This is a genomic window from Streptomyces sp. NPDC021012 (genome assembly GCF_044333355.1).
Classification (GTDB): domain Bacteria; phylum Actinomycetota; class Actinomycetes; order Streptomycetales; family Streptomycetaceae; genus Streptomyces.
The window spans coordinates 1-57,322 of sequence record NZ_JBIRQU010000008.1; the positions used below are offsets into that span (position 1 = coordinate 1).

Annotated in this window: 54 protein-coding genes (1 of these 54 cut by a window edge); 6 read left to right on the forward strand and 48 right to left on the reverse strand. The window is 71.6% G+C overall.

The features are described 5' to 3' along the window. From ACH4TP_RS25340 to pyrR, 13 genes are all read right to left on the reverse strand, one after another. The coding region (locus ACH4TP_RS25340; RefSeq protein WP_308439740.1) for an S-adenosylmethionine synthetase N-terminal domain-containing protein at positions 1–467 on the reverse strand (467 nt) is incomplete at its 3' end. 277 nt (positions 468–744) lie between these two features. Further along, the gene (gene coaBC, locus ACH4TP_RS25345; RefSeq protein ID WP_398439243.1) at positions 745–1,956 is read right to left on the reverse strand and encodes a bifunctional phosphopantothenoylcysteine decarboxylase/phosphopantothenate--cysteine ligase CoaBC; all 1,212 of its coding nucleotides are present in this window, start codon (positions 1,954–1,956) and stop codon (positions 745–747) included. Positions 1,957–2,068: 112 nt separating this feature from the next. After that, the gene (rpoZ, locus tag ACH4TP_RS25350) at positions 2,069–2,341 is read right to left on the reverse strand and encodes a DNA-directed RNA polymerase subunit omega (RefSeq protein WP_005319902.1); all 273 of its coding nucleotides are present in this window, start codon (positions 2,339–2,341) and stop codon (positions 2,069–2,071) included. 28 nt (positions 2,342–2,369) lie between these two features. Beyond that, positions 2,370–2,933, reverse strand: a complete 564-nt coding sequence (gene gmk / locus ACH4TP_RS25355; RefSeq protein ID WP_389238329.1) for a guanylate kinase — start codon at positions 2,931–2,933, stop codon at positions 2,370–2,372. A gap of 74 nt (positions 2,934–3,007) precedes the next feature. Then, on the reverse strand, positions 3,008–3,331 hold the full coding sequence (locus ACH4TP_RS25360) for an integration host factor (RefSeq protein ID WP_030204477.1): 324 nt from the start codon (positions 3,329–3,331) through the stop codon (positions 3,008–3,010). A gap of 297 nt (positions 3,332–3,628) precedes the next feature. Then, positions 3,629–4,465 (reverse strand): orotidine-5'-phosphate decarboxylase, encoded by an 837-nt coding sequence (pyrF, locus tag ACH4TP_RS25365; protein WP_398439244.1) that lies wholly within the window; start codon positions 4,463–4,465, stop codon positions 3,629–3,631. After that, entirely contained in the window at positions 4,462–5,571 is a 1,110-nt protein-coding gene (locus ACH4TP_RS25370) for a quinone-dependent dihydroorotate dehydrogenase (RefSeq protein ID WP_389238327.1), read from the reverse strand. Before ACH4TP_RS25370 ends, pyrF begins: the two co-directional genes overlap by 4 nt. A gap of 76 nt (positions 5,572–5,647) precedes the next feature. Continuing rightward, the gene (carB, locus tag ACH4TP_RS25375; protein WP_389238325.1) at positions 5,648–8,956 is read right to left on the reverse strand and encodes a carbamoyl-phosphate synthase large subunit; all 3,309 of its coding nucleotides are present in this window, start codon (positions 8,954–8,956) and stop codon (positions 5,648–5,650) included. Then, positions 8,949–10,091, reverse strand: coding sequence for a glutamine-hydrolyzing carbamoyl-phosphate synthase small subunit (gene carA / locus ACH4TP_RS25380; RefSeq protein WP_389238323.1), 1,143 nt, complete (start codon positions 10,089–10,091; stop codon positions 8,949–8,951). Before carA ends, carB begins: the two co-directional genes overlap by 8 nt. After that, a complete protein-coding gene (locus tag ACH4TP_RS25385) occupies positions 10,088–10,660 on the reverse strand; it encodes a hypothetical protein (RefSeq protein WP_389238321.1) in 573 nt (190 codons plus the stop codon). Before ACH4TP_RS25385 ends, carA begins: the two co-directional genes overlap by 4 nt. Further along, entirely contained in the window at positions 10,657–11,943 is a 1,287-nt protein-coding gene (locus ACH4TP_RS25390; RefSeq protein ID WP_389238319.1) for a dihydroorotase, read from the reverse strand. The genes ACH4TP_RS25385 and ACH4TP_RS25390 overlap by 4 nt, the downstream gene beginning before the upstream one ends. Positions 11,944–11,945: 2 nt before the next feature. Further along, positions 11,946–12,926, reverse strand: coding sequence for an aspartate carbamoyltransferase catalytic subunit (locus ACH4TP_RS25395; RefSeq protein ID WP_389238317.1), 981 nt, complete (start codon positions 12,924–12,926; stop codon positions 11,946–11,948). Positions 12,927–13,009: 83 nt separating this feature from the next. Next, positions 13,010–13,579: a bifunctional pyr operon transcriptional regulator/uracil phosphoribosyltransferase PyrR gene (gene pyrR / locus ACH4TP_RS25400; protein ID WP_389238315.1), complete on the reverse strand. Its 570-nt coding sequence runs from the start codon at positions 13,577–13,579 to the stop codon at positions 13,010–13,012. A 245-nt stretch (positions 13,580–13,824) separates the two neighbouring features. Here pyrR and bldD point away from each other — a divergent pair, with 245 nt between their 5' ends. Then, a complete protein-coding gene (gene bldD / locus ACH4TP_RS25405; protein WP_017242229.1) occupies positions 13,825–14,325 on the forward strand; it encodes a transcriptional regulator BldD in 501 nt (166 codons plus the stop codon). 151 nt (positions 14,326–14,476) lie between these two features. On the opposite strand, the gene nusB is transcribed toward bldD, so the two are convergent. From nusB to ACH4TP_RS25475, 14 genes are all read right to left on the reverse strand, one after another. Beyond that, entirely contained in the window at positions 14,477–14,914 is a 438-nt protein-coding gene (gene nusB / locus ACH4TP_RS25410) for a transcription antitermination factor NusB (protein WP_389238313.1), read from the reverse strand. Between the two features lie 2 nt (positions 14,915–14,916). Further along, entirely contained in the window at positions 14,917–15,483 is a 567-nt protein-coding gene (gene efp / locus ACH4TP_RS25415) for an elongation factor P (RefSeq protein WP_116162015.1), read from the reverse strand. A 48-nt stretch (positions 15,484–15,531) separates the two neighbouring features. After that, complete coding sequence (locus ACH4TP_RS25420; protein ID WP_398439246.1) at positions 15,532–16,644, reverse strand: aminopeptidase P family protein; 1,113 nt, start codon at positions 16,642–16,644, stop codon at positions 15,532–15,534. Between the two features lie 60 nt (positions 16,645–16,704). Beyond that, positions 16,705–17,697: an AAA family ATPase gene (locus tag ACH4TP_RS25425; RefSeq protein WP_398439247.1), complete on the reverse strand. Its 993-nt coding sequence runs from the start codon at positions 17,695–17,697 to the stop codon at positions 16,705–16,707. A gap of 152 nt (positions 17,698–17,849) precedes the next feature. Next, positions 17,850–18,296 carry a type II 3-dehydroquinate dehydratase gene (gene aroQ, locus ACH4TP_RS25430; protein WP_389238307.1) on the reverse strand — a complete coding sequence of 149 codons (447 nt, stop codon included), beginning with the start codon at positions 18,294–18,296 and terminating at the stop codon, positions 17,850–17,852. Then, positions 18,293–19,390, reverse strand: a complete 1,098-nt coding sequence (gene aroB / locus ACH4TP_RS25435) for a 3-dehydroquinate synthase (protein ID WP_389238305.1) — start codon at positions 19,388–19,390, stop codon at positions 18,293–18,295. The genes aroQ and aroB overlap by 4 nt, the downstream gene beginning before the upstream one ends. Further along, positions 19,387–19,905 (reverse strand): shikimate kinase, encoded by a 519-nt coding sequence (locus tag ACH4TP_RS25440; protein WP_398186553.1) that lies wholly within the window; start codon positions 19,903–19,905, stop codon positions 19,387–19,389. Before ACH4TP_RS25440 ends, aroB begins: the two co-directional genes overlap by 4 nt. Next, positions 19,902–21,086 carry a chorismate synthase gene (gene aroC, locus ACH4TP_RS25445; protein WP_389238301.1) on the reverse strand — a complete coding sequence of 395 codons (1,185 nt, stop codon included), beginning with the start codon at positions 21,084–21,086 and terminating at the stop codon, positions 19,902–19,904. The genes ACH4TP_RS25440 and aroC overlap by 4 nt, the downstream gene beginning before the upstream one ends. A gap of 172 nt (positions 21,087–21,258) precedes the next feature. Beyond that, the gene (locus ACH4TP_RS25450) at positions 21,259–22,086 is read right to left on the reverse strand and encodes a shikimate dehydrogenase (protein WP_398439248.1); all 828 of its coding nucleotides are present in this window, start codon (positions 22,084–22,086) and stop codon (positions 21,259–21,261) included. Further along, positions 22,086–23,810 (reverse strand): endolytic transglycosylase MltG, encoded by a 1,725-nt coding sequence (gene mltG / locus ACH4TP_RS25455; RefSeq protein WP_398439249.1) that lies wholly within the window; start codon positions 23,808–23,810, stop codon positions 22,086–22,088. Before mltG ends, ACH4TP_RS25450 begins: the two co-directional genes overlap by 1 nt. Positions 23,811–23,911: 101 nt before the next feature. Continuing rightward, complete coding sequence (gene ruvX, locus ACH4TP_RS25460; RefSeq protein WP_030693079.1) at positions 23,912–24,376, reverse strand: Holliday junction resolvase RuvX; 465 nt, start codon at positions 24,374–24,376, stop codon at positions 23,912–23,914. A gap of 2 nt (positions 24,377–24,378) precedes the next feature. Beyond that, positions 24,379–27,048 carry an alanine--tRNA ligase gene (alaS, locus tag ACH4TP_RS25465; RefSeq protein ID WP_398186543.1) on the reverse strand — a complete coding sequence of 890 codons (2,670 nt, stop codon included), beginning with the start codon at positions 27,046–27,048 and terminating at the stop codon, positions 24,379–24,381. Continuing rightward, on the reverse strand, positions 27,048–27,401 hold the full coding sequence (locus ACH4TP_RS25470; RefSeq protein WP_389238293.1) for a DUF6167 family protein: 354 nt from the start codon (positions 27,399–27,401) through the stop codon (positions 27,048–27,050). Before ACH4TP_RS25470 ends, alaS begins: the two co-directional genes overlap by 1 nt. Before the next feature lie 6 nt (positions 27,402–27,407). Then, a complete protein-coding gene (locus ACH4TP_RS25475) occupies positions 27,408–27,845 on the reverse strand; it encodes a DUF948 domain-containing protein (RefSeq protein ID WP_389238291.1) in 438 nt (145 codons plus the stop codon). Positions 27,846–28,012: 167 nt separating this feature from the next. Between ACH4TP_RS25475 and ACH4TP_RS25480 the strand changes: the two genes are divergently transcribed. Continuing rightward, complete coding sequence (locus ACH4TP_RS25480; RefSeq protein ID WP_398439250.1) at positions 28,013–30,229, forward strand: ATP-binding protein; 2,217 nt, start codon at positions 28,013–28,015, stop codon at positions 30,227–30,229. 60 nt (positions 30,230–30,289) lie between these two features. On the opposite strand, the gene rpsD is transcribed toward ACH4TP_RS25480, so the two are convergent. From rpsD to ACH4TP_RS25505, 5 genes are all read right to left on the reverse strand, one after another. Continuing rightward, a complete protein-coding gene (gene rpsD / locus ACH4TP_RS25485) occupies positions 30,290–30,904 on the reverse strand; it encodes a 30S ribosomal protein S4 (protein ID WP_041128255.1) in 615 nt (204 codons plus the stop codon). 333 nt (positions 30,905–31,237) lie between these two features. Continuing rightward, positions 31,238–32,593, reverse strand: a complete 1,356-nt coding sequence (locus ACH4TP_RS25490; RefSeq protein WP_398439370.1) for a replication-associated recombination protein A — start codon at positions 32,591–32,593, stop codon at positions 31,238–31,240. A 43-nt stretch (positions 32,594–32,636) separates the two neighbouring features. Further along, complete coding sequence (locus ACH4TP_RS25495) at positions 32,637–33,269, reverse strand: vitamin K epoxide reductase family protein (RefSeq protein WP_398439251.1); 633 nt, start codon at positions 33,267–33,269, stop codon at positions 32,637–32,639. 132 nt (positions 33,270–33,401) lie between these two features. Continuing rightward, positions 33,402–34,664 carry a histidine--tRNA ligase gene (gene hisS / locus ACH4TP_RS25500; protein WP_389238285.1) on the reverse strand — a complete coding sequence of 421 codons (1,263 nt, stop codon included), beginning with the start codon at positions 34,662–34,664 and terminating at the stop codon, positions 33,402–33,404. Between the two features lie 10 nt (positions 34,665–34,674). Continuing rightward, complete coding sequence (locus ACH4TP_RS25505; RefSeq protein ID WP_389238283.1) at positions 34,675–35,382, reverse strand: MBL fold metallo-hydrolase; 708 nt, start codon at positions 35,380–35,382, stop codon at positions 34,675–34,677. 153 nt (positions 35,383–35,535) lie between these two features. Here ACH4TP_RS25505 and ACH4TP_RS25510 point away from each other — a divergent pair, with 153 nt between their 5' ends. Together ACH4TP_RS25510 and ACH4TP_RS25515 are read left to right on the forward strand one after the other, a co-directional pair. Further along, complete coding sequence (locus ACH4TP_RS25510) at positions 35,536–36,330, forward strand: peptidylprolyl isomerase (RefSeq protein ID WP_398186531.1); 795 nt, start codon at positions 35,536–35,538, stop codon at positions 36,328–36,330. A 200-nt stretch (positions 36,331–36,530) separates the two neighbouring features. After that, the gene (locus ACH4TP_RS25515; protein ID WP_398186528.1) at positions 36,531–37,760 is read left to right on the forward strand and encodes a DUF349 domain-containing protein; all 1,230 of its coding nucleotides are present in this window, start codon (positions 36,531–36,533) and stop codon (positions 37,758–37,760) included. A 63-nt stretch (positions 37,761–37,823) separates the two neighbouring features. Here ACH4TP_RS25515 and ACH4TP_RS25520 read toward each other — a convergent pair whose 3' ends face one another. The 16 genes from ACH4TP_RS25520 to pgsA all read right to left on the reverse strand — a co-directional run bounded on the left by ACH4TP_RS25520 (position 37,824) and on the right by pgsA (position 53,495). Further along, on the reverse strand, positions 37,824–40,286 hold the full coding sequence (locus tag ACH4TP_RS25520) for a RelA/SpoT family protein (protein WP_389238277.1): 2,463 nt from the start codon (positions 40,284–40,286) through the stop codon (positions 37,824–37,826). A gap of 201 nt (positions 40,287–40,487) precedes the next feature. Beyond that, positions 40,488–41,039 carry an adenine phosphoribosyltransferase gene (locus ACH4TP_RS25525; protein WP_389238275.1) on the reverse strand — a complete coding sequence of 184 codons (552 nt, stop codon included), beginning with the start codon at positions 41,037–41,039 and terminating at the stop codon, positions 40,488–40,490. Continuing rightward, positions 41,036–42,103, reverse strand: coding sequence for a protein translocase subunit SecF (gene secF, locus ACH4TP_RS25530; RefSeq protein WP_389238273.1), 1,068 nt, complete (start codon positions 42,101–42,103; stop codon positions 41,036–41,038). The genes ACH4TP_RS25525 and secF overlap by 4 nt, the downstream gene beginning before the upstream one ends. Before the next feature lies 1 nt (position 42,104). Then, entirely contained in the window at positions 42,105–43,859 is a 1,755-nt protein-coding gene (gene secD, locus ACH4TP_RS25535) for a protein translocase subunit SecD (RefSeq protein ID WP_389238271.1), read from the reverse strand. A gap of 144 nt (positions 43,860–44,003) precedes the next feature. Further along, the gene (yajC, locus tag ACH4TP_RS25540; RefSeq protein ID WP_389238269.1) at positions 44,004–44,471 is read right to left on the reverse strand and encodes a preprotein translocase subunit YajC; all 468 of its coding nucleotides are present in this window, start codon (positions 44,469–44,471) and stop codon (positions 44,004–44,006) included. 165 nt (positions 44,472–44,636) lie between these two features. After that, entirely contained in the window at positions 44,637–45,725 is a 1,089-nt protein-coding gene (gene ruvB, locus ACH4TP_RS25545) for a Holliday junction branch migration DNA helicase RuvB (protein WP_398439252.1), read from the reverse strand. Between the two features lie 29 nt (positions 45,726–45,754). Next, entirely contained in the window at positions 45,755–46,387 is a 633-nt protein-coding gene (ruvA, locus tag ACH4TP_RS25550; protein ID WP_389238265.1) for a Holliday junction branch migration protein RuvA, read from the reverse strand. Beyond that, positions 46,384–46,920 carry a crossover junction endodeoxyribonuclease RuvC gene (ruvC, locus tag ACH4TP_RS25555; RefSeq protein ID WP_389238263.1) on the reverse strand — a complete coding sequence of 179 codons (537 nt, stop codon included), beginning with the start codon at positions 46,918–46,920 and terminating at the stop codon, positions 46,384–46,386. The genes ruvA and ruvC overlap by 4 nt, the downstream gene beginning before the upstream one ends. Before the next feature lie 121 nt (positions 46,921–47,041). Then, a complete protein-coding gene (locus ACH4TP_RS25560; RefSeq protein WP_389238261.1) occupies positions 47,042–47,794 on the reverse strand; it encodes a YebC/PmpR family DNA-binding transcriptional regulator in 753 nt (250 codons plus the stop codon). 63 nt (positions 47,795–47,857) lie between these two features. Beyond that, on the reverse strand, positions 47,858–48,448 hold the full coding sequence (gene pdxT / locus ACH4TP_RS25565) for a pyridoxal 5'-phosphate synthase glutaminase subunit PdxT (RefSeq protein WP_389238259.1): 591 nt from the start codon (positions 48,446–48,448) through the stop codon (positions 47,858–47,860). Between the two features lie 6 nt (positions 48,449–48,454). Continuing rightward, positions 48,455–49,369, reverse strand: a complete 915-nt coding sequence (gene pdxS / locus ACH4TP_RS25570; RefSeq protein ID WP_184932491.1) for a pyridoxal 5'-phosphate synthase lyase subunit PdxS — start codon at positions 49,367–49,369, stop codon at positions 48,455–48,457. 115 nt (positions 49,370–49,484) lie between these two features. Beyond that, a complete protein-coding gene (locus tag ACH4TP_RS25575; protein WP_389238257.1) occupies positions 49,485–50,027 on the reverse strand; it encodes a hypothetical protein in 543 nt (180 codons plus the stop codon). An 11-nt stretch (positions 50,028–50,038) separates the two neighbouring features. After that, complete coding sequence (locus ACH4TP_RS25580; RefSeq protein ID WP_398439253.1) at positions 50,039–50,674, reverse strand: MBL fold metallo-hydrolase; 636 nt, start codon at positions 50,672–50,674, stop codon at positions 50,039–50,041. A gap of 96 nt (positions 50,675–50,770) precedes the next feature. After that, entirely contained in the window at positions 50,771–51,925 is a 1,155-nt protein-coding gene (locus ACH4TP_RS25585) for a glycosyltransferase family 4 protein (RefSeq protein ID WP_389238253.1), read from the reverse strand. Continuing rightward, positions 51,922–52,836: a phosphatidylinositol mannoside acyltransferase gene (locus ACH4TP_RS25590; RefSeq protein ID WP_389238251.1), complete on the reverse strand. Its 915-nt coding sequence runs from the start codon at positions 52,834–52,836 to the stop codon at positions 51,922–51,924. Before ACH4TP_RS25590 ends, ACH4TP_RS25585 begins: the two co-directional genes overlap by 4 nt. Then, positions 52,833–53,495, reverse strand: coding sequence for a phosphatidylinositol phosphate synthase (gene pgsA, locus ACH4TP_RS25595; RefSeq protein ID WP_388852151.1), 663 nt, complete (start codon positions 53,493–53,495; stop codon positions 52,833–52,835). The genes ACH4TP_RS25590 and pgsA overlap by 4 nt, the downstream gene beginning before the upstream one ends. 293 nt (positions 53,496–53,788) lie before the next feature. Here pgsA and ACH4TP_RS25600 point away from each other — a divergent pair, with 293 nt between their 5' ends. Together ACH4TP_RS25600 and ACH4TP_RS25605 are read left to right on the forward strand one after the other, a co-directional pair. Continuing rightward, the gene (locus ACH4TP_RS25600) at positions 53,789–56,005 is read left to right on the forward strand and encodes an elongation factor G-like protein EF-G2 (protein WP_398186510.1); all 2,217 of its coding nucleotides are present in this window, start codon (positions 53,789–53,791) and stop codon (positions 56,003–56,005) included. A 176-nt stretch (positions 56,006–56,181) separates the two neighbouring features. Continuing rightward, positions 56,182–57,322 carry the 5' portion of a hypothetical protein gene (locus tag ACH4TP_RS25605; protein WP_389238245.1) on the forward strand. The gene runs 515 nt beyond the window's last position, so 1,141 of the gene's 1,656 nt are visible here — the first part of the coding sequence; the start codon lies at positions 56,182–56,184; the stop codon falls past the right edge of the window.

Genomic DNA, 57,322 nt, shown 5'->3' on the forward strand with positions numbered 1-57,322 from the left:
GAGAGCCGGTGCGCCAGGTGGATCGGCAGCGGCATCAGCTCGGGCGTCTCGTCCGAGGCGTAGCCGAACATCAGGCCCTGGTCGCCGGCGCCCTGCTTGTCCAGCTCGTCCTCGTCGCCCTCGACGCGCTTCTCGTACGCGGTGTCGACACCCTGGGCGATGTCCGGGGACTGCGACCCGATGGACACCGACACGCCGCAGGAGGCGCCGTCGAAGCCCTTCTTCGAGGAGTCGTAACCGATCTCGAGGATCTTGTTCCGGACGAGGGTCGGGATGTCCGCCCACGCCTTGGTGGTCACCTCACCGGCGACGTGCACCAGGCCGGTGGTGATCAGCGTCTCGACGGCGACGCGCGAGGTGGGGTCCTCGCGCAGCAGGGCGTCGAGAATGGTGTCGCTGATCTGGTCAGCGATCTTGTCGGGGTGGCCCTCGGTGACGGACTCCGAGGTGAACAGACGACGGGACACAACGCTCCCTGGGGTTGCAGCGGCTGCTGGCTACTCGTGACGCGGACCGGCAGGGGGCTGCGCCCCGCGACGTTCCACGAACAGTCTATCGGTCGTGGTCGGACAATGGACCAGGTGTCTCGCCTGGCGAATACCGGCGACCGGGCGGAACCGGCCTGCGGCAAGGCAGATGTGCCCGTCGGAGTGGGGCGCAAATCACTCCTGGGGTGGTGTTTCGCACCTCCGGCGGAGCGGGATCGCGCCACCGGAGGGCCGCCGCCGGAGCGGGCGGGATGCGTCAGGTCGCGGGGCGCAGCCGGGGCAGGACCAGGTCCCAGACCGTCTCGGCGAGCGCTTCCTTCGGCCCGTACGGCACGGGGGTCTCGGCGCCGTCCGCGGCGAGGACGACGGCCTCGTTCTCCTCGGAGCCGAAGGTCTTGCGCTCCCCCACCTCGTTGACGACGAGGAGGTCGCAGCCCTTGCGGGCGAGCTTCGCGCGGCCGTTGGCGAGGACGTCGTCGGTCTCGGCGGCGAAACCGACGACCACCTGGCCGGGCAGGGCGCGGTCGGCGGCCAGCTCGGCGAGGATGTCGGGGTTGCGGACGAGCTCGATCGTCGGCGCGCCCCCGTCGTCCTTCTTCTTGATCTTGCCGGGGGCGTAGACGGCCGGGCGGAAGTCGGCGACGGCGGCGGCCATCACGACCGCGTCGGCGTCGGCGGCGGCCTTCAGGACGGCCTCGCGGAGCTGGACGGCGGTGCCGACGTGGACGACGTCGACCCCGGCCGGGTCGGCGATGCCGGTGTTCGCCTCGACGAGGGTGACCCGGGCGCCGCGGGCGGCGGCGGCCTTCGCGAGGGCGTAGCCCTGCTTGCCGGAGGAGCGGTTGCCGAGGTAGCGGACGGGGTCGAGGGGCTCGCGGGTGCCGCCCGCGCTGACGACGACGTGCCGGCCGGCGAGGTCGGGGGCGGTGACGCCGCGCGCGAGGATCCTGCGGCAGACCTCGAAGATCTCCGCCGGGTCGGGCAGCCGGCCCTTGCCGGTGTCGACGCCGGTGAGGCGGCCCACGGCGGGCTCGATGACGACGGCGCCGCGGCGGCGCAGGGTGGCCACGTTCTCCTGGGTCGCCGGGTGCTCCCACATCTCGGTGTGCATGGCGGGGGCGAAGACGACCGGACAGCGCGCGGTGAGCAGGGTGTTGGTGAGCAGGTCGTCGGCGAGGCCGTGGGCGGCCTTGGCGAGCATGTCGGCGGTGGCGGGCGCGACGACGACGAGGTCGGCGGCCTGGCCGATCCGCACGTGCGGGACCTCGTGGACGGACTCCCACACCTCGGTGGAGACGGGGTTCCCGGAGAGCGCGGACCAGGTCGCGGCGCCGACGAAGTGGAGGGCGGAGTCGGTGGGGACGACGCGCACGTCGTGGCCCGACTCGGTGAGCCGGCGGAGCAGCTCGCACGCCTTGTAGGCGGCGATGCCGCCGCTGACGCCCAGGACGACCTTCGGCTTGGACACGACTTCCACGACTCCCCGCACTCGGCTGCGTACGACTCCATGAGACACCACAGGCCCGGCGGATGTTCCGCCGGGCCTGTGGTGACGAGCATTACTTACAAGCGCTGCATGCTTACTGCGCGGGGCCCTCGATGGCCTCGGACGTCAGCAGACCCGCGTTGATCTCGCGCAGGGCGATCGAGAGCGGCTTCTCGTGGACGTGGGTGTCGACGAGCGGACCCACGTACTCCAGCAGGCCCTCGCCGAGCTGGGAGTAGTACGCGTTGATCTGACGCGCGCGCTTGGCCGCGTAGATCACGAGGCTGTACTTCGAGTCCGTGGCCTCGAGCAGCTCGTCGATCGGCGGGTTGATGATGCCCTCGGGCGCGGTGATGGAAGAGGACACGCTCTACCTTCCGAAGATGGAAAAAAGATCAGACAACGTGCATCAACGTTAGCAGCTCGCGTGCGACGTCCTCGACGGAGGTGTTGACGAGCGTGGTGTCGAACTCCGATTCGGCGGCCAGCTCGACCTTCGCGGCCTGCAGCCGGCGCTCGATGACCTCGGGCGACTCGGTGCCGCGGCCGGTGAGCCGGCGGACCAGCTCGTCCCAGCTCGGCGGGGCCAGGAAGACCAGCTGGGACTCCGGCATGGAGTCCTTCACCTGCCGGGCACCCTGGAGGTCGATCTCCAGGAGCACGGGTTCACCGGAGTCCAGACGCTCCAGGACGGCGCCGCGCGGGGTGCCGTAGCGGTTGCCCGCGAACTCGGCCCATTCGAGGAGCTCACCGTTGGCGATCAGCTTGTCGAACTCGTCGTCCGTGACGAAGAAGTAGTGGACGCCGTGCTTCTCGCCGGGGCGGGGCTTGCGGGTCGTCGCCGACACCGAGAGCCAGACCTCGGGGTGGACCTTGCGCATATGAGCGACGACCGTGCTCTTGCCGACCCCTGAGGGGCCGGAGAGCACGGTCAGTCGCGGACGTGCCTCTGCTGCCATGCAGCGATTATTCCAGCTTCACCGGTGTGCCCGGGACGCGTGCCCCGGGCCGGGAAGCCCGACCGGTCACCCGATCAGGCGCCGGTGCTGCCGAACTCGCGCTCCAGGGAGGCGATCTGGTTGGAGCCGAGACCACGGACGCGGCGGCTCTCGGAGATGCCGAGGCGCTCCATGATCTGCTTGGCGCGGACCTTGCCGACGCCCGGCAGGGACTCGAGCAGCGCGGAGACCTTCATCTTGCCGATGACGTCGTTCTCCTGGCCGGTCTTGATGACCTCGTGCAGGGAGGCACCGGAGTGCTTGAGTCGATTCTTGACCTCGGCCCGCTCCCGGCGAGCCGCGGCGGCCTTTTCGAGCGCGGCTGCGCGCTGTTCAGGGGTAAGGGGCGGAAGAGCCACGCCTACGTCACCTCGGATGTCGATCTGTCGGATACGGACCGGTGAGGAACCTGGACGCCCCACACCAGTGGAGCAACGATCAACGGTGTGGTCGTTGAACGCCTGCTCTGCTCCGGAGACTAGCGGCCGAGGCCGCTCCAGTCAGCGAGAACAGAGGAAAAGTCCTGGTCAGCATCGACCGACCAGGACTTTTCCGGCATATCGACCCGGTTTTGAGCCAAGTTTTCGTCAAGGAGTGAGACGGCTCACCACCGGGCACCCCGTCCGCTCCGACCTGCGGATTGTCCGGGAGCCCGGTCAGCCGGCGACGGCCGCGCGGATCTCGTCCGCGTAGCGGTGCGCCGAGTCCCGCAGGGCGGCCACGTCCGGGCCGTTCCTGAGGACCCCGCGGCTGACGTTCGGGACGACGTTGCGGACCGCCGCGCCGAAGACGGCGGGGAGGTCGGCGGGGGTCGCGCCCTGGGCGCCGATGCCGGGGGCGAGGAGCGGCCCGTTGATGTCGAGGTCGAAGGAGGACAGGTCGCCGAGGGTGGCGCCGACGACCGCGCCGAAGGAGCCCATCGGGGTCTCCCCCGCGTTCTCCTCGGCGAGGTGGGCGAGCATGGTCGCGCCGATGGTCCGGCCGTCCTCGCGGACCGCGCGCTGGACCTCCGCGCCCTCCGGGTTGGAGGTGAGGGCCAGCACGAAGAGGCCGGCGCCGGACTCCCGGGCCAGGTCGACGGCCGGCTTGAGGGCGCCGTAGCCGAGGTACGGGGAGACCGTCAGCGCGTCGGAGAAGAGCGGGGAGTCCTTGCGCAGGAAGGTCTCCGCGTACGCGGCCATGGTGGAGCCGATGTCGCCGCGCTTGGCGTCCATGACGACCAGGCCGCCCGCCGCGCGCAGGTCGGCGGTGGCGCGCTCCAGGACGGCGATGCCGCGCGAGCCGAAGCGCTCGAAGAAGGCGGACTGCGGCTTGAAGACGGCCACGGTCTCGGCGAGGGCCTCGACGACGGTGAAGGTGAAGCGCTCGAGACCGGCGATGTCGTCGGTCAGGCCCCAGGAGTCGAGCAGGGCCGCGTGCGGGTCGATGCCGACGCAGAGGGGGCCGCGCTCGTCCATGGCGGAGCGCAGGCGGGTGCCGAAGGAGAGAGTCACTGGGCGGCCTTTCGGTTGTCGGCGCCGACGGCCTCGGCGAGGGTGGCGTACGGGGAGGCCGCGAGGCGCGCGGCGAGGCCCTTGTGGATCGCGCGGGCGTAGAAGGGGCCCTCGTAGATGAAGGCGCTGTAGCCCTGGATCAGGGTGGCGCCGGCGAGGATGCGCTGCCAGGCGTCCTCGGCGTTCTCGATGCCGCCGACGCCGACGAGGACCAGGCGGTCGCCCACGCGCGCGTGGAGGCGGCGCAGGACGGCGAGGGAGCGCTCCTTGACGGGCGCGCCGGACAGGCCGCCGGTCTCCTTGATCAGCGCGGGGTCGGACTTCAGGCCGAGGCCCTCGCGCGCGATGGTGGTGTTGGTGGCGATGATGCCGTCGAGGCCGAGCTCCAGGGCGAGGTCGGCGACCGCGTCGACGTCCTCGTCGGCCAGGTCGGGGGCGATCTTGACCAGGAGGGGGACCCGGCGGCCGGTGACCGTGCGGTCGGCCGCCTCGCGGACCGCGGTGAGCAGCGGGCGCAGGGACTCGGTGGCCTGGAGGTTGCGCAGGCCGGGGGTGTTCGGGGAGGAGACGTTGACGACGAGGTAGTCGGCGTGCGCGGCGAGGCGCTCGGTGGACTTCACGTAGTCGGCGGCGGCCTCGGCCTCGGGGACGACCTTGGTCTTGCCGATGTTGACGCCGACGACGGTCTTGAAGACCGGGTTACGGGTGGCGAGGCGCTCGGCGACGGCGGCGGAGCCCTCGTTGTTGAAGCCCATGCGGTTGATCAGGGCACGGTCCGGGACGAGCCGGAAGAGGCGCTTCTTGGGGTTGCCGGGCTGGGCCTCGCCGGTGACGGTGCCGATCTCGACGTGGTCGAAGCCGAGCATCGACATGCCGTCGATGGCGACGGCGTTCTTGTCGAAGCCGGCGGCGAGCCCGAAGGGGCCGTGCATCCGCAGGCCGAGGGCCTCGGTGCGCAGCTCCTTGTGGCGGGGCGCGAGGACGGCGGCGACGAAGGTGCGCAGGACCGGGACGCGGGCGGCGAGCCGGATCCAGCGGAAGGCCATGTAGTGGGCCTGCTCGGGGTCCATGCGCTTGAAGACCAGGTTGAAGAAGAACTTGTACATGTGTCTGTCGTCCAGATGTGCTCATGACGAGGGGGACACCGCAGTCCTGCCGGTGTCCCCCTCCTCGTACGGGCTCTTAGTCGCGGGCCGCGGTCAGGTGCTCCGCGTGCTCCTGGAGCGAGCGGACGCCCACGCCGCCGTGGTTCAGCGCGTCGATGCCCTGGACGGCCGCGGCGAGCGCCTGGACCGTGGTGAGGCACGGGACGCTGCGCGCCACCGCGGCCGTACGGATCTCGTAGCCGTCGAGGCGGCCGCCGGTGCCGTACGGGGTGTTGACGATCAGGTCGACCTGGCCGTCGTGGATGAGCTGGACGATGGTCTTCTCGCCGTTCGGGCCCTCGCCCTCGCTGAGCTTGCGGACGACCGTGGCGTTGATGCCGTTGCGCTTGAGGACCTCGGCGGTGCCGGAGGTGGCGAGCAGCTCGAAGCCGTGGGCGACGAGCTCGCGGGCCGGGAAGATCATCGAGCGCTTGTCGCGGTTGGCGACCGAGATGAACGCGCGGCCCTTGGTGGGCAGCGGGCCGTAGGCGCCGGCCTGCGACTTGGCGTAGGCCGTGCCGAAGACCGCGTCGATGCCCATGACCTCACCGGTGGAGCGCATCTCCGGGCCGAGGACGGTGTCGACGCCGCGGCCGTGCACGTCGCGGAAGCGCGACCACGGCATCACGGCCTCCTTGACGGAGATCGGCGCGTCGAGCGGCAGGGTGCCGCCGTCGCCGTTCTTCGGCAGCAGGCCCTCGGCGCGCAGCTCGGCGATGGTGGCGCCGAGCGAGATGCGGGCGGCGGCCTTCGCGAGCGGCACGGCGGTCGCCTTCGAGGTGAAGGGGACCGTGCGGGAGGCGCGCGGGTTGGCCTCCAGGACGTAGAGGATGTCACCGGCCATGGCGAACTGGATGTTGATCAGGCCGCGGACGCCGACGCCCTTGGCGATGGCCTCGGTGGAGGCGCGCAGGCGCTTGATGTCGTAGCCGCCGAGGGTGATCGGGGGCAGGGCGCAGGCCGAGTCGCCGGAGTGGATGCCGGCCTCCTCGATGTGCTCCATGACGCCGCCGAGGTAGAGCTCCTCGCCGTCGTAGAGCGCGTCGACGTCGATCTCGATGGCGTCGTCGAGGAAGCGGTCGACCAGGACCGGCCGGGTGGGGCTGATCTCGGTGGACTCGGCGATGTACGACTCCAGGCGGGCCTCGTCGTACACGATCTCCATGCCGCGGCCGCCGAGCACGTACGAGGGGCGTACGAGGACGGGGTAGCCGATCTCGTCGGCGATGGCCTTGGCGCCGGCGAAGGTGGTCGCGGTGCCGTGCTTGGGGGCCGGGAGGCCCGCCTCGGCGAGGACGCGGCCGAAGGCGCCGCGGTCCTCGGCGGCGTGGATGGCCTCCGGGGAGGTGCCGACGACCGGCACGCCGTTGTCCTTGAGCGCCTGCGACAGGCCCAGCGGGGTCTGGCCGCCGAGCTGGACGACGACACCGGCGACGGGGCCGGCGAGGGTCTCGGCGTGGACGATCTCCAGCACGTCCTCGAGCGTCAGCGGCTCGAAGTACAGGCGGTCGGAGGTGTCGTAGTCCGTCGAGACGGTCTCCGGGTTGCAGTTGACCATCACGGTCTCGTAGCCGGCCTCGCTCAGGGCGAAGGAGGCGTGGACGCAGGAGTAGTCGAACTCGATGCCCTGGCCGATGCGGTTCGGGCCGGAGCCCAGGATGATCACGGCGGGCTTCTCGCGCGGGGCGACCTCGGTCTCCTCGTCGTAGGACGAGTAGAAGTACGGGGTCTTGGCGGCGAACTCGGCGGCGCAGGTGTCGACCGTCTTGTAGACCGGGCGGACGCCGAGGGCGTGCCGGACCTCGCGGACGACGTCCTCGCGCAGGCCGCGGATCTCGGCGATCTGGGCGTCGGAGAAGCCGTGGCGCTTGGCCTCGGCGAGCAGCTCGGGGTCGAGCTTCTCGGCGGCGGCCAGCTCGTCGGCGATCTCCTTGATCAGGAAGAGCTGGTCGACGAACCAGGGGTCGATCTTCGTGGCGTCGAAGACCTCCTGCGGGGTGGCGCCGGCGCGGATGGCCTGCATGACCGTGTTGATGCGGCCGTCGGTCGGGCGGACCGACTCGCGGAGCAGCTCGGCCTTGTCGCCGGGCTCGCCGACGAAGGTGAACTGCGAGCCCTTCTTCTCCAGGGAGCGCAGGGCCTTCTGGAGCGCCTCGGTGAAGTTGCGGCCGATCGCCATGGCCTCGCCGACCGACTTCATGGTCGTGGTCAGCGTGGAGTCGGCGGAGGGGAACTTCTCGAAGGCGAAGCGCGGGGCCTTGACGACGACGTAGTCGAGCGTGGGCTCGAAGGACGCCGGGGTCTTCTCCGTGATGTCGTTCGGGATCTCGTCCAGCGTGTAGCCGACGGCGAGACGGGCCGCGATCTTGGCGATCGGGAAGCCGGTCGCCTTGGAGGCGAGCGCCGAGGAGCGGGAGACGCGCGGGTTCATCTCGATGACGATGATCCGGCCGTCGTCGGGGTTGACGGCGAACTGGATGTTGCAGCCGCCGGTGTCGACGCCGACCTCGCGGATGATCGCGATGCCGATGTCGCGCAGGCGCTGGTACTCGCGGTCGGTGAGGGTCATCGCCGGGGCGACGGTGATCGAGTCACCGGTGTGGACGCCCATCGGGTCGAAGTTCTCGATGGAGCAGACGACCACGACGTTGTCGTTCTTGTCGCGCATGAGCTCCAGCTCGTACTCCTTCCAGCCGAGGATGGACTCCTCCAGGAGCACCTCGGTGGTCGGGGAGAGCGTGAGGCCCTGGCCGGCGATGCGGCGCAGCTCCTCCTCGTCGTGGGCGAAGCCGGAGCCGGCGCCGCCCATGGTGAAGGAGGGGCGGACGACGACGGGGTAGCCGCCGAGCTCCTCGACGCCCTTGAGGACGTCGTCCATGGAGTGGCAGATGACCGAGCGGGCGGACTCGCCGTATCCGATCTTGGCCTTGACGGCCTCGACGACGCCCTTGAAGAGGTCGCGGTCCTCGCCCTTGTGGATGGCCTCGACGTTGGCGCCGATGAGCTCGACGCCGTACTTCTCCAGGACGCCCTGCTCGTGCATGGAGATCGCGGTGTTGAGCGCGGTCTGGCCGCCGAGGGTGGGCAGGAGGGCGTCGGGGCGCTCCTTGGCGATGATCTTCTCGACGAACTCGGGGGTGATCGGCTCGACGTAGGTGGCGTCGGCGATCTCCGGGTCGGTCATGATCGTGGCCGGGTTGGAGTTGACCAGGATCACCCGCAGGCCCTCGGCCTTGAGGATGCGGCAGGCCTGGGTGCCGGAGTAGTCGAACTCGGCGGCCTGTCCGATGACGATCGGGCCGGAGCCGATGACCAGGACGGACTGGATGTCGGTGCGCTTAGGCACGCTCGGCCTCCATGAGGGTCACGAAGCGGTCGAAGAGGTACGCGGCGTCGTGCGGGCCCGCGGCCGCCTCGGGGTGGTACTGGACGGAGAAGGCCGGCTGGTCGAGCAGCTGGAGTCCTTCGACGACCTGGTCGTTCAGGCAGACGTGGGAGACCTCGGCACGCCCGTAGGGGGTGTCGGAGACCTTGTCGAGGGGCGCGTCGACGGCGAAGCCGTGGTTGTGCGCGGTGACCTCGACCTTGCCGGTGGTGCGGTCCTGGACGGGCTGGTTGATGCCCCGGTGGCCGTACTTCAGCTTGTAGGTGCCGAAGCCGAGGGCGCGGCCGAGGATCTGGTTGCCGAAGCAGATGCCGAAGAGCGGCGTCCTGCGCTCCAGGACGGCCTGCATGACGGCGACCGGGTGGTCGGCGGTGGCCGGGTCGCCCGGGCCGTTGGAGAAGAACACGCCGTCGGGGTTGACGGCGTAGACGTCCTCGACGGTGGCGGTGGCGGGGAGGACGTGGACCTCGATGCCGCGCTCGGCCATCCGGTGCGGGGTCATGCCCTTGATGCCGAGGTCGACGGCGGCGACGGTGAAGCGCTTCTCGCCGATCGCGGGGACGACGTACGCCTCCTTGGTGGCGACCTCTGCGGAGAGGTCGGCGCCGGTCATCTCGGGGGCCTGGCGGACCTCGGCGAGCATGGTGCCCTCGTCGGGCAGCGCGTTGCCGGAGAAGATGCCGACGCGCATGGCGCCGCTCTCGCGCAGGTGGCGGGTGAGGGCGCGGGTGTCGATGCCGGAGATGCCGACGACGCCCTGGCTGCGCAGCTCGTCCTCCAGGGAGCGCTGGGAGCGCCAGTTGGAGGAGACGCGGGCGGGGTCGCGGACCACGTAGCCGGAGACCCAGATGCGGCCGGACTCGGGGTCCTCGTCGTTGACGCCGGTGTTGCCCACGTGCGGGGCGGTCATCACGACGACCTGGCGGTGGTACGACGGGTCGGTGAGGGTCTCCTGGTAGCCGGTCATGCCGGTGGAGAAGACCGCCTCGCCGAAGGTCTCCCCCACGGCCCCGTAGGCGCGGCCGCGGAAGATGCGGCCGTCCTCCAGGACGAGTACGGCGGGAGTCTTGGCGGCTCCCCTGGTGGAGGTCGTCATCGTACGATGCCTTCCGTCGTATTGATCATGGAATTGATGGCTTCGACCCAGGCCGTGTGCTCGGCGGCCCGGTCGGAGCGGAAGCCGGAGTCGAGCTGCTCGCCGCCGTGCTCCCAGGTGACGATCAGGAGCCCGCCCTCGGTGAGGACCTTGCCGGCGATGCCCTTGTCGAGACGGGCCCCGCGCAGGGCGGCGGCCGGCACGAAGAAGTCGTTCGCCCCGGGGCGTACGACCTCGATCCCGGCGTCGGTGAGCGTGAGCTCGGCACGGCTGCGGGTGCCGAGGCCGTGGGCGACGATCCGGTCGAGCCACTGCCCGGCGGTCGTGGACCCGTGGTAGCGCCCGCTGAGAGTCAGTTTCGCGTCACCGGCCCGGTCCGGCACGGTGGGGAGCTCGGGCAGGTCCGACTGGAGGCTGCCCCGCCACTTCCAGCCCTGGCGCATGAGCCAGTACACGAGGACGACGAAGAGCAGCAGTCCGGCGACCCAGCCGAGCCGCCCGGCCCAGTCGGTCACCTCCGCCGACTTCTGCTCGGCTGCCTCTGCGGCGATTGCGATGAGTGGTGTCACGCCAGCTTCCCGTCCACGACCGTTGCCCGGCCCCGCAGGAAGGTGTGGGTGACGCGTCCCGGCAGCTCACGGCCCTCGTAGGGGGTGTTGCGGCTGCGGGAGGCGAAGTCCGCGGGGTCCACGACACCACGGTAAGCCGGATCGACCAGCGTCAGGTTCGCGGGCTCACCAGCCGAGACGGGGCGGCCGTGGCCCTTGGCCCGTCCGATGCGGGCGGGCGCGAAGGACATCCGGTCGGCGACGCCGGCCCAGTCGAGGAGGCCGGTCTCGACCATCGTCTGCTGGACGACGGAGAGGGCGGTCTCCAGGCCGACCATGCCCATGGCGGCGGCGGCCCACTCGCAGTCCTTGTCCTCGTGCGGGTGCGGGGCGTGGTCGGTGGCGACGATGTCGATCGTGCCGTCGGCCAGCGCCTCGCGCAGGGCGAGGACGTCCTTCTCGGTGCGCAGCGGCGGGTTGACCTTGTAGACCGGGTTGTACGAGCGGACCAGCTCGTCCGTGAGGAGGAGGTGGTGCGGGGTGACCTCGGCGGTGACGTCGATGCCGCGGGACTTGGCCCAGCGGACGATCTCGACGGAGCCGGCGGTGGAGAGGTGGCAGATGTGGACGCGGGAGCCGACGTGCTCGGCGAGGAGGACGTCGCGGGCGATGATCGACTCCTCGGCGACGGCGGGCCAGCCGCCGAGGCCGAGCTCGGCGGAGACGACGCCCTCGTTCATCTGGGCGCCCTCGGTGAGGCGGGGCTCCTGGGCGTGCTGGGCGACGACGCCGCCGAAGGCCTTCACGTACTCCAGGGCGCGGCGCATGATCACGGCGTCGTCGACGCACTTGCCGTCGTCGGAGAAGACGGTGACGCCGGCGGCGGAGTCGTGCATGGCGCCGAGCTCGGCGAGCTTCTTGCCCTCCAGGCCGACGGTGACGGCGCCGATGGGCTGCACGTCGCAGTAGCCGGCCTCCTGGCCGAGGCGGTAGACCTGCTCGACGACACCGGCGGTGTCGGCGACCGGGTGGGTGTTGGCCATGGCGAAGACGGCGGTGTAGCCGCCGGAGGCGGCGGCGCGGGTGCCGGTGAGGACGGTCTCGGAGTCCTCGCGGCCGGGCTCGCGCAGGTGGGTGTGGAGGTCGACGAGGCCGGGCAGCAGGATCTGGCCGTCGGCCTCGACCACGGTCGCGCCCTCGGCGGACAGGCCGGTGCCGACCTCGGCGATGGTCTCGCCGTCGATCAGGACGTCCTGGACGTCGCCGCCGAGAACCTTGGCACCGCGGATAAGGATCTTGCTCATGGTTACTTGTTCTCCTCGGTGCGGGTGTGGCTGACGGCGGACTCGTTGCCGCCCAGAAGCAGGTAGAGGACGGCCATCCGGACGGAGACGCCGTTGGTGACCTGCTCGACGACCGTGCAGCGGTCGGAGTCGGCGACCTCGGCGGTGATCTCCATGCCGCGGACCATGGGGCCGGGGTGCATGACGATGGCGTGCTCGGGCATCTTCGCCATCCGCTCGCCGTCGAGCCCGTAGCGGCGCGAGTACTCGCGCTCGGTCGGGAAGAAGGCGGCGTTCATCCGCTCGCGCTGCACACGGAGCATCATCACCGCGTCGGACTTCGGCAGCACGCTGTCGAGGTCGTACGAGATCTCGCAGGGCCAGGTCTCGACGCCGACGGGGACCAGGGTCGGCGGGGCCACCAGGGTGACCTCGGCGCCGAGGGTGTGGAGCAGGTCGACGTTGGAGCGGGCGACCCGGCTGTGCAGGACGTCGCCCACGAGGGTGATGCGCTTGCCGGCGAGGTCCTGGCCGAGGCCGGCGTCGCGGCCGACGAGGCGGCGGCGCATGGTGAAGGCGTCCAGGAGGGCCTGGGTGGGGTGCTGGTGGGTGCCGTCGCCGGCGTTGATGACGGGGGCGTCGATCCAGCCGGAGGTGGCGAGCCGGTACGGGGCGCCGGAGGCGCTGTGCCGGATGACGACCGCGTCGACGCCCATGGCCTCCAGGGTCTGCGCGGTGTCCTTGAGGGACTCGCCCTTGGAGACGCTGGAGCCCTTGGCCGCGAAGTTGATCACGTCGGCGGAGAGGCGCTTCTCGGCGGCCTCGAAGGAGATCCGGGTCCGGGTGGAGTCCTCGAAGAAGAGGTTGCAGATGGTCCGGCCGCGCAGGGTCGGCAGCTTCTTGATGGGCCGGTCGGCCACCCGGGCCATCTCCTCGGCGGTGTCGAGGATCTGGACGGCGTCGTCGCGGGTGAGGTCGGCGGCCGAGATGAGGTGACGCATCATCGGGGTTTCGCTCCGTGGTGGGAGGGTGAGGACATGCGGGTGCGCAGGGCTGTGCCCCGGACCCGTCGGGGGTGCCGGTCCGGCTAGGAGGAGGCGGGCTTGCTGCCGAGCAGGACGGTGTCGCGACCGTCTTCCTCGGCGAGCAGCACCTTGACCGTCTCCCGCAGCGACGTGGGGAGGTTCTTGCCGACGTAGTCGGCGCGGATCGGGAGCTCGCGGTGGCCGCGGTCGACGAGGACGGCGAGCTGGACGGCGCGCGGGCGGCCGATGTCGCCGAGGGCGTCGAGGGCGGCGCGGATGGTGCGGCCGGAGAAGAGGACGTCGTCGACGAGGACGACGAGGCGGCCGTCGATGCCGTCACCGGGGATCTCGGTGCGGCCGATGGCGCGGGCGGGCTTCAGCCGCAGGTCGTCCCGGTACATGGTGATGTCGAGGGAACCGACCGGGATCTTGGTGCCGGTGATCGATTCGAGCTTCTCGGCGAGCCGGCCGGCGAGGAAGACGCCGCGGGTGGGGATGCCGAGGAGGACCACGTCGTCGGCGCCCTTGGCGCGCTCGACGATCTCGTGGGCGATGCGGGTCAGGACCCGCGCGATGTCCGGGGCCTCCAGAACGGGCCGCGCGTCATCGCTGTACTGCTGCTGGGTGTCCATGGGAAACGGACCTCCTTCTCCGCCTCACGGGACGGCTCTTAAAGGACGTCGGATTTGCGCCGTTCACTCTACCAGGGGTGCGCGGCGGATTCCCGCGCACCCCTGCCGCCGTTCCGGGCGCCGTCCCCCGGGAGGGGGCGGTACGGACCATTCGGCTTGACGGGTGGGTGTAACGCTGCGTAACCTCACAGTGAGTTACCAGCCGCGCGGCGCAGCCGCATGTCGTCACAGCGTCCGGGAGCGTTATGTCCAGCGAATACGCAAAGCAGCTCGGGGCCAAACTCCGCGCCATCCGCACCCAGCAGGGTCTGTCCCTCCACGGGGTGGAGGAGAAGTCCCAGGGCCGCTGGAAGGCGGTCGTGGTCGGCTCGTACGAGCGCGGTGACCGTGCGGTGACCGTGCAGCGTCTCGCCGAGCTGGCCGACTTCTACGGGGTGCCGGTGCAGGAGCTCCTGCCGGGCACGACCCCGGGCGGGGCCGCCGAGCCGCCGCCGAAGCTGGTCCTGGACCTGGAGCGCCTGGCGCACGTGCCGCAGGAGAAGGCCGGCCCGCTCCAGCGCTACGCGGCGACGATCCAGTCGCAGCGCGGCGACTACAACGGCAAGGTGCTGTCGATCCGTCAGGACGACCTGCGCACCCTCGCCGTCATCTACGACCAGTCCCCCTCGGTCCTCACCGAGCAGCTGATCAGCTGGGGCGTCCTGGACGCGGACGCGCGCCGCGCGGTCGCCCACGAGGACAACTGACCCTCGGCGAGGGCACAGCAGAAACGTACCGCCGGGCCCGTGGACGTCATCCGACGTCCACGGGCCCGTCGCTTTTCCCCGGAGCGCCGGGGCGTACGCGAAGGGGCCCGCAGCACCGAGTGCTGCGGGCCCCTTCGCATGCCGTACGGGACTAGGCGTCCGCGTCCCGGCGCAGGCGCGGCTTCAGGTCCTTGAGGCGCCCCAGCAGACCGTTGACGAAGGCCGGGGACTCGTCGGTGGAGAACTCCTTGGCGAGCTGCACCGCCTCGTCGATCGCGACCGCGTCGGGCGTGCCGTCCTCCCAGATCAGCTCGTACGCGCCGAGGCGCACGATGTTCCGGTCGGCGACGGGCATCCGGTCGAGGTCCCAGTCCACCGCGTAGGTCGCGATGAGCTCGTCGATCCGCGCCACGTAGGACGCGTATCCCTCGACCAGCTGCATGGTGAAGTCGCTCACCGGCGGCTGTCGGTCGTCGGACCGCGAGTGCCGGACCTGGTCCGCGAGGACCTCCTGCACGGAGGTGCCGCGCTGGTCCGCCTCGAAGAGGATCTGGAAGGCGCGCTTGCGCGCCTTGCTCCGAGCGGCCACGGTTACTTGTTCACCCGGCCGAGGTAGTCGCTGGTGCGGGTGTCGACCTTGATCTTCTCACCGGTGGTGATGAAGAGCGGGACCTGGATCTCGTGGCCGGTCTCCAGGGTGGCGGGCTTGGTGCCGCCGGTGGAGCGGTCGCCCTGGACACCCGGGTCGGTGTGCTGGATGGTCAGCTCGACGGCGGCGGGGAGCTCGACGTAGAGCACCTCGCCCTCGTGCTGCGCGACGGAGGCGGTGAAGCCCTCGATCAGGAAGTTGGCGGTGTCGCCGACGGCCGCGCGGGAGACGTGCAGCTGGTCGTAGGTCTCCATGTCCATGAAGACGAAGTAGTCGCCGTCCATGTAGGAGAACTGCATGTCGCGGCGGTCGATGGTGGCCGTGTCGACCTTCACGCCCGCGTTGAAGGTCTTGTCGACGACCTTGCCGGACAGCACGTTCTTGAGCTTGGTGCGCACGAAGGCCGGGCCCTTGCCGGGCTTGACGTGCTGGAACTCGACGACGGACCAGAGCTGGCCCCCGTCGAGCTTGAGCACCATGCCGTTCTTGAGGTCGTTCGTGGAAGCCACGGTTGCGGAATCTCCTGGACTGACGTGGACCGGGGAGGCGTACGCGCCTTACAGCGCGAGCAGCTCCTTGGTCGTGATGGTGAGTAGCTCGGGTCCGCCGTCCGCCTCCTGGCGCACGACGAGCGTGTCATCGATCCGGACCCCGCCCCGTCCCGGGAGGTGAACCCCCGGTTCGACGGTGACCGGCACACAAGCGTCCAGTTTACCCATGGCCGAGGGTGAGAGCTGCGGGTCCTCGTCGATTTCGAGCCCCACCCCGTGCCCGGTGAGGGGCACGGCGGCCTCCGCGTGCCCCGCGGCGTCCAGGATCTGGCGGGCCGCCCGGTCCACGTCCCGGTAGTCGGCGCCGGGGGCGAGGGACTCGCGTCCCGCCCGCTGAGCGGCGAAGACGAGCTCGTACAGCTCGATCTGCCAGTCGGCGGGGGTGGTGCCGATGACGAAGGTCCGGCCGATCTCGCACCGGTAGCCGCGGTAGTCGGCGCCGAGGCAGACGGAGAGGAAATCACCCTCCTCGACCCGCCGGTCGGTGGGCCGGTGCCCCCGGCGCCCGGAGTGCGGGCCGGTCCCCACCGAGGTGGGGAAGGCCGCCCCGTCGGCGCCGTGGTCGACGAGCCGCCGCTCCAGCTCCAGGGCGAGGTGACGCTCGGTCCGCCCCACGAGGATCGACTCCAGGAGCTCGCCGAGCGCCTGGTCGGCGATCTCCGCCGCGATCCGCAGACAGGCGATCTCGTCCTCGTCCTTGACGATCCTGAGCTGCTCCACGGCGCAGGCGAGGTCGGCGAGGCGCAGTCCCGGGGCGACGGAGCCCATGGCCCGGTGCCGGGCCACGGTCAGATGGTGCTCCTCGACCGCGAGCGCGTCGGCGCCGGCCCGGCGGGCTAGGTCGACGGCGGTGACCGCCGGATCGCCGCCGCCGGTGGACAGGACCTGCTGCCGGAGCAGCTCGTCGAGCCGCCCGTCGGCCGGCTCGCCACCGGGCGCGACGGGGCAGAGCAGGACGTCGGTGTCCGGCTCCGGCCCGACGAGCAGGACCGCGCCGGGCGGCGAACCACCCGCGAGATAGCGGACGTTGGCGGGGCGGGAGACCAGGGCCGCCGGGCTGCCCGCGGCCGCGCACCGGTCGCGCAGCCGTACACGGCGGTCCGCATACACCTCTGACATGCTCCGAGCCTACGAGCGTGGCGGCGGGCCGTCCTGTTCAGAACGGCCGTCCGGGCGGGCTCACCAGGTCGGCGGGCTCGCGATCGCGCGGGCGAGGACGTCGTCGAGGACGCGCGCGGTGGTCTCGACGTCGTACGTGGAGTTGTCGATGATCGGCAGGCCCGAGCCGTACCAGCCGGCCATCCGGCCGTGGATGGCGGCGACCTCCTCGTCCGAGAGGCGCCGGTTGCCGCTGCGCTCGGCGTTGCGCTCCAGGACGATCTCCAGGCCCGGCAGGAGGACGACGGGCAGCAGACCGGGGCCCACGTGGCGCTTCCAGCCGCCGAGGCCGACGACGGGCCGGTCGGGGAAGACGGCGTCGTCGACGATGCAGGAGATGCCGTTGGCGAGGAAGTTGCGCGCGGCGAAGCCGCAGGTGCGGCGGGCGAGCCGGTACTGCGCCTCGGAGTGCTCGTTCCAGCCGGACTGCGGGTCGGCGAAGCCGGAGCAGACCCATTCGCGGACGTCGTCGAGGCTGATGTGCGCGGTGGGCACGCGGCGGCGCTGCGCCCAGTGCCGGGCGACGGTCGTCTTGCCCGCGCCCGCGGGCCCGATGAGCAGCACGGCGAGGGTCGCCGTCCCGGTCCCGGCACCGTGCTCCACGGGCGACGCGCCCGGCACGGCCGGCGCGCCCACGGGCGGCAGCGGAACGTGCCCGGTGAGATCGGCGCGCGGCGGGGCGGCGGGGTGCGGCCCGGAGGCGGGGTGCGGCGGGGCGGCCGGATGCGGCCCCGAGCCGGGATGCGGCGGGGCGGCGGGGTGCGGCCCGGGGGCCGGATGCGGTGGGGTGGCGGGGTGAGGGGCCGCCGGACGCTGCGGTACGCCTCCGGGGGTGCCCCAGCCCGGCGGGGCGTGCGGGGGCCGGGGAGCGCCGGCCTGGACGGTCGGGTGCACACCGAGCCGGGGTCCGGAGGCCGGCCCCGGGTACGGAGCGCCCGGCGGAACCGGCGGGGGGACGACCGGCTGCCCACCGGGGTCGCCGCCGGCCGCCGGACCCCCCACTGCGTGCTGCATCCGGTGCCACTCCGTCTCGTGCGCCTGATGGATCCCCGGACCGGTGTGTCCGTGGACGGGCGAAACGTTACCGTCCCCGGCCCCCGCAGGGGGAACGGCCGGGGACGCCTCCTGGTGCCCGGCCGCCCCTGTCAGACCTTGTCAGGCCCTGTTCAGCCGGTGAGCTCCTCGGCGAGCGCCCGCAGCGCCAGCCGGTAGGAGCCGATCCCGAACCCGGCGACCGTCCCGGTCGCCACGGCCGCGATGACCGAGGTGTGCCGGAACTCCTCGCGGGCGTACGGGTTCGAGATGTGCACCTCGATCAGCGGGGCGGTCCGCTGGGCGGCGGCGTCCCGCATCCCGTACGAGTAGTGCGTGAACGCGCCGGGGTTGATCACCACCGGGATCGAGCCGTCCGCGGCCTCGTGGAGCCAGCGGATCATCTCGCCCTCGTCGTTGGTCTCCCGCACCTCGACGTCGAAGCCGAGCTCCGCGCCGAGGGTCCGGCAGGACTCGACGAGCCCCTTGTAGGAGGTGGCGCCGTAGATGTCGGGCTCGCGGGAGCCGAGACGGCCCAGGTTGGGGCCGTTGAGCACCAGAACCGGACGCGTCCCGCTCACGCGGACACCTCGCCGTACGCCGCGATCAGGACGGCCGGGTCGGGGCCCTCCAGGACGGTCGGCTTGCCGAGCCCGTCGAGCACGATGAAGCGGAGCAGGTCGCCGCGGGACTTCTTGTCGACCCGCATGGTCTCCAGGAGCTTCGGCCACTGGTCGCCGCGGTAGGTGAGCGGCAGGCCCACGGACTCCAGGATCGCGCGGTGCCGGTCGGCGGTGGCGTCGTCGAGCCGCCCGGCGAGGCGGCCGAGCTCGGCGGCGAAGACCATGCCGACGGAGACGGCGGCGCCGTGGCGCCACTTGTAGCGCTCGTTCTTCTCGATGGCGTGGGCGAGGGTGTGGCCGTAGTTGAGGATCTCGCGGCGGCCGGACTCCTTGAGGTCGCCGGAGACGACCTCGGCCTTGACCTTGATCGAGCGGACGAGCAGCTCGGCGGTGTGCGGACCGGCGGGGGTACGGGCGGCCTGCGGGTCCTCCTCGATGAGGTCGAGGATCACCGGGTCGACGATGAAGCCGGCCTTGATGATCTCCGCGAGCCCGCTGACGTAGTCGTGGACCGGCAGCGAGTCGAGGGCCGCGAGGTCGCACAGGACCCCGGCGGGCGGGTGGAAGGCGCCGACGAGGTTCTTGCCCTCGGCGGTGTTGATGCCCGTCTTGCCGCCGACGGCCGCGTCGACCATGGCCAGGACGGTCGTCGGCACGGCGATCCAGCGCACGCCCCGCAGCCAGGTCGCGGCCACGAAGCCCGCGAGGTCGGTGGTGGCGCCGCCGCCGACGCCGACGACGACGTCGCTGCGGGTGAAGCCGGTCTGGCCGAGCGCCTTCCAGCAGTAGGCGGCGACCTCGGCGGTCTTCGCCTCCTCGGCGTTCGGCACCTGGATGGCGACCGCCTCGTAACCCTGCTCGGCGAGGTCCGCGCGGAGCGCCTCGCCGGTGTCGGCGAGCGCCTCCGGGTGGATCACGGCGACCCGCTTGGCCTGGGTGCCGATCAGGCCGGGGAGCTCACCGAGGAGCTGCCGCCCGACCAGTACCTCGTACGGGTCGGTGCCCGCGGAACCGCCGACCTGGATACGGGTGACCTGGTCCTGGTCCGTCATACGTCCTTCAACTCCAGTGCGTCGAGGACCGCCTGGGCGACCTCTTCGGGGGTGCGGTCGTCCGTGGTGACGACGGCGCGTGCGACTTCTTCGTACAGATGGCGGCGCGCCTCCATCAGCTCGCGCCACTGGCGGCGCGGGTTGACGGCGAGCAGCGGCCGGGCGGTGTTGAGGCCGACCCGGCGTACGGCCTCCTCGACGTCCATGGAGAGGTACGCGACGGGCAGCCCGGCGAGCAGGGCGCGGGTCCCGGCGTCCAGGACGGCGCCGCCGCCGAGGGCGAGGACGCCCTCGTGCTCGGCGACGGCCGCGGCGACCGCGGCCCGCTCCAGGGCGCGGAAGTGCTCCTCGCCGTCCTCGACGAAGATGTCGGAGATCTCGCGTCCTTCGGCGGCGACGATGTCGGCGTCGGTGTCCCGGTAGGGCGCGCCGAGCCGTTCGGCCAGGAGCGCGCCCACCGTGGACTTGCCGGAGCCCATGGGCCCGACGAGGACGACCAGGGGTCCGGCGGTCACCGGATCGTCAGGTTGTCGAGGTAGGACCGGACGTTGCGACGGGTCTCGGGGACGCTGTCGCCGCCGAACTTCTCGACGACCGCGTCCGCGAGGACGAGCGCGACCATGGCCTCGGCGACGATGCCGGCGGCGGGGACGGCGCAGACGTCGGAGCGCTGGTGGTGGGCGGCCGCGGCCTCGCCGGTGGCGACGTCGATCGTGGCCAGGGCGCGCGGGACGGTCGCGATCGGCTTCATCGCGGCGCGGACGCGCAGCAGCTCGCCGGTGGTCAGGCCGCCCTCGGTGCCGCCGGAGCGGCCGGAGGTGCGCTTGATGCCGTCCTCGGTGCGCACGATCTCGTCGTGGGCCTTGGAGCCGGGCACGCGGGCGAGGTCGAAGCCGTCGCCGACCTCGACGCCCTTGATGGCCTGGATGCCCATGAGGGCGGCGGCGAGGCGGGCGTCGAGACGGCGGTCCCAGTGGACGTGCGAGCCGAGGCCGACGGGCACGCCGTAGGCGAGGACCTCGACGACGCCGCCGAGGGTGTCGCCGTCCTTGTGGGCCTGGTCGATCTCGGCGACCATCGCCTTCGACGCGTCGGCGTCGAGGCAGCGGACCGGGTCGGCGTCGAGCTTCTCGACGTCGGCGGGGGTCGGGTAGACGCCGTAGGGGGCCTTGGCGGCGGCGAGCTCGACCACGTGGGAGACGATCTCGATGCCGGCGGCCTCCTTGAGGAAGGACCGGGCGACGGCGCCGAGGGCGACACGGGCGGCGGTCTCCCGGGCGCTGGCGCGCTCCAGGATCGGCCGGGCCTCGTCGAAGCCGTACTTCTGCATGCCGGCGAGGTCGGCGTGGCCGGGGCGGGGCCGGGTCAGGGGCGCGTTGCGGCCCGTCTCCTTGAGCTCCGAGGGGTCGACCGGGTCGGCCGACATGACCTTCTCCCACTTGGGCCACTCGGTGTTGCCGACCATGACGGCGATCGGGGAACCGAGGGAGAGCCCGTGCCGGACGCCGCCGAGGAAGGTGACCTCGTCCTGCTCGAACTTCATGCGGGCGCCACGCCCATAGCCGAGGCGTCGCCGCGCCAGGTGGTCCGCCACCAGCTCAGTGGTGACCGGGACGCCGGCGGGAAGACCCTCCAGCGTCGCGACCAGCGCGGGTCCGTGGGATTCCCCAGCGGTCAGCCAACGCAACCTGCTCAACGATGCTCCTCATGCTCGCGCCCGGGCACTGCGACGGCGCGACCGGGTGCGCGGCCCTGGCCCGCCTTCCCCGATCCTCCCACGCCCGGGGGGTGAACCGGCCCTCCGGTCCAGCTGTCGGACGGCGGCCAGGCTCTGCGGAGCGGCCCCGGCCTCCTCGGTACGGGAAATCCTAACGAGCCGCCAGCGCCTGCTCCCCCGCCGCCCGCATCGCCGCGAGCGGGGCTCTGGGGACGCCCGTCATCTGCTCGACCTGGAGGACGGCCTGGTGGACGAGGAGGTCGAGGCCGCCGACGACCTTGCCGCCGCGGTCGGACCAGGTGGCCGCGAGGGGGGTCGGCCAGGGGTCGTACAGGACGTCGAAGAGGGTGCCGACCGTGTCGGGGACGGCCGTCGCCAGGGCGTTGGTGGTGCCGGCCGGGGTGGTCGCGATGACCAGCGGCGCGTCGAAGGCCTCCGCCGCCCGTTCCCAGTCGGCGGTGCGGACGTCCACGCCGAGCCGCTCGCCCCAGCCGCGCATCTCCTCGGCCCGCGCCTCGCTCCGTACGTACGCGGTGACGGGGCCCGCGCAGATCCGGGCGAGGGCGGCGAGCGCGGAGGAGGCGGTGGCGCCGGCGCCGAGGACGGCCGCCGACTCCACCTTCTCCACCCCCCGCTCGCGCAGGGCGGCGATCATGCCGGGGATGTCGGTGTTGTCGCCGACCCGGCGCCCGTCCCCGCGGAGGACGACGGTGTTGACGGCCTCCACGGAGGCGGCCGTGTCGCTGATCTCGTCGAGCAGCGGGATGACCGCCCGCTTCAGCGGCATGGTCAGCGAGAGCCCGGCCCAGGTTGCGTCCAGCTCGGCCACGAACCCGGGCAGCGCCGCCTCGTCGACCTCGAAGCGGTCGTACGACCAGTGGTCGAGCCCCAGCTCGGCGTACGCGGCCCGGTGCAGGACCGGGGAGAGCGAGTGGGCGATCGGTGATCCCAGGACCGCCGCCCGGCGTGCTGCCGCCATCAGTTCTTCCTCGACTCGTTGAACTTCTCGACCAGCTTCTGGTGCTCGGCGTTGGTCTTCGTGAACTGCGACGTCTTGCCGTCGAGCGAGATGAAGTAGTACCAGCCGTCGTGCGTCGGGTCGATCGTGCCCTGCATCGCCTCGGCGCCGGGGTTGCTGATGGGGCCGGGCGGGAGGCCCTTGACGAAGTACGTGTTGTACGGGTTGTCGTACTTCCGCAGCTCTTCGAGGGTGAGGTCGATCTTGCTCTGGTTCTTGATGTAGTTGTACGTCGAGTCGAACTCGAGGCCGCCGTAGGTCTGCGGGTTCGACGGCTTGAGGCGGTTGTAGACGACCTCGGCCATCTTGCGGAAGTCGTCGTGCGACGTGCCCTCCGCCTGGACGAGGCTCGCGATCGTGAGGAGCTGCCAGGGGCTGTCGACGCCGAGTTCCTTCGCCTTGGCTCCCAGGTCGAACTTCGCGTACTCCTGGTTCGCGCGGCTGACCATCCTGCGCAGCGCGTCCTCGGGCTTGGTGCCCTTGGCCACCGGGTAGCTGGCCGGGAAGAGGAAGCCCTCCAGCGGGTCCTTCACGTTCTTGTGGTTCTTCGCCCAGTCCGGGAGGCCGAGGGAGTCCGCCTTCGCCTTTGCGATGTCCTGCGTCGTCCCGGGAGCGAGACCGAGACGCTCGTCGAGCTTCTCGTAGACCCAGGCGTTCCGCTTGCCCTCGGGGATGATGAGGTTGGCCTGGCTGGCGGGGTCCAGCATCATCGTCACCGCGCTGTCCGCCGACATCTCCTTCTTCAGCGTGTAGGCGCCCGCCTGGATCGAGAGGCCCTTGGGGTTCTTCTGCTGTGCGGAGACGAAGGCGTCGACGCTCTTGACGACGCCGGCCTTCTTGAGGATGTTGCCGATCTCGTAGCCGCCGGCGTCCTTCGGGATCTCGACCTGCACGACCCCGCTGCCGCTGCCCGCGTAGTCGGGCGCCGCGCCGAACTGGCCCTGCCAGAACTTGTAGCCGAAGTAGCCGATGCCGCCCACGCCGCCGACCATGACGGCGGCGACGACCAGGCAGGCCACGCCGTTCTTGCCTTTGCGTTTCTTCGCTTTGCTGCGGCGTTCGCGTTCGGCCTCGCGGGAGCCCCGGCCGCGGCCCGGCTCCTCGTCGTGGTCGTCGTCCCCGTCGTCCTGACCGGTGAAGAAGGGGTGCTTCTCCTCCTCGGGCTCCGGGTGCGCCTCCTCCTCCGGCGCCCAGTCGACGACCGGCTCCGGCGGGTTCTGCCGGCGGCCGGGCGGCTGGGGCGGCGGGTAGGCCTCGGGGGTCCCGTAGAGGTCGGGGTTCTGGCCGCCGTACGGATCGGCCGGGGGCGCGTTGTACGCCATCGCCGCCTGGCCGGTCTCCCAGTTGCCGTCGTACTGCTGTCCGAGGTTCCCGGGCGTGTCGTATCCGCCCGGGTACCCCGTCTCGTACTGCTGCGGCTGCTGGTACTGCTGTTGATGCTGCTGGTACTGAGGATCCACGTACTGCTGCTGGTGGTACTGCTGCTGGTACGGGTCCCCCTCGTACCCCTGACCGCCCTGGCCGTACGGATCCGCGTAGCCCTGGCCGCCGTGACCGTACTGGTTCGCCTGCTGCGGGTGCTGCGGGTGCGGGTACTGCTGCTGGCCCTCCCACCCCTGGTCCCCGTAGAGCGGGTCCCCGGGGTGCCACGGTTCGGAGCCAGAGCCCCGGCCATACTCAGTCATCGATCCCCAAACAGCCGCGAGGCTTCCGGACGATCCGCCTCTACGTAGTACGGCAGCTGTTCGAACACCGCCGCATCGCGCGGAACGTTACCGTATCGCGATCAGATGACCACTTCGACGCCCTCACCGGGCGGATTACCTGATACCCGTTCGGACTCAAGAGCGTTCTGAAGGATGATCACAGCGGCGGCCTGGTCGATGACGGACCGCCCCTTCTTCGCCTTCACGCCCGAGGCCCGCAGGCCCTGGGTCGCGGTGACGGTGGTCATCCGCTCGTCGACGAGGCGGACCGGGACCGGGGCGATGCCCTTGGCCATCTCGCGGGCGAAGGCGCGGACCTTGGTCGCGGCCGGGCCCTCCCGCCCGCTGAGCGAGCGGGGCAGGCCCACGACGACCTCGATCGGCTCGTACTCCTCGACGATCTGGCGGAGCCGCCGGTGGGCGGCCGGGACGTCACGTCCCGGCACGGTCTCCACCGGCGTCGCGAGGACCCCGTCGGGGTCGCACGAGGCGACCCCGATCCGGGCGTCCCCGACGTCGACCGCGAGACGGCGGCCGCGGCGCATCGTCACGCCGTCTCCACCACGAGGCGCTCGACCGCGGCGATGGCCTCGCCGACGGCCTCCGGGTTCTGGCCGCCGCCCTGGGCGACGTCCGGCTTGCCGCCGCCACCGCCGCCGAGGGTCTTGGCGGCCGTGCGGACGAGCTCGCCGGCCTTGAGACCGCGCTCGCGGGCGGCCTCGTTGGTGGCGATGACCGTCAGCGGCTTGCCGTTGACCGTGGTGAACAGGGCCACGACGGCCGGGCGGCCGCCGGAGATCCGGCCACGGACGTCGAGGACCAGCTTGCGCAGGTCGTCGGCGGTGGTGCCGTCCGGGACCTGGCCGGTGACGAGGGCGACGCCGCGGATGTCCTGGGCGGAGTCGACGAGACCGGCGGCGGCCTGGAGGACCTTCTCCGCGCGGAACTTCTCGATCTCCTTCTCGGCGTCCTTCAGCTTGCCGAGCATGGTGGAGATCTTCTCCGGCAGCTCCTCCGGGCGGCCCTTGACGAGCTCCTGGAGCTGGGCGACGACCGTGTGCTCGCGGGCGAGGAAGTTGTACGCGTCGACGCCGACGAGGGCCTCGATGCGGCGCACGCCCGAGCCGATGGACGACTCGCCGAGCAGCTTCACCAGGCCCAGCTGGGCGGTGTTGCCGACGTGCGTGCCGCCGCACAGCTCCTTGGAGAAGTCGCCGATGGTGACGACGCGGACCTGCTCGCCGTACTTCTCACCGAACTCGGCGATGGCGCCCTGGCGCTTGGCCTCGTTGATCGGCATGACCTCGGCGTGGACCTCCAGCTCGCGCGAGAGGACCTCGTTGATCTTCTGCTCGACGTCGGTGAGGACCTGGCCGGGGACGGCGTTCGGCGAGCCGAAGTCGAAGCGGAAGCGGCCGGGCTGGTTCTCGGAACCGGCCTGGGCGGCCGTCGGGCCGAGGGCGTCACGCAGGGCCTGGTGCGTCAGGTGCGTGGCGGAGTGGGCGCGGGCGATGGCCCGGCGGCGCTTGACGTCGATGGTGGCGTAGGCGGTGGCGCCCACGGTCACCTCGCCGACCTGCACGGAACCCTTGTGGACCGAGACGCCCGGGACCGGCTGCTGGACGTCGCGGACCTCGATGACGGCACCGGAGTGCAGCTTGATGCGGCCCTGGTCGGCGATCTGGCCGCCGCCCTCGGCGTAGAAGGGGGTGCGGTCGAGGACGACCTCGACCTCGTCGCCCTCGGAGGCGGCCGGCGAGGAGACGCCGTTCACGAGGAGGCCGACGACCGTGGTCTCGCCCTCGGTGTTGGTGTAGCCGGTGAACTCGGTGGCGCCGCTGCCGTCGGCGATCTCCCGGTACGCGGTCATGTCGGCGTGACCGGTCTTCTTGGCCTTGGCGTCGGCCTTGGCCCGCTCCCGCTGCTCCTTCATCAGGCGGCGGAAGCCGTCCTCGTCCACGGAGAGGCCCTGCTCGGCGGCCATCTCCAGGGTGAGGTCGATCGGGAAGCCCCAGGTGTCGTGGAGCAGGAACGCCTTGTCGCCGGAGAGGACCGTGCCGCCGGCGGCCTTGGTCTCGGTGACGGCGGTGTCGAGGATGTTGGTGCCGCCCTTGAGGGCCTTCAGGAAGGCGGCCTCTTCGGCGAGGGCGACGGTCTCGATGCGCTTGCGGTCGGTGATCAGCTCCGGGTACTGCTCGCCCATCGTGTCGATCACGGTGTCGACGAGTTCCTGGACGACCGGGCCGGTGGCGCCGAGGAGGCGCATGTTGCGGACGGCGCGGCGCATGATGCGGCGCAGCACGTAGCCGCGGCCCTCGTTGCCGGGGGTGACGCCGTCGCCGATGAGCATGACGGAGGTGCGCATGTGGTCGGCGACCACGCGCAGCGAGACGTCGCTGTCGTGGGCCTTGCCGTAGGCGACGCCGGTGAGGGCGGTGGCCTTGTCGATGACGACCTGGAGGGTGTCCGTCTCGTACATGTTCTGGACGCCCTGGAGGATCATCGCCAGGCGCTCGAGGCCGAGGCCCGTGTCGATGTTCTTCGACGGGAGCTCGCCGAGGATCGGGAAGTCCTCCTTGCCGGAGCCCTCGCCGCGCTCGTACTGCATGAAGACGAGGTTCCAGATCTCCACGTACCGCTCGTCGTTGACGGCCGGGCCGCCCTCGACGCCGAACTCGGGGCCGCGGTCGTAGTTGATCTCGGAGCAGGGGCCGCAGGGGCCGGGGACGCCCATCGACCAGTAGTTGTCCTTCTTGCCGAGGCGCTGGATGCGCTCGGCCGGGACGCCGACGACGTCGCGCCAGATCTGCTCGGCCTCGTCGTCCTCCTGGTAGACGGTGATCCAGAGCTTCTCCGGCTCGAGCCCGTAGCCGCCGTGCTCCACCGGGGTGGTCAGCAGCTCCCAGGCGAGCTTGATGGCGCCTTCCTTGAAGTAGTCGCCGAAGGAGAAGTTGCCGCACATCTGGAAGAACGTGCCGTGGCGGGTGGTCTTGCCGACCTCCTCGATGTCCGGCGTGCGCACGCACTTCTGCACGCTGGAGGCGCGCGTGAAGGGCGGCTTGACCTCACCCAGGAAGTAGGGCTTGAACGGCACCATGCCGGCCGGGACGAGCAGCAGAGTCGGGTCGTCCGCGATGAGCGACGCCGAAGGGACGACGGTGTGACCGCGCTCCTCGAAGAAGCTCAGCCAGCGGCGGCGGATTTCAGCCGACTCCATCAGTGGTCCTCATTCCGGTTGTATGAACTCGTGGGCATCTTGGAAAACGAATACGTGGTCGGGTGCGCGGCCCGGCCGAGGGCGGCCCTGCGGCGCGGCTCCGGCAGCTCCCGGCCCTGCTCCACGGGGGCGTCAAGGCCGAGCGCCTCGCCCAGCTCGGCCTCCCGCTGGACCATGCCCGCGCGAACGTCGAGGGCGAAGTCCTTGAGCCGGTGGCCGGTCTCGACGGCCTTGTTCGCCGCCTGGGCCGCGAGGCTCTCGGGGGTCAGCTGCTTGAGCTTCCGGTTGACCTTGGTGGTGGCCCACACGCCGGCGGCTGCGCCGGCCGTGAACCAGAACGTGCGGCGGAACATCGCGGCTCAGCCCTTCTGCTTCCGTCGTCGCGAGGACGGCACGGTACGGCCGACGATCACAGTACGGCGGACGGCGGCGCGGGGCGCGTCCTCGGCCCCGCGGTCCCGGCCGAGCGCCCGGCGGACGCCGTAGCCGAAGGCGGCCACCTTGACGAGCGGGCCGCCGAAGGTGGAGGCGACGGTCGTGGACAGCGCGGAGGCGTTGGAGGTGACTTCCTGGACGTCCGAGGCGATGGCGTCGACCCGGTCGAGCTGGGTCTGCGCCGAGCGCACGGTCGCGGAGGCGTCGGCCAGCAGGGGAACGGCCTGTTCGGTCACGTCCGCCACCAGCTTGGTGGTCGCCCTGAGCGTCTGCGCCAGCCTCACCAGCACCACGGCGAGGAAGGAGACGAGGATCGCCCAGAACACGGCCACCAGGATCCCGGCAACCTCTCCACCGGTCACTGTGCACCGCTCTCTGCTGTCTTGGGCCTGTCGTCGGGCCTGTGAAAAGTCGTCCCCCGACCCTATCGCGCCCGGGCTGTCCTGCCGTACCGCATTACCGCCCGTGGGGCGGGAGTTACGGGAACCGATTGTACGGAGCGCGCGCGGGTGAGTACGCTCCGTGTCCCATGCGACGGAGCAATCTCCCGGCGGAGCTGAACCGGTTCGTCGGACGGGCCGCCGAGCGGGCCGCACTGGCGGCGCTCCTTGAGACATCCCGCCTGGTCACGGTCGTGGGCGTGGGCGGGGTCGGCAAGACGCGCCTCGCGCTGCGGGCTGCCGCGGGGGCGCAGAAACGCTACGGCGAGGGGGTCAGGCTCGCCGACCTCACGCCGCTGCGCGACCCGGATCTGGTCGCGCATGCGCTGGTCGAGGCGCTCGGGCTGACCGACCACACGCCGAGGGCCCCGCGCGAGGTGCTGGCCGAGCACCTGGCGGAGCGGCGGATGCTGCTGGTGATCGACGGTTTCGAGCACCTGGTGGAGAGCTGCGCGCCGCTGGTGCGGGAGCTCCTCGTCCACGCGCCCGGTCTCACCGTGCTCGCGGTCGGCCGGCGGCCGCTGCGGGTGGCGGGCGAGGCGGTGTTCCCGCTGGCGCCGATGGACGAGGCGGACGCGGTGGCGCTGCTCGCCGAGCGGGCGGCGGAGGCGGGCGCGCCGGTGCCGTCGGCGGCCCCGGTGATCCCGGGCGCGGCGGACTTCGCGGGTGCGGGTGCGGCGGAGCCGGGTGGGGGGGCCGTACGGGAGCTGTGCCGGCGGCTCGACGGCATCCCGCTGGCCCTCGAACTGGCGGCCGGGCGTCTGCCCCTCCTCTCCGTGGAGCAGATGCTGCACCGGCTCGACGACCGCTTCCGGCTCCTGACGGACGGCGAGCGCGGGGCGCTCCCCCGCCATCAGACGCTGCGCACCGCGATCGGCTGGAGCCACGAGCTGTGCACCCCGGAGGAGCGGCTGCTCTGGGCGCGGCTCTCGGTCTTCGCCGGCCCCTTCGACCTGGAGGCGGTGGAGTACGTGTGCGGGAGCCGGGAGCTGCCGCCGGAGCGGGTCCTCGACCACCTCGGGGGCCTGCTCGCGCAGTCGCTGGTGTCGCGGGAGGACACCCCGGCGGGTCCCTCGTACCGGCTCCTGGACACGGTCGCCGCGTACGGGGCGGAGTGGCTGGCGGCGCTCGGCGACACGGAGCGGATGCGGCGGCGGCACCGGGACTGGTACATGGGGCTCGCCACCTGGTGCGAGCTGGAGTGGTTCAGTCCGCGCCAGGTGGAGGTGGCGGCCCGTACGGACGCGGCGCTGCCCAATCTGCGGGCGGCGCTCGACCTGTGCCTCGAACTCCCGGAGGAGGCGCACCTCGCCCAGCACCTGGCGGGCACGCTCTGGTTCGCCTGGGTGGGCTGCGGGCGCCTCTCCGAGGGCCGGCACTGGCTGGAGCGGGCGCTCGCGCTGGAGTCGGGGCACGAGGAGGCGCGGCTCAAGGCGCTGTGGGTGCTCGGGTACGTGGCGGTGCTCCAGGGGGACGGTACGGCGGCGGTGGCGGCGCTCCACGAGTGCGGGGAGCGGGCCCGTTCCTCGCGGAACGCGCTGGCGGAGGCGTACGCGACGCACCGGATGGGCTGTCTCGCGCTGCTCTCGGACGATCTGCCGCGGGCCGAGTCGCTGATCGGGCGGGCGCTCGACTCCTACCGGGAGCTCGGCGAGCTCAACAGCAACGTGCTGATGGGGCAGGTCGAGGTGGCGATGGCGCGGGCCTTCCGGGGCGACCTGGAGGGGGCGGTCGCGATCTGCCGGGAGGTGCGGGAGGTCTGCGAGGAGCGCGGGGAGCTGTGGACCCGGGCCTACGCGCTCTACGTCCTGGCGTACTCGGCGTGGACGCGGGAGGCGTACGGGGAGGCGCGGGAGCTGCTCACCGAGTGCGTCTCGATCAACCACACCTTCCGTGACCTGGTCGGTCTGGTGCTGGCGATCGAGCTGCTCGCGCTCGTGACGGTGAGCGAGGGGGATCCGGCGGAGGCGGCGGTCCTCCAGGGGGCCGTGGTGCCGGTGTGGGACACGGTGGGCATCCGGCTCTTCGGCTCGGAGGCCTTCGACGGGCCGCGGGCGCTGTGCCGGCAACGCGCGGAGGAGGCCCTGGGCGCGGAGGCGTTCGACGTGGCGGTCCAGGAGGGCCGGCTGCTCCCGCTCGACGCGGTCGTGGAGCGCGCGCTCGCCGGGCGCCGGGATCCCGCCGTGGGCGGCCCGGCGGATCCCTCGGCCCGGCGGCCGTTCCGTACGGCCCGGTCGGCGCCGGTCCCGGGAACGCGGAAGCCCGCCGGCTCCCCCACCGGAAAGGGCGGGGAAGCGGCGGGCTGAAACCGCGGGTGCGGTACTACTCCCCCAGCGCTGCCGCTGGGGGTGCCCCCTGTGCTGAGATCAGCGGGCGTAGTACTCGACGACCAGCTGCTCGTCGCAGATGACCGGGATTTCCTTGCGGTTCGGGTCGCGGTCCAGGCGGAAGGCCAGGGCCTTCAGGTTGACCTGGAGGTAGCGCGGGGTCTCGCCGTCGGCGGCGAAGCCACCCTCACGGGCCATCTCGAACAGCGGCTTGTTGCGGCTGCGCTCGCGGACCATGACGACGTCGTCCGGACGGACACGGAACGACGGCTTGTCGACCTTGCCACCGTTGACCTGGATGTGACCGTGCACGACCATCTGGCGGGCCTGGTAGATGGTGCGGGCGATGCCCGAACGCAGGACCAGGGCGTCGAGGCGACGCTCGAGCTCGACGACCAGCGCCTCGCCCGTCTTGCCCTCGGCCTTCTTGGCGCGGTCGTAGGCGCGCGCCATCTGGCGCTCGCTGATGTCGTACTGGGCGCGCAGACGCTGCTTCTCGAGCAGACGGACCTTGTAGTCCGAGTTCTGCTTGCGGCCACGGCCGTGCTCGCCCGGCGGGTAGGGGCGGGCCTCGAAGTACTTGACGGCCTTCGGGGTCAGCGCGATGCCGAGGGCACGCGACTTCTTGACCTTGGGACGGGACTGGTTCGCCATGAACCAACCTCTCTATCTGAACGAATACGGCTTCACCAGGGTTAGGGGAGGTCGCATCCGCAGCCCGGGAAACCCGCCGGTCCGTACGAGACGGTCCTGCCGGGCAGCCGCTCCCAGGTCTGGGCACATACGTGCAGCACGCGAACGACCCATCGCCGCTCCCGGGAATCCGGGTGGTGATGGGTGGCACGCGACACCTTCGAAGGTGCGCGACGCTCCTGGAAACCCCGCCCGGGGGCCGGGTCTCCGGCTGACTGTCCCGTTCTGGTGGTTCCGACCGGAGCCGGACACGGGACGCAGCGATCCGGACCAGTGTACCGGGTCGGACGGGCCCTAGTTCCCCTCGCCCTGCAGACGGGCCCGTACGCGCTCCACCACGTCCGCGTATCTCGCCTCCGCTCCGTAGCGGGTGGGCTCGTAGTACCGGCGGCCGTGGATCGTGTCCGGGGCGTACTGCTGGGCCGCGATGCCGCCCGGGACGTCGTGGGGGTACACGTACCCCTGGGCGTGGCCGAGCTTGGCCGCGCCCTTGTAGTGGCCGTCGCGCAGGTGCGGCGGGACCGAGCCCGCGAGGCCGTTCCGCACGTCGGCGAGGGCGGCGCCGATGGCGGTCGTCGCGGAGTTCGACTTCGGGGCGAGCGCGAGCGCGATGGTGGCGTGGCTCAGGGTGAGGGCCGCCTCGGGGAAGCCGATCATGGCGACGGCCTGGGCGGCGGCGACGGCGATCGGCAGGGCGCCCGGGTCGGCGAGGCCGATGTCCTCGCTGGCGGAGATCATCAGGCGGCGGGCGATGAAGCGCGGGTCCTCCCCCGCCTCGATCATCCGCGCCAGGTAGTGCAGGGCCGCGTCCACGTCCGAGCCGCGGATCGACTTGATGAGCGCGCTGGCCACGTCGTAGTGCTGGTCGCCGTCCCGGTCGTACTTCACGGCCGCGCGGTCGACGGTCTCCTCGACGGTCTGGAGGGTGATCTCCGGCTCGCCCTTGGCGATCGCCGCGCCCGCCGCGGCCTCCAGGGCGGTCAGGGCGCGCCGGGCGTCGCCGCCGGCGACGCGCAGGAGGTGCGCCTCGGCGTCCTCCGGCAGGGTCACGGCCCCGCCGAGTCCCCGCTCGTCGGTGAGCGCGCGGGCCATCAGGCCCTTCAGGTCCCCGTCGGTGAGGGGCTCCAGGGTGAGGAGCAGGGAGCGGGAGAGGAGCGGGGAGATGACGGAGAAGTAGGGGTTCTCGGTGGTGGCGGCGATGAGCGTCACCCAGCGGTTCTCGACGGCCGGCAGGAGCGAGTCCTGCTGGGCCTTGGAGAAGCGGTGGATCTCGTCGAGGAAGAGGACGGTCTCCTTGCCGTAGCCGCCGACCGCGCGCCGGGCGCCGTCGATGACGGCCCGTACCTCCTTGACCCCGGCGGTGATCGCGGACAGCTCCACGAAGCGCTTGTTCGTGGCCTTCGAGACCACGTACGCCAGGGTCGTCTTCCCGATGCCCGGCGGGCCCCAGAGGATCACCGAGGAGGCGCCTGCGGGGCCGCCGTCCCCGTCCCCGACGAGTCGGCGCAGCGGCGAGCCGGGCTTGAGCAGGTGCTGCTGACCCACCACCTCGTCGAGGGTGCGGGGGCGCATCCGGACGGCCAGCGGGCTGCCGGCGGGCTCCTTCTCCTGGCGTTCTTCGGCTGCTGCGGTAAAGAGGTCGGGCTCCACAGTCATGAAGCCTAAGCCAGGGCACTGACAGGGCGGCCCCGGCTCAGCTGGTCCAGAAGTCCCACCAGCGGGTCAGGATCAGCATGCCGATGATCCCGATGTGCAGGACGGGCAGGATCCAGGTGAACTCGTCGAAGAAGGTCTTCAGGCCGCCGGGGGCGGGGATCACGCCGAGGCGCACGTTGTGCGAGGTCACGTACCAGAACATGACGATGGTGGCGACCCAGGCCAGGCAGCACCACAGGCAGAGCGAGCCGATCACGTACAGGGACTGGTACATCAGCCAGGTGCAGAAGCCGACGCCGAAGAGGGTGCCGGCGTTGAGGCCGAGCCAGTACCAGCGGCGGTAGCGGGCGCCGGCGAGCAGGCCGACGCCGATCGCGATCACCATGGCGTAGGTGACGAGGCCGAGCATCGGGTTCGGGAAGCCGAAGGCCGAGGCCTGCTCGCTCTTCATGATGTTGCCGCAGGAGACGATCGGGTTGAGGCTGCACCCCGGGGTGAAGTTGGGGTCCTCGAGGAGCTTGAACTTGTCGATGGTGATGACCCAGGCGGCGAGCAGTCCGGCCGCTCCGGTGATCACGAGGAGCCAGGAGAAGGCCCGGCTCGCCCCGATCGTGCCGCCGGACCCGCCGTCCCGGCCGGAGCCGACCTCGTCCACCGCTGCCTTCGCCATGTCACCTTTTCCCTCGCTCGACCGGCCTTGTGGGCACGGTCATTCTGCAACACGGACCTGTCGTCGGGTCGTTCGCGCGGGATAAGGAAGGGCCCGGACCAGGGTGTGGTCCGGGCCCTTCCGTACGGCGGATCAGGCCAGCTTGGCCCGTACGGCGTCCACGAGCTCGTCGACGGCGACGGCCTGCTGCTCGCCGGACTCCATGTCCTTGAGCTGCACGACGCCCTCGGCGAGGTCGCGCTCGCCGGCGACGACGGCGAGGCGGGCGCCGGAGCGGTTGGCGTCCTTCATGGCGCCCTTGAGGCCCTTGCCGCCGAAGGAGAAGTCGGCGGCGACGCCGGCCCTGCGGAGCTCGGTGATCTTGCCGAAGAGGAGGCGGCGGGCCTCCTCGCCGATGGCGACGGCGAAGACGCTGGTGGCGGCGGGGATGTCGAGCTCGACGCCCTCCGCCTCCAGGGCGAGGACCGTGCGGTCCACGCCGAGGGCCCAGCCCACCGACGGCAGCGCGGGGCCGCCGATCATCTCGGAGAGGCCGTCGTAGCGGCCGCCGCCGCCGACCGCCGACTGCGAGCCGAGACCGTCGTGGACGAACTCGAAGGTGGTGCGGGTGTAGTAGTCCAGGCCGCGGACCAGCTTCGGGTCGTCCTCGAAGACGACGCCCGCCGCAGTGATCAGGGCGCGCACCTCCTCGTGGTACGCCTTGCACGCGTCGCACAGGTAGTCGCGCAGGAGCGGCGCGTCGACCAGCTGCTTCTGGACGTCGGCCCGCTTGTCGTCGAGGACGCGCAGCGGGTTGATCTCGGCGCGGCGCAGGGTCTCCTCGTCGAGGTCGAGGCCGCGCAGGAAGGTCTGGAGGGCCTCCCGGTAGACGGGGCGGCACTCCTTGTCGCCGAGCGAGTTCAGCAGGATGCGGAAGTTCCGCAGGCCCAGCGAGCGGTACGCCTCGTCGGCCAGGATGATCAGCTCGGCGTCGAGCGCCGGGTCCTCGGCGCCGATCGCCTCGGCGCCGACCTGGGAGAAGTGCCTGTAGCGGCCCTTCTGCGGGCGCTCGTAGCGGTAGTACGAGCCGGAGTACCAGAGCTTGACCGGCAGGTTGCCCTGCTTGTGGAGGTTGGCCTCCAGGGCCGCGCGCAGCACGGACGCGGTGCCCTCGGGACGCAGGGCGAGCTTGTCGCCGCCCTTGGTCTCGAAGGCGTACATCTCCTTGCTGACGATGTCGGTGGACTCGCCGACGCCGCGGGCGAAGAGGTTCACGTCCTCGAAGCCCGGGGTCTCGACGTAGCCGTAGCCGGACTTCCGCAGCGGTCCGGAGATCGCCTCGCGGACCGCCAGGTACTTGGCGGAGTAGGGCGGGATCAGGTCGTACGTGCCCTTGGGGGCCTTGAAGGTGCTCACGAAAATCTCGTCACATTCCTCGTCGGGGAGCGTCCGTGCTCCCGAGGCCGGCGGCCACGTCCCGAAGGTAGGGGTTGGTGGCGCGCTCCTGGCCGATGGTCGTCTGGGGACCGTGTCCCGACAGGACCACGGTCGAGTTGTCGAGCGGCAGGCACACGCGGGCCAGCGACGCGAGCATCTCGTCCATGTCACCGCCGGGAAGGTCGGTGCGTCCGATGGAGCCGGCGAACAGCAGATCCCCGGAGAAGAACACGGAGGGGATCTCCGTGGTCTCGGGCATCCGGAAGGTCACCGACCCCTTGGTATGACCGGGCGCGTGGGCGACGGAGAACTCCAGACCGGCGAGCTTCAGCCGGGCGCCGTCGGTGAGCTCGCGCACGTCGTCGGGCTCTCCCACGGTCAGCTCGCCCATGAGGGGCATCCCGATGGAGCGGCCGATGCCCTTCTCCGGGTCGCTCATCATGTAGCGGTCGGACGGGTGGATCCACGCGGGGACGTCATGGGCGCCGCACACCGGAACGACGGAGGCGACGTGGTCGATGTGTCCATGGGTGAGGACGACGGCGACGGGCTTGAGCCGATGCTTCTTCAGCGTCTCCTCGACACCCTGGGCGGCCTGGTGGCCCGGGTCGATGATCACGCACTCCTCGCCTGCGGCGGGGGCGACCAGATAGCAGTTGGTCCCCCAGGCCCCGGCGGGGAACCCGGCAATCAGCACGTTCGTCCTTAGATGTCGTCCGGCACTGGGCGCGGAATTCACGGAATGCGGCAGATCAGAGCCTACCGGCGGTGCCGGTTCCACAGCCAACCCGTATACGGTACGGGCACATCCGGCCAGGACAGGAACAGACGAGCGACAGGAGCGGACCCGGTGGTCACCAGCGATCAGCGGCGGCGGCAGCTTGCCAGGGAGAAGTACGCGCGGCAGCAGCAGCGGCGGGAGGAGAACCGGCGCAAGGCGAAGCGCCGCAACACCGTCATCGCGGCGTCCCTCGCGGTGGTCCTCGCCGCGGGCGGCGCCGTGTACGCCTCCGTGGCGCTGACGGACGACTCCTCGAAGGCCTCGGACAGCGCGGCGAGCGACACGCCCACCACCCCGGCGCCCACGCCGAGCGAGTCGGCGAGCCCGGAGCCGAAGCTGACCGTGGACCAGAAGGCCACGTACGCCATGGCCCTGAAGACGAACGAGGGCGAGATCACGATCACCATGGACGCGGCGAAGACGCCGCACACGGTGAACTCCTTCAAGCACCTCGCCGACAAGAAGTACTTCGACGGGACCAAGTGCCACCGCCTCACGACCCAGGGCATCTACGTGCTCCAGTGCGGCGACCCCAAGGGCGACGGCACCGGCGGCCCCGGCTACACGATCCCCGACGAGAACCTGGCCGCCCTCGGCAAGGCGGGCGCGGACGGCGCGGTGACCTTCCCGGCCGGCACCGTCGCCATGGCGAACACCGGGCAGCCGGGCACCGGCGGCTCGCAGTTCTTCCTCGTCTACAAGGACACGAAGCTGCCGCCGAGCTACACCCCCTTCGGGAAGATCGACGCGGCCGGCCTCAAGGCGGTCCAGGACGTGGCGAAGGCCGGTGTCGAGGGCGGTGCCACGGACGGCGCTCCGAAGACGCACGTCACCATCGAGAAGGCGACCGTCACCAAGAAGTGAGCCCGCTTCGTCCGCACGCGCGCGCGACCGCCGAATCTCGGTCGCGCTGAGTGCGGACAGCCGGGGCGCGGTTCGCCTAGATTGGCGTTGTGCAGCGTGGGCCGTCGGCCGCGCTGCGATGGCGGGCGAGGCCCGCCGGGAAACTGTGGACGATGCCCGGGGGGTACGACCCCGCGACGGCATCATGGTGAGGAGGCGCTGTGAGCAGCGACCCGTGGGGCCGTGTCGACGAGACGGGCACCGTGTACGTGCGGACGGCCGAGGGCGAGAAGGTCGTCGGATCGTGGCAGGCCGGCACCCCTGAGGAGGCCCTGGCCTACTTCGAGCGCAAGTACGAGGGCTTGGTTGTCGAGATCGGCCTCCTCGAGAAGCGGGTGAGGACCACCGACCTCTCGGCGAAGGACGCCACCGCGGCGATCGAGCACATCCGCCAGCAGGTCGACGAGCACCACGCCGTCGGCGACCTGGCGGCGCTCGCGACCCGTCTCGACAAGCTCGTCGAGACGGTCGACTCGCGCCGCGAGGAGCGCAAGGCCCAGAAGGCCAAGCAGACCGACGAGGCGCGCACCGCCAAGGAGAAGCTCGTCGCCGAGGCCGAGGAGCTGGCGCAGAGCGAGCAGTGGCGCTCCGCGGGCGAGCGGCTGCGGGCGCTCGTGGACACCTGGAAGGGCCTCCCCCGGCTCGACCGCAAGTCCGACGACGAGCTGTGGCACCGCTTCTCGCACGCCCGCTCGGCGTTCTCGAAGCGCCGCAAGGCGCACTTCGCGTCGCTCGACGCCCAGCGCGAGGACGCCCGCAAGGCGAAGGAGCGTCTGGTCGCCGAGGCGGAGTCGCTGTCGAACTCCACCGACTGGGGCAACACGGCGGCCCGCTACCGCGAGCTGATGGCGGAGTGGAAGGCGGCCGGCCGCGCCCAGCGCGAGCACGAGGACGACCTGTGGAACCGCTTCCGCGGCGCCCAGGACGTCTTCTTCGCGGCGCGCGGCGAGGTCTTCGCCGAGCGGGACGCGGAGCAGACCGAGAACCTCAAGCTGAAGGAGGAGCTCGCGGCCGAGGCCGAGAAGCTGGTGCCGGTGACGGACCTGAAGGCGGCGCGCGCGGCCTTCCGTTCCCTCAACGAGCGCTGGGAGGCCATCGGCCACGTCCCGCGTGACGCCCGTCCCAAGGTCGAGGGCCGGATGCACACGGTGGAGCGGGCGATCCAGGAGGCCGAGGAGGCCGAGTGGCGCCGGACGAACCCGGAGGCGCGCGCGCGTGCCGCGGGTCTGACCGGTCAGCTCCAGGACGCCGTGGAGAAGCTGCGCAAGCAGATCGACGCGGCCCGTGCCGCCGGCAACGACGCCAAGGCCGACAAGCTGGCGCGTGAGCTGGAGGGCCGTCAGGCCCTGCTCGACCAGGCGCTGAAGGGCCTGGAGGAGTTCGGCGGCTGATGCCGTGACCGTACGAGGAAGGGCCCCCGGCATCACGCCGGGGGCCCTTCCTCGTGGGTGCGGCTACGGGCGACGGGCGCTGGTCACGCGGTAGACGTCGTAGACGCCCTCCACGCCCCGTACGGCCTTCAGGACGTGGCCCAGGTGCTTCGGGTCGCCCATCTCGAAGGTGAAGCGGGAGGTGGCCACCCGGTCGCGGGAGGTCTGGACGGCCGCCGAGAGGATGTTGACGTGCTGGTCCGAGAGGACCCGGGTGACGTCGGAGAGGAGCCGGGAGCGGTCCAGCGCCTCGACCTGGATGGCGACCAGGAAGACCGAGGACTGGGTCGGGGCCCACTCGACCTCCAGGATCCGCTCCGGCTCGCGGGACAGCGACTCCACGTTGACGCAGTCGCTGCGGTGGACCGATACGCCGCTGCCCCGGGTGACGAATCCGATGATCGGGTCGCCGGGCACGGGTGTGCAGCAGCGGGCCAGCTTCACCCAGACGTCCTCGACGCCCTTGACGACGACACCGGGGTCGGCGTTGGAGCGGCGCTTGGAGCGGCCCCGGGTCGGCGGGGCGGCCTCCTCGATGTCGGCGACGGCGGCCTCCTCGCCGCCGAGCGCCTGGACCAGCTTCTGCACGATGGACTGGGCGGTGACGTGGCCCTCGCCGATCGCCGCGTACAGCGAGGAGATGTCGGTGTAGCGCAGCTCGTGGGCGAGGGTGACGAGGGAGTCGCCGGTCAGGATCCGCTGGATCGGCAGGTTCTGCTTGCGCATGGCCCGCGCGATGGCGTCCTTGCCCTGCTCGATGGCCTCGTCGCGGCGCTCCTTGGAGAACCAGGCGCGGATCTTGTTGCGGGCGCGCGGGGACTTGACGAAGCCCAGCCAGTCGCGGGACGGGCCGGCGCCGGCGGCCTTGGAGGTGAAGACCTCGACCAGGTCGCCGTTGTCGAGGGTCGATTCGAGCGGTACGAGCCGCCCGTTGACCCGCGCCCCTATCGTGCGGTGGCCGACCTCGGTGTGGACGGCGTACGAGAAGTCGACGGGGGTGGCGCCGGCGGGCAGGGCGATGACGTCGCCCTTCGGCGTGAAGACGAAGACCTCGTTGCGGGAGAGGTCGAAGCGCAGGGACTCCAGGAACTCGCTGGGGTCCTCGGTCTCCTTCTGCCAGTCGAGGAGCTGGCGCAGCCACGCCATGTCGTTGAGGTGGTCGTCCTTGCCGGCCTTCTTCGGCACGTCGGCGCGGACCTTGGAGGCGCCGGCGACGGCCTCCTGCTTGTACTTCCAGTGCGCGGCGATGCCGTACTCGGCCCGGCGGTGCATGTCGAAGGTCCGGATCTGGAGCTCGACGGGCTTGCCGTTGGGTCCGATGACCGTCGTGTGCAGCGACTGGTACATGTTGAACTTCGGCATCGCGATGTAGTCCTTGAACCGGCCGGGGACCGGGTTCCATCGCGCGTGGACGGTGCCGAGGGCCGCGTAGCAGTCGCGGACGGTGTCCACGAGGACGCGGATGCCGACCAGGTCGTAGATCTCCGCGAAGTCACGGCCGCGGACGATCATCTTCTGGTAGACGCTGTAGTAGTGCTTGGGCCGGCCGGTGACGGTCGCCTTGATGCGGGCGGCGCGCAGGTCGGCCTGGACCTCGTCGGTCACTATGGCGAGGTACTCGTCGCGCTTGGGGGCGCGCTCGGCGACGAGCCGGACGATCTCGTCGTACATCTTGGGGTAGAGGATCGCGAAGGCGAGGTCCTCCAGCTCCCACTTGATGGTGTTCATGCCCAGGCGGTGGGCCAGGGGCGCGTAGATCTCGAGGGTCTCGCGGGCCTTCTTCTCCTGCTTCTCCCGCTTGAGGTAGCGCATGGTGCGCATGTTGTGCAGGCGGTCGGCGAGCTTGATGACCAGGACGCGCGGGTCCTTGGCCATGGCGACGACCATCTTGCGGACGGTCTCGGCCTGCGCGGCCTCGCCGAAGCGGACCTTGTCGAGCTTGGTGACGCCGTCGACGAGGAGCGTGACCTGGTCGCCGAAGTCGCGGCGCAGGTCCTCCAGGCCGTACTCGGTGTCCTCGACGGTGTCGTGGAGGAGGCCGGCCATCAGGGTCGCCGGGTCCATGCCGAGCTCGGCGAGGATGGTGGTGACGGCGAGCGGGTGCGTGATGTACGGGTCGCCGCTCTTGCGCTTCTGGCCGCGGTGCCAGCGCTCGGCGACCTGGTAGGCCCGCTCGATCTGGCGCAGCGTCGCCGTCTCGATCTTCGGGTCGTTGGAGCGGACGATCCGCAGCAGCGGTTCGAGGACCGGGTTGTACGGGGAGGAGCGCTGGACGCCCAGCCGGGCGAGGCGGGCGCGGACGCGGTTGGACGAGCCGCCGGAGCGGGCGGGCGCGGGCCGCTCGGGAGCGGCGGGCACGGGGGCGGGCGCAGCAGGCGTGGGCCTGGTCTCCGCGGGCTTGTCCTGGGGCGTGCCGGTCCCCGGCGCGGCCTTCTCGGCCTTCGGGTCGGGCTGCGCGGCGGAGAGTGACTGGGCCTCGTCTGGCAAGAGCGCTCCTCGTGCGTCGCCGGGTCCCCCGGTCAGGCCCGGAAAGGCCATGGTATCGAGCCAGGAGTGGCTGTGCTCACGCGCCCGGGTTTCGGACGGCTCCCGGGTGGGCAGGGCATCCGGCCCTGGGGACGTACAGGAGAACGCGAAGGGGCGCCCCAGGGATTCCCCGGAGCGCCCCGATCGGGGTGGACCCCGATGTCAGACCGTGATCAGCGCCGTGAGGGGCGCGCCGGCGAGGGCCGGCTCCAGCCGGGCGCGGCCCGGGAGGAAGCCGAGCTCCATGAGGACGGCGACACCCGCGACCTCGGCGCCCGCGCGGCGGATGAGCTCGATGGAGGCCTCGGCCGTGCCGCCGGTGGCGAGGACGTCGTCGATGACCATGACGCGGTCGCCCGCGGCCAGGTCCTCGGCGTGCACCTCGATCTCGGCGGTGCCGTACTCCAGCTCGTACGCCTGGCGGAGCGTCGCCCCGGGGAGCTTGCCGGCCTTGCGGACCGGGATGAAGCCCAGGCCCGCGCGGACGGCCACCGGGGCGGCCAGGATGAAGCCGCGCGCCTCCAGGCCGACGATCTTCGTCGCGCCGTGCGCGGAGCACAGCGCGGCGAGGGCGTCGGTGAGCGCCGTGAACGCGTCCGGGTCCGCGAGCAGCGGCGTGATGTCCTTGAACAGCACGCCCGGCTTCGGGTAGTCGGGGACGTCACGGATGCGGCTGAGCAGGAGTCCGGTGACGTCCTGGGCCTCGGCGGTCATCCGCTGTGCTCCTGGGTGCCGCGGCGGCCCGTGCGGGGGCCGACGACGGCCGTCTCGCCCTCGAAGGACAGGTCGTCCGCCGACTCGCCCTTGGCGGCGGCGCTGGCGCGCTTGGCCAGGATGCGCTTCTTGAGGGCCTTGATCGACGGCTCGCGCTCCTTGAGGTCCGCCACGAGCGGGGTGGCGATGAAGATCGAGGAGTACGCGCCGGCGGCGAGACCGACGAACAGCGACAGCGAGATGTCGTTGAGCATGCCGGCGCCGAGGACGCCGCCACCGATGAAGAGCAGGCCGGCGACCGGCAGCAGCGCGACGACGGTGGTGTTGATCGAACGGACCAGGGTGCCGTTGATCGAGCGGTTGGCGAGCTCGCTGTAGGTGTAGCGGGTCTGCTTGGTGATGTCCTTCGTCTGCTCCTTGAGGGAGTCGAAGACGACGACGGTGTCGTACAGCGAGTAGCCGAGGATCGTCAGCAGACCGATGACCGTACCGACGGTGACCTCGAAGCCGACCAGCGAGTAGATGCCCACCGTGATCGTGAGGTCGTGGATGAGGGCGACGAGTGCCGCGACCGCCATGCGCCACTCGAAGGCGATGGCCAGGTAGATCACCACGAGGATCATGAAGACCCCGAGGCCGGTCCAGGCCTTGGTGGCGATCTGCTCGCCCCAGCTCGGGCCGACGAGCTCGGCCGCGATCTTGCTCTCGGGGACGTTCAGGTCCTTGGCGAGCTCCGCGCGGACCTGGTCGGACTTGTCGGTGTCGAGGCCGCCGACCTGGATGCGCAGGGAGCCGTTGCCGAGCTGCTGGACGATCGCGTCGTGGCCGGAGGCCTCTTCCGCGTACGTCTGGGCCTGGCTGACGGAGACGTCCGTCTTCGGGGTGGTGAAGACGGCACCGCCCTGGAACTCGATGCCCATGTTGAGGCCGCGGACGGCCAGGGCGACGATGGCGGTGATCGTGATCAGGATGGACAGGCCATACCAGACCTTGCGCTTGCCGATGAAGTCGTAACCGACCTCACCGCGGTGGAGCCGGGCGCCGAGATTGCCGAGCTTCGACATCTCACGCCTCCTTCGCGTCGACGGGGGCGTGGGTACGGCGGGTGCGGCGCAGCGGCGGCTTGGCGCCGAGCCGCTTCGGGTCCAGACCGGACCAGGGGTGGCCGTTGCCGAAGAACTTGGTCCGGGCGAGCAGCGTCATGACCGGCTTGGTGAAGAGGAACACCACGACGATGTCGAGCAGGGTGGTCAGGCCGAGCGTGAACGCGAAGCCCTGGACCTTGCCGACGGTGACGATGAACAGCACGGCCGCGGCCAGGAACGACACGAAGTCGGAGACCAGGATCGTGCGGCGGGCGCGCGGCCAGGCGCGCTCGACGGCCGGGCGGAGCGTGCGGCCCTCGCGGAGCTCGTCGCGGATGCGCTCGAAGTAGACGATGAACGAGTCCGCTGTGATGCCGATGGCGACGATGGCGCCGCAGACGGCCGGCAGGTTCAGTGCGAAGCCGATGGCCGGGCCGAGCAGGGCCATGAGCACATAGGTGAGGAGCGCGGAGACGCCGAGGCTGAGGATGGCGATCAGCGACAGGCCGCGGTAGTAGACGACCAGGTAGATGATGACCAGGCCGAGACCGATGGCGCCGGCGATGAGACCGGCCTGGAGCTGGTCACCGCCGAGCGCGGCGGTGACCGTGTCGACGCTCTGGGTCTGGAAGGCGAGCGGCAGGGCGCCGTAGGACAGGACGTTGCCGAGGTCCTGGGCGGACTGCTGGGTGAAGCTGCCGGAGATCTGGGCGCTGGCGCTCAGCGTGGTCTGGACGCGGGGCGCGGAGACGACCTCGCCGTCCAGGACGATCGCGAACTGGTTCTGCGGCTCGGTCTGCTGCGACAGCTTGCTGGTGATCGACTGGAACTTCTTCGAACCGGCGTCCGTGAACTCCATGTCCACGATCCACTGGCCGGTGCGCTGGTCCAGGCCGGCCTTGGCCTTGTCGACGTCCTTGCCGTCCACCTCGGCCGGGCCGAGGAGGTACTTCTCCCACTGGCCGATCGCGTTCTTGCCGCAGGCCACGGTGGGTTCGGTCGACTTGACGCCCTGACCGGCGGCGGTGCGCGCCTTGGGGTCGAGGCAGTTCAGGGTGGCGAACTTCTGCTGGAGCGCCGCGGTGGCGGGGTCGGGCTTCGGGGTCGCCTGCGGGGTCCCGGTGGCCTTCGGCTTCGCGGAGGAGCTCGCGGTGGGCGTGGGGCTCGGGGCCTTGAGGGCCTCGGTGAGCGCACGGCCCTGCGGGGAGGCGGTGGCCGTCGGGCTGGCCGACTTCTCACCGACCTTCGTCCCGGCGGAGGCCGAGGCCGACGGCTTCGGCGAGGCCGAGCCGGAGGGCGTGGCGCTCGGGGCCGTCTGCGGCTGGGCGGCCGCGACGGCGAGAACGGGCCGGAAGTAGAGCTGGGCGGTGGTGCCGACCTGCTCGCGGGCCTGCTTCTCGTTCGTCCCGCGAGGGATGTTGACGATGATGTTCTCGGCGCCCTGCGTCTGGACCTCTGCCTCGGAGACACCCAGACCGTTGACACGGCGCTCGATGATGCCGACCGCCGTGTTCATGTTGGTCTCGTTGACCGCAGACTCCTGGCCGGGCTCGGCCTTCGCCTTGAGCGTGATCGACGTACCGCCGGCGAGGTCGATGCCGAGGCGCGGGGTGGTGTGCCCCGACCAGAACATCCCGCCGGTGAGCGCGACCATGGCGATCAGGATGAGTGCCAGGGCGCGGCCCGGACGGCTCTGTCCCCCCGCCGGCCTTCGGCCCTTCTTCGGTGCTGCCACCTGTCGTATCTCCCTGTCCAACCGCCTCACGCCGGGTATGCGCGGGACGGCCACGAAGTGTGTGTGGGGACCTGCCCCCGCAGACGTGGAACCGTTCCGGGGACCGCGCTCGCCGGTGGGCGTGCGCGCGGTCCCCGGCCGCGACTACTTCGCGTCGGTCTCGCCGTCGGCCTTGCCGTCCTTCTGACCCTCGGCGCCCGCCTCGGTCGTGTCCTTCTTCGTCAGGTCGGCCTTCGGCGCGTCCTCGGTGGTCTCCGCGTCCGTGGCCTCGACGGCCTCGGTCAGCGAGGAGGCGTCGTCCGGGACGACGGTGTCGGTGTCCGACTCCTCGTCGCCGTGGACGATCCGGTTGTACTCGGAGTCCTCCAGGACCGCGCCGATCGCGTTCTTGGCGTAGACCGCGTGCACGCCCGGCGCGACCTCCAGGAGAACGGTCTCGTCGCCGATCTCCTTGACGGTGGCGTACATCCCCCCGATCGTCCGGACACCGGTGCCGGGCTGCATCTCGTTGCGCATCTGCGCCGCCGCCTGCTGCTTCTTCTTGGCAGAGCGGGTCATCAGGAACATGGCCCCGATGAGGACGATGAAGGGGAGGAGGGTCACGATGTTCACGGGACGGGTTTCCTTCGCACGGTCGCGGAGAACCCGCGGCCTGATCTTCGGGGGTGGGCGCGCCGACCAGAAAGGGCGGCAACGGCGGAGTCTAGGCGAGTCCGCATCGATGGAACAACGTCCAGCATCGCACCCCGGTTCCGGTCCGGGCGAGTGTCAGCACCGTCACGCCCCGAAGAGCCCCTGTTGTCCGCTTCCTATCGCTCCCGGCCCCGCTGCCTGCGGCGGAACGAGTCCGAGGTGCGTCCACGCCGCCGGAGTGGCGACCCGGCCACGGGGTGTGCGGGCCAGCAGGCCTTCGCGTACGAGGAAGGGTTCGGCGACCTCCTCGACGGTCTCGCGCTCCTCCCCGACGGCGACCGCGAGGGTGGACAGACCGACCGGTCCGCCGCCGAAGAGCTTGAGCAGGGCCTCCAGGACGGCGCGGTCGAGCCGGTCGAGGCCGCGGCTGTCCACCTCGTACACGCTGAGGGCCGCCTCGGAGACCTCTCGGGTGATCACTCCGTCGGCCCTGACCTGGGCGTAGTCGCGGACGCGGCGCAGCAGGCGGTTGGCGATGCGGGGCGTGCCGCGGGAGCGGCCGGCGATCTCGGCGGCGCCGTCGGGGTCGATCTCGACGTCGAGGAGTCCGGCGGAGCGGTGGACCACGCGCTGGAGCTCGGTCGGCTCGTAGAACTCCATGTGGCCGGTGAAGCCGAAGCGGTCGCGCAGCGGGGGCGGCAGGAGTCCGGCCCGGGTGGTGGCGCCGACCAGGGTGAAGGGCGGGAGCTCCAGCGGGATGGCGGTGGCGCCGGGGCCCTTGCCGACGATGACGTCGACGCGGAAGTCCTCCATCGCCATGTAGAGCATCTCCTCGGCGGGCCGGGACATGCGGTGGATCTCGTCGAGGAAGAGGATCTCTCCCTCCTGGAGGGAGGAGAGGATCGCGGCGAGGTCGCCGGCGTGCTGGATGGCGGGGCCGGAGGTGATGCGGATCGGCGCGCCCATCTCGGCGGCGATGATCATCGAGAGGGTGGTCTTGCCGAGGCCCGGGGCGCCGGAGAGCAGCACGTGGTCGGCGGTGGCGCCGCGCTGGCGGGCGGCCTTGAGGACGAGGTCGAGCTGCTGGCGGACCTTCTCCTGGCCGACGAACTCGCTGAGGTCCTTGGGGCGCAGGGCCGCCTCGACGGCCTGGTCGTCGGTCTCGGCGGAGGCGCCGACGAGGCGCGCGTCGGTCTCGGCGGCCTCGACGGTGCTGTCGTCGTCCCAGTTCACGGTGGTGGTCTTCCTCTTCGTACGGGAGGTCAGCGGGCCCGGTTGAGGGTCTGCAGGGCGGCGCGGAGCAGCTGCGGCACGGGCGCGCTGCCGGTCTCGGCGATCGCGGCCTCGGCCTGCGGGGTGACGGCGCCGACGGCCTCCTCGGCCTCGCGGCTCGCGTAGCCGAGGCCGATCAGGGCGGCGGACAGCTGCTCGGTCCACGGGGCGGGTCCGGTGGCCGCGGCGCGCTGGGCGCCGACGAGGCCGCTGCTGCCGAGCGGGGAGCCGAGCTTGTCCTTCAGTTCGAGGAGGAGTTTCTGCGCGCCCTTCTTCCCGATGCCGGGGACGGCGGTGAGGGCCTTCTCGTCGCCGGTGGAGAAGGCGAGGCGCAGGGCGTCGGGGCTGTGCACCCCGAGCATGGCCTGGGCGAGGCGGGGGCCGACGCCGCTGGCGGTCTGGAGGAGCTCGAAGACCTGCCGCTCGTCGTCGTCGGCGAAGCCGTACAGGGTGAGGGAGTCCTCGCGGACGACGAGGGAGGTGGCGAGCCGGGCGTGCTCACCGAGGCGCAGGCCGGCGATGGTGTTCGGGGTGCAGTGGACGGCCATGCCCACGCCCCCGACCTCGATGACGGCGGTCGTGGGGGCGAGGGCGGCGACCGGGCCGCTCACGAAGGCGATCATCGGGTACGGCCTTTCACTGCGGAGGTGTGCTGGGCGACCGCCTGCTGGAGGCGGTTCTGGGCGGGGGCCCGCCAGATGTGGCAGATGGCGAGGGCGAGGGCGTCGGCGGCGTCGGCCGGCTTGGGCGGGGCGGAGAGCCTCAGGAGCCGGGTCACCATGGCCCCGACCTGGGCCTTGTCGGCGCGGCCGCTGCCGGTGACGGCGGCCTTGACCTCGCTGGGGGTGTGCAGGGCGACGGGGATGCCGCGGCGGGAGGCGCAGAGCATGGCGACCGCGCTGGCCTGGGCCGTGCCCATCACCGTACGCACGTTGTGCTGGCTGAACACCCGCTCCACGGCGACGAGTTCGGGCGAGAAGCGGTCGAGCCACTCCTCTATGCCGCGCTCGATGCCGACCAGTCGCACACCGATGTCGTCGTCCGCCGCCGTGCGCACGACGCCGACGCCGAGCATGGTGAGGGGCCGGCCGGCGACGCCCTCGACGACACCGACGCCGCACCGGGTCAGTCCGGGGTCCACCCCCAGTACGCGCACGCCGCCCCCTTCCTGGTCACGAGCCCGATCGCAAGTCTGTTTGCAGGCTATCCGCTGCCACTGACAACGCAGCGGGCCGACGGGGTGTGTCCCCGTCGGCCCGCTGCCGAGAAGCCCGCGATCAGGCGTCGACCTTCTCCATGACCTCGTCGCTGACGTCGAAGTTGGCGAAGACGTTCTGCACGTCGTCGCTGTCCTCCAGCGCGTCGATCAGCTTGAACATCTTGCGCGCGCCGTCCTCGTCCAGCTCGACCTGCATGGTCGGGACGAACTGGGACTCGGCCGAGTCGTAGTCGATGCCGGCCCCCTGGAGGGCGGTGCGGACCGCGACCAGGTCGGTGGACTCGCTGATGACCTCGAAGTTCTCGCCGAGGTCGTTGACCTCCTCGGCGCCCGCGTCGAGCACGACCTCCAGGACGTCGTCCTCGGACAGCTCGCCCTTGGGGAGCACGACGACGCCCTTGCGGTTGAACAGGTACGAGACCGAGCCCGGGTCGGCCATGGAGCCGCCGTTGCGGGTCATGGCGACGCGCACGTCGGAGGCGGCGCGGTTGCGGTTGTCGGTGAGGCACTCGATGAGCACCGCGACACCGTTCGGGCCGTAGCCCTCGTACATGATCGTGTCGTAGTCGACGCCGCCGGCCTCGAGGCCGCCGCCGCGCTTGACCGCGGAGTCGATGTTCTTGTTCGGGACCGAGCTCTTCTTCGCCTTCTGGATGGCGTCGAAGAGCGTCGGGTTGCCCTCCGGGTCGGCACCGCCGGTGCGGGCCGCGACCTCGATGTTCTTGATCAGCTTCGCGAAGAGCTTGCCGCGCTTGGCGTCGATCACGGCCTTCTTGTGCTTCGTCGTAGCCCATTTAGAGTGGCCGGACATCTGCCTGTCTCCTTCGCGTAACCAACTTCTTGAACGAACCCCAGAGATCCTACCGGGATCGTGTCACCGTTCCGCGCGCACCATGTCCACGAACAGCTCGTGGATGCGGTGATCGCCGGTGAGCTCGGGGTGGAAGGAGGTCGCGAGGGCCTTGCCCTGGCGGACGGCGACGATGTGGCCGTCGTGCTCGGCGAGCACCTCGACCTGGGCGCCGACGGACTCCACCCACGGGGCACGGATGAAGACGCCCTCGACGGGGGTGTCTATTCCCGTGACGGTGACGCCCGCCTCGAAGGACTCGTTCTGCCGCCCGAAGGCGTTGCGGCGGACGATCATGTCGATGCCGCCGAAGGTCTCCTGGCCCGAGCGCGGGTCGAGGATCTTGTCGGCGAGCATGATCAGGCCGGCGCAGGTGCCGTACACGGGCATGCCGGCGGCGATGCGCTCGCGCACCGGCTCCATCAGGCCGAAGAGGTCGGCCAGCTTGGAGATGGTGGTGGACTCGCCACCGGGGACGACCAGGCCGTCGACCTCGGCGAGCTCCTCGGGGCGCCGGACCGGCCTGGCCACGGCGTCAGCCGCGGCCAGGGCGATCAGGTGCTCCCGTACGTCGCCCTGGAGGGCCAGGACACCAATGACGGGAGTGCTGCTCATCGGTGGTTACCAGCCCCGGTTGGCGTAGCGCTCGGACTCGGGGAGGGTGTCGCAGTTGATGCCGACCATGGCCTCGCCCAGGTTGCGGGAGGCGTCCGCGATGACCTTCGGGTCGTCGTAGAAGGTGGTGGCCTTCACGATGGCGGCGGCGCGCTTGGCCGGGTCGCCCGACTTGAAGATGCCGGAGCCGACGAAGACGCCCTCGGCGCCGAGCTGGCGCATGAGCGCGGCGTCGGCGGGGGTGGCGACACCACCGGCGGAGAACAGCACGACCGGCAGCTTGCCGAGCTCGGCGACCTCCTTGACGAGCTCGTACGGGGCGCGCAGCTCCTTGGCGGCGGCGAACAGCTCGTTGTTGTCGAAGCCGCGCAGCTTGGCGATCTCGTTCTTGATCTGGCGGAGGTGGCGGACGGCCTCGACGACGTTGCCGGTGCCGGCCTCGCCCTTCGAGCGGATCATGGCCGCGCCCTCGGCGATGCGGCGCAGGGCCTCGCCCAGGTTGGTGGCGCCACAGACGAAGGGGGTCGTGAAGGCCCACTTGTCGGAGTGGTTGATCTCGTCGGCCGGGGTGAGGACCTCGGACTCGTCGATGTAGTCGACGCCGAGGGACTGCAGGACCTGGGCCTCGACGAAGTGGCCGATGCGGGACTTGGCCATGACCGGGATGGAGACCGCGCCGATGATCTCTTCGATCATGTTCGGGTCGGACATGCGGGCGACGCCGCCGTCCTTGCGGATGTCCGCGGGGACCCGCTCCAGGGCCATGACGGCCACGGCGCCGGCGTCCTCGGCGATCTTCGCCTGCTCGGCGTTGACCACGTCCATGATCACGCCGCCCTTGAGCTGCTCGGCCATGCCGCGCTTCACGCGCGCGGTGCCGGTCTCGGGGGACTGGAAGGTGGTGGAAGGCGTGGTGGACACGGATACCTCACTCGTGACAACGGGGGTTGACGACAAGAAGAGGAAACAGGCCACCCTCGACCCGCATCAAGGGCCAATGTGGACCCGGTGGATCGTTTTCCCAGGTTCCGGCACGTCAGGCCGGACGATCAGCAAGGGCCACGGGCGGCTCGTCGTCCATTTCGAAGGCCAGCGGGAAGGGCGCGTGGCCTGCGAGTCTGAACCAGCGGACCTTGCGGTGGCGGCGCAGGGCACGGGCGGCCCGGACGGCGTCGTTGTGGAAGCGGCGGGCCATCGGCACCCGGCGGACGGCCGCCGCCAGCTCCCCCGCGGCCTCCTCGCCGCCCGGCGCCGCCCGTACGAGCTCCACCTGCTCGGGCTCGCCGAAGACGGCCCGCAGCGCCTGGCTCAGCTCGCTCTCGGCGACCTCCCGGTGGTCCTCCTCCGCCTGCCGGGCGGCGTGCGCGGCCTCGTACAGCACGATCGAGGCCGCCGGGTCGAGGACGCCGGAGGTGGCGAGCTCCTGGGTGACCGAGGCCCGGCGCAGGAGCTGCGCGTCCAGGGCGGCGCGGGCGGCGTCGATGCGGGTGTGCAGCCGGTCGAGCCGCCCGGCGGTCCAGCTCAGATAGACGCCGATGAAGATCAGCGCGAGGACGGTCCAGATCAGGGTTTCGGTCACGGGCGCACAGGCTACCGGGGCACCGGCAGCACCCCTTCCCAAAGGTCGCGGTCATGGGCGAACAGGACACGCACGGGACGGCCGCCGGCGAGCTCGCCGAGCCGGCCGAGCCAGGGCAGGTACGGGCTGCCGAACTCGCGCGCGAAGTCGTACGCCTGGCCCGCCAGGACCGTGATCCGGTCGCCGTGGTCGATGACCAGGGACTGGTGGCCCTCGGTGTGCCCGGGCGTCGGGACGATCCGTACGCCCCGCGCGATCTCGTACTCGCCGTCCAGCTCCTCGTACCGGACGCCCGGCAGGAGCGAGTCGATCGTGTACCCGCCCGCGCGGGCCTCCGCCAGCTCCTTGCGCTGGACGAGGACCGGTGTGGTGGGGAATCGCTGGTTGCCGCCGATGTGGTCGAAGTGCAGATGGCAGTTGACAACCAGATCGACGCCCTCCGGCCCGACGTCCAAGGGGTGCCGGACGGGCCGGTAGTGGGCGTCCGTCTCCTGGGACCCCGTCCCCAGGCCGGTGTCGAACAGCACCCGCACGCCGGCGTGCCGCACGAGGTAGGCGAGAACGGGCTCCACGCGGGCGTGGGGGCCGTGCCATTCGTCTGCGGGGCGGGTGATGTGCCCGAGGTCGAGCCGCGTGATCGTTTCCATCGGAACACCCTGCCCTGCCCCCACCGCGGGCACACGCCCCACCCCGCCGCGGGCCCACACGGCGGGTGCGCGGTCGGGCGCGGCCCGGTGCGGGCGCTACAGCCCCAGCCGGGCCCGCAGGCCGCCCGTGCGTTCGTCCGTGTCGACCGCCGCCGCCCCGTCCGTGACGGTCTCGTACACGGCGAGGATGTCCGCGCCGACGGTCGACCAGTCGAAGCGCCGGACGTGGGCGGAGCCGCGGGCGCTGAGTTCGGCGCGGCGGGCGGCGTCTCCGAGGAGGGCGATGGCCGCCTCGGCGAGCGCGTCGGCGTCCTCGTTGGCGAAGAGGTCGCCGGCGGCGCCCTGGTCGAGGACCTGGGCGAAGGCGTCCAGGTCGGCGGCGAGGACGGGCGCGCCGGCCGAGAGGGCCTCGACGAGGATGATGCCGAAGCTCTCGCCGCCGGTGTTGGGAGCCACGTACACGTCGACGCTGCGCAGCAGCCGCGCCTTGTCCTCGTCGCTGACCATGCCGAGGAACTCGACCCGGGAGCGCATCTCCGCCGGGAGGGAGGCGACCGCCTCCTCCTCGTCACCGCGTCCGGCCACGAGCAGCCGGGCCCCGGGACGCTCGGCGAGGATCTTCGGGAGGGCCCGCATGAGGACGGGCAGGCCCTTGCGGGGCTCGTCGATGCGGCCGATGAAGCCGAGGGTCTCGCCCTGCCACTCCTTCCTCGGCTCGGCGCGGGCGAAGAAGTCGACGTCGACGCCGTTGGGGATGACGACGGCGTCGCCGCCGAGGTGCTCCACCAGCGTCCGGCGCGCGTACTCGCTGACCGCGATGCGGGCGCTGATCTTCTCCAGGGCGGGCTGGAGGATCGGGTACGCGGCGATCATGGCCCGGGAGCGGGGGTTCGAGGTGTGGAAGGTGGCCACGATCGGCCCCTGCGCCGCCCAGCAGGTGAGCAGCCCCAGGGAGGGCGAGGCCGGCTCGTGGATGTGGACGACGTCGAAGGTGCCGTCGTGCAGCCAGCGGCGGACCCGCGCGGCGGAGAGGAAGCCGAAGCTGAGCCGGGCCACCGAGCCGTTGTACGACACGGGGACGGCCCGGCCGGCGGAGACGACGTACGGCGGCAGCGGCGTGTCGTCGTCGGCGGGGGCGAGGACGGAGACCTCGTGGCCGAGCCGGATGAGGTGCTCGGCGAGGTCACGGATGTGGAACTGGACGCCGCCCGGCACGTCCCAGGAGTACGGGCAGACGATCCCGATCTTCACGCGCCCGGTCCCTCCCGCTCTTCCAGGTCCGCGAGCCACAGTCGTTGCAGCATGTGCCAGTCCTCCGGGTGGTCCGCGATGCCGCCGGCGAACGCGTCGGCGAGCGCCTGTGTCATCACGGACGTCTTCTCGGCCCGCGTACCTGACTCGGGTACGTCGATCGGCGCGTGGATCCGGCCCTTCATGACGGGCGTGTCGTCGTACCAGAGGGTCACCGGCAGCAGCAGCGCGCCGGTCTGCTGGGCGAGGATCGCCGGGCCGGCCGGCATCCGCGCGGTGTCCCCGAAGAAGCTGACCTCGGTGCCGGAGGCCGACAGGTCGCGGTCGGCGACGAGGCAGATCAGGCCGCCGGCCCGCAGCCGCCGCGCGAGCGTGCCGAAGGCGGATCCGCCGGTGTGCGGCAGGACCTCCATGCCGAGGGACTCGCGGTAGGCGACGAACCGGTCGTAGAGGGACTCCGGCTTGAGGCGCTCCGCGACGGTGGTGAAGGGCACGCCGAGCGAGCGGGTCACCCACACGCCCGCGAGGTCCCAGTTGGCCAGGTGCGGCAGGGCGAGGATGACCCCGCGCCCGGAGGCGAGGCCCTCCTCCAGGTAGTGGCGGTCCTTGATGTCGATGGACCGCTCGACCCGCTCCTTGCTCCAGGTCGGCAGCCGGAAGGACTCCATCCAGTACCGCATGTACGAGCGCATGCCGGCCTGCGACAGCTCGGCGAGCCGCTCGGGCGTGGCGTCCGGCACCACGCGCGCGAGGTTGGACTCCAGGCGCAGGACGCTCTTGCCGCGCCTCTTCCAGGCGAGGTCGGCGATCCGCCGCCCGAGGCCCGTCGCCACCGGCTCCGGCAGCTTCTTCACGGTCGCCCAGCCGGCGCCGTACAGACCGTCGCTCAGGCGCTCCTTCAGGGTGCTCACGAGGCCGCTCCGCCGCCCGTGGCCGAGGCGGCGTCCGCCTCGGCCGATTCCCGGCGCACGGTCACGACCCGCTGCCCCAGGGTGACGGCGCTGCCGACGGCCACGATCCACAGGGCGATCGGCAGCAGGACCTCGACCCCGGGCACGCCGAACTTGTGGAGTCCGGCGAGGCCGGCGGCGACCAGCGAGATCACGAGGCGCTCGGCGCGCTCGACGAGGCCGTTCACGGCGACGGGCAGGCCGATCGATTCGCCACGGGCCTTGGTGTACGAGACGACCTGGCCGCTCGCCAGGCAGAAGATCGCCACGGCGCACAGGATGTTGTCGTCGCCCTTGCCCGCGTACCAGAGCGCGAAGCCGCCGAAGATCGCCCCGTCGGCGACCCGGTCGAGCGTCGAGTCGAGGAAGGCGCCCCAGCGGCTGGAGATCCCCGCCTGCCGGGCCATGTTGCCGTCGACGAGGTCGGAGAAGACGAACAGGGTGATGACGATCGTGCCCCAGAAGAATTCCCCGCGGGGGAAGAAGACCAGCGCACCGGCCATCACCCCCGCCGTGCCGATGAGCGTGACCGCGTCGGGGCTGACGCCCCGGCGGAGCAGAAACGCGGCGAACGGTGTGAGGACACGCGTGAAAAAGGCACGCGCGTACTTGTTCAGCATGGCCTTCCCGAGGTTCGGTGGGCCGCGCGGCCCCTACGACCACCGGCTCGACCATCGTAGCCACGAGCATCCCGGGGCACCGGCGGGCACCCGCCCCGCCGCGTCGGCGTCCCGCCGACGGTCCCGTCGGCGGTCCCTCCGGGGGGTGCCGCGTGTACGACGTATGGACGCGTCCTGACGACGGTGCAAAGCTCGAAGGACCACCGCGGGCACCGCAGGAGCCGTACCGCGACACACCACTCCCCCGCGCCCGCGTCCCGCCGCACCGTGCGAGCAGTCGGGAGGAACACATCATGGGTGACAAGGCGAAGACGCCCGCCGGGGCCGCCGGCAGGGCTCCTACGGCCGACCGGCCCTCGGACATACGGAACGTGGTGCTGGTCGGCCACAGCGGGTCGGGCAAGACGACCCTCGTCGAGGCCCTCGCGCAGACCGCCGGAGCGGTCAACCGGGCCGGTCGGGTCGAGGACGGCGGCACCGTCTCCGACTACGACGAGATCGAGCACCGCCAGCAGCGGTCCGTCCAGCTGTCCCTCGTCCCGGTCGGCTGGGACGGGTACAAGATCAATCTCCTCGACACCCCCGGGTACGCCGACTTCGTCGGGGAGCTGAGGGCCGGTCTGCGCGCGGCGGACGCGGCCCTCTTCGTCGTCTCGGCCGCCCAGGAGGCCGACGCCGTCGCCGCCTCCACCCGCATGATCTGGGAGGAGTGCGCCGCCGTCGGCATGCCCCGCGCCATCGTCGTCACGCACCTCGACACGGCCCGCACCGACTTCACCGAGCTCACCGCCGTCTGCGCCGGGCTCTTCGGCCGGGACGACCCCGACGCGGTCCTCCCCCTGTACCTGCCGGTGCGCGGCGCCGAGGGCGCCGACGGGCACGCGCCCGCGACCGGCCTGGTCGGTCTGCTCTCGGAACGGATCTTCGACTACTCCTCCGGGACGCGCCGGGAGGATCCGCCCGACGAGGCGCAGCGGGAGCTCATCGCGGAGGCCCGCGCCCGGCTCATCGAGGGGATCATCGCCGAGAGCGAGGACGAGACCCTCATGGACCGGTACCTCGGCGGGGAGGAGATCGACGTGAAGACCCTCGTCGACGACCTGGAGAAGGCCGTCGCCCGGGGCGCCTTCCATCCGGTGCTCGCGGCCGCCCCCGCCGCCGACGGCGGGACGCAGGGTCTGGGCACCCTCGAACTCCTGGAGCTGATCACCGGCGGCTTCCCCTCCCCCCTGGAGCACGAGGCGCCCGCCGTCACCACCCCCGACGGCCGCTCCCGTCCCCCGCTCGCCTGCGACCCCGACGGGCCGCTGGTGGCCGAGGTCGTCAAGACGGCCGCCGACCCCTACGTGGGCCGGGTCTCCCTGGTCCGGGTCTTCTCGGGCACCCTGCGTCCCGACGAGACGGTGCACGTCTCCGGTCACGGCCTCGCCGACCCGTCCCACGACGGTCATGAGCTCCACGAGGCGGACGAGCGGATCGGCGGGCTCACCTCTCCGTTCGGCCGGCAGCAGCGCCCGCTCGCGGAGTGCATCGCCGGGGACCTCGCCTGTGTCGCCCGCCTCGGCCACGCGGAGACCGGCGACACCGTCTCCGCCAAGGACGATCCGCTCCTGATGGAGCCGTGGACCATGCCGGAGCCGCTGCTGCCGCTGGCCGTCCAGGCGCACGGCAAGGCCGACGAGGACCGGCTCTCGCAGGGCCTGGCCCGGCTCGTCGCCGAGGACCCGACGCTGCGGCTCGAACAGAACCAGGACACCCGGCAGGTGGTGCTGTGGTGCCTGGGCGAGGCCCACCAGGACGTCGCCCTGGAGCGCCTGCGCGGCCGGTACGGGGTGCAGGTCGACGCCGTGCCGTACAAGGTGGCGCTGCGCGAGACCTTCGGCGGCGCCTCCTCGGGCCGGGGACGGCACGTGAAGCAGTCCGGCGGCCACGGCCAGTACGCCATCTGCGAGATCGACGTGGAGCCGCTGCCGCCGGGCAGCGGCATCGAGTTCGTCGACAAGGTGGTCGGCGGGGCCGTCCCGCGCCAGTTCGTCCCCTCGGTCGAGAAGGGGATACGGGCGCAGGCCGCGCGCGGTCTGGCCACCGGCCATCCGCTCGTCGACATCCGGGTCACCCTGCGGGACGGCAAGGCGCACTCGGTGGACTCCTCCGACGCCGCCTTCCAGACAGCCGGGGCGCTGGCGCTGCGGGAGGCGGCCGCCGACGTGCCCGTCCACCTCCTGGAACCGGTCGCCCAGGTCGAGGTCCTCGTCCCCGACGAGTACGTCGGCCCGGTCATGAGCGACCTGTCGGGGCGGCGCGGCCGGGTCGTCGGCACCGATCAGGCGGGCCCCGGGCGCACCGTGGTCAGGGCCGAGGTGCCGGAGATCGAGATCGGACGGTACGCGATCGACCTGCGGTCGATCTCGCACGGCACCGGACGGTTCGACCGCACGTACGTCCGGCACGAGCCGATGCCGCCGCACCTGGCGGAGAAGATCCGCGAACAGGCCGAAAAAGGCTCCTAGCTGACGGAGCGACAGGGAGGGACGTCCGCCCGGCGACCGCCGGGCGGACGTCATTCGGCCGACGATATCCACAGGCCGTGACGCATCCGGCCCCACCCGGTTACGCTGTGGTGCCCAGCTCAGAAGGTGTGCGGGGCGCGGCAGTTGGGAACAGCCCGCACAGATACTCGCGCGCGATGGGGGCGGCAGTGGCGATCGACGGTTTTGGACCCGGGGCGCAGATCCCCCTGCAGAACTCGGGAGGCGGTACGGGGGCGACGAACGCGCTCGCGTCCGCCGCGTACCGGGACAGTCCTCTGAAGACGATCCAGGAAGCCGACAACGACCTCTACAAGACCGCGGTCAAGGAGGGGAAGTGGGGGCTGTTCAGCCCCGACCTCGGCGAGGCCTTCTCCCGCGCGGTCCAGGTCCGCATGCTCGGCGGCGCCCGCAAGGCCCTGATCCAGTCGTTCGGGGCCGAGCCGCAGCCGGTCGTGGAGCACTGCCTGGCCGCCACCCACCTCCGCCGGCAGCGTGACATCAAGCTGACCCTGGTCACCTTCTTCTGCGGGGTCCTCTTCCTCCCGGGTCTGCTGCTCTGGCTCGGCGTCATCCAGCTCCGCCGCCTCGTCGCCGGCTCCGACAACAAGCGCAACAGCGCCGTGGGCACGGCCCTCCTCTGGGCCGCCGGGATCTTCGCCGTGCTCGTCCTGCTGAAGCTGCCCTTCGACGGGCTCCTGCCGAACTACCTGCGTGCGATGGTCGTCGCCCCGGTCGTCGGCTGGTACCTCGCGAGCCGGATCTGCCTGAACGCCGCCGTCGACCTGCGGGAGCGCTGGTCCGGGCTGCTCGGCGGCGGCGGGGTCGGCCCCCACGTCCCCAAGTCCGTCCCCCAGGACCCGGGCGAGAAGTCGGCGGAGGCGCTCCGGCTCAACCTGGAGAAGCTCTCCGCGGAGCAGCAGTCGAACATCGTCTTCTACGCCGGAGGCAAGGGCATCCTCGGCCTGGGCCCCCGCTGGGGCAGCTGGTCGCTCGCCGAGAACCTCGTCCCCCAGCCCGGCAAGGAGATGCACGCGTTCCGCTCCTGGGACGTCGTCCGCAAGATCCACGACGAGCTGGCGCTGCTCGATCGCGGCGCGCTCAAGACCGGCTTCCCCAAGCCGACCGTCAAGCACTGGATCGTCTCCTCGGTGGGCGAGGGCGCGGACGAGGTCACCCGCCCCGAGAGCGACAACATCGTCCACTACCAGGTCAAGCCGCACGAGATACAGCGGATCTGCAACGAGCAGCAGTTCGACTCGGGCAACCGCTACTACCTCGGCGTCCAGTTCACCCTCT

Coding starts and splice junctions, on each gene's coding strand:
- pyrR (WP_389238315.1), bottom strand. CDS start 13,579: ATGGACACCCAGCAGCAGTACAGCGATGACGCGCGGCCCGTTCTGGAG.
- mltG (WP_398439249.1), bottom strand. CDS start 23,810: ATGACTGAGTATGGCCGGGGCTCTGGCTCCGAACCGTGGCACCCCGGG.
- ACH4TP_RS25495 (WP_398439251.1), bottom strand. CDS start 33,269: ATGGCGAAGGCAGCGGTGGACGAGGTCGGCTCCGGCCGGGACGGCGGG.
- ACH4TP_RS25425 (WP_398439247.1), bottom strand. CDS start 17,697: ATGCAGCACGCAGTGGGGGGTCCGGCGGCCGGCGGCGACCCCGGTGGG.
- bldD (WP_017242229.1), top strand. CDS start 13,825: ATGTCCAGCGAATACGCAAAGCAGCTCGGGGCCAAACTCCGCGCCATC.
- ACH4TP_RS25395 (WP_389238317.1), bottom strand. CDS start 12,926: ATGATGCGTCACCTCATCTCGGCCGCCGACCTCACCCGCGACGACGCC.
- ACH4TP_RS25580 (WP_398439253.1), bottom strand. CDS start 50,674: ATGGAAACGATCACGCGGCTCGACCTCGGGCACATCACCCGCCCCGCA.
- ACH4TP_RS25370 (WP_389238327.1), bottom strand. CDS start 5,571: ATGTACAAGTTCTTCTTCAACCTGGTCTTCAAGCGCATGGACCCCGAG.
- alaS (WP_398186543.1), bottom strand. CDS start 27,048: ATGGAGTCGGCTGAAATCCGCCGCCGCTGGCTGAGCTTCTTCGAGGAG.
- aroB (WP_389238305.1), bottom strand. CDS start 19,390: ATGACGGACCAGGACCAGGTCACCCGTATCCAGGTCGGCGGTTCCGCG.
- secF (WP_389238273.1), bottom strand. CDS start 42,103: ATGTCGAAGCTCGGCAATCTCGGCGCCCGGCTCCACCGCGGTGAGGTC.
- pdxT (WP_389238259.1), bottom strand. CDS start 48,448: ATGAGCAGCACTCCCGTCATTGGTGTCCTGGCCCTCCAGGGCGACGTA.
- pgsA (WP_388852151.1), bottom strand. CDS start 53,495: ATGCTGAACAAGTACGCGCGTGCCTTTTTCACGCGTGTCCTCACACCG.
- ACH4TP_RS25420 (WP_398439246.1), bottom strand. CDS start 16,644: ATGTCAGAGGTGTATGCGGACCGCCGTGTACGGCTGCGCGACCGGTGC.
- rpsD (WP_041128255.1), bottom strand. CDS start 30,904: ATGGCGAACCAGTCCCGTCCCAAGGTCAAGAAGTCGCGTGCCCTCGGC.
- ACH4TP_RS25390 (WP_389238319.1), bottom strand. CDS start 11,943: ATGAGCAAGATCCTTATCCGCGGTGCCAAGGTTCTCGGCGGCGACGTC.
- ruvA (WP_389238265.1), bottom strand. CDS start 46,387: ATGATCGCCTTCGTGAGCGGCCCGGTCGCCGCCCTCGCCCCCACGACC.
- ACH4TP_RS25525 (WP_389238275.1), bottom strand. CDS start 41,039: ATGACCGCCGAGGCCCAGGACGTCACCGGACTCCTGCTCAGCCGCATC.
- ruvX (WP_030693079.1), bottom strand. CDS start 24,376: ATGCGCCGCGGCCGCCGTCTCGCGGTCGACGTCGGGGACGCCCGGATC.
- ACH4TP_RS25600 (WP_398186510.1), top strand. CDS start 53,789: ATGGGTGACAAGGCGAAGACGCCCGCCGGGGCCGCCGGCAGGGCTCCT.
- carA (WP_389238323.1), bottom strand. CDS start 10,091: ATGACGACCTCCACCAGGGGAGCCGCCAAGACTCCCGCCGTACTCGTC.
- ACH4TP_RS25470 (WP_389238293.1), bottom strand. CDS start 27,401: ATGTTCCGCCGCACGTTCTGGTTCACGGCCGGCGCAGCCGCCGGCGTG.
- ACH4TP_RS25560 (WP_389238261.1), bottom strand. CDS start 47,794: ATGTCCGGCCACTCTAAATGGGCTACGACGAAGCACAAGAAGGCCGTG.
- ACH4TP_RS25480 (WP_398439250.1), top strand. CDS start 28,013: ATGCGACGGAGCAATCTCCCGGCGGAGCTGAACCGGTTCGTCGGACGG.
- ACH4TP_RS25450 (WP_398439248.1), bottom strand. CDS start 22,086: ATGGCGGCAGCACGCCGGGCGGCGGTCCTGGGATCACCGATCGCCCAC.
- gmk (WP_389238329.1), bottom strand. CDS start 2,933: ATGGCAGCAGAGGCACGTCCGCGACTGACCGTGCTCTCCGGCCCCTCA.